This is a genomic window from Pseudomonas sp. MHK4 (assembly GCF_054600775.1).
This window is the reverse complement of record NZ_BAAIAK010000005.1, coordinates 226,468-284,138: the sequence shown is the minus strand read 5'-3', so window position 1 is coordinate 284,138 and position 57,671 is coordinate 226,468. Positions and strand designations below refer to the sequence as shown.

General features: G+C 59.7%; 46 protein-coding genes, 4 tRNA genes and 1 pseudogene (2 of these 51 only partly in view). 20 read left to right on the top strand and 31 right to left on the bottom strand.

Annotated elements, in window-relative coordinates:
- From ACYP2Q_RS15610 to ACYP2Q_RS15585, 6 genes are all read left to right on the top strand, one after another.
- Positions 1-881: the 3' portion of an ABC transporter substrate-binding protein gene (locus ACYP2Q_RS15610; RefSeq protein ID WP_459731261.1), read on the top strand. Its footprint begins 184 nt before the window's first position; only the last 881 of its 1,065 coding nucleotides appear in the window; the start codon falls outside the window, past its left edge; it ends in the stop codon at positions 879-881.
- 126 nt (positions 882-1,007) lie between these two features.
- The gene (locus ACYP2Q_RS15605; protein ID WP_459731259.1) at positions 1,008-1,814 is read left to right on the top strand and encodes an alkaline phosphatase family protein; all 807 of its coding nucleotides are present in this window, start codon (positions 1,008-1,010) and stop codon (positions 1,812-1,814) included.
- A 5-nt stretch (positions 1,815-1,819) separates the two neighbouring features.
- Positions 1,820-2,656 carry an ABC transporter permease gene (locus ACYP2Q_RS15600; protein ID WP_459731433.1) on the top strand — a complete coding sequence of 279 codons (837 nt, stop codon included), beginning with the start codon at positions 1,820-1,822 and terminating at the stop codon, positions 2,654-2,656.
- Positions 2,643-3,443 carry an ABC transporter permease gene (locus tag ACYP2Q_RS15595; RefSeq protein ID WP_459731258.1) on the top strand — a complete coding sequence of 267 codons (801 nt, stop codon included), beginning with the start codon at positions 2,643-2,645 and terminating at the stop codon, positions 3,441-3,443. The genes ACYP2Q_RS15600 and ACYP2Q_RS15595 overlap by 14 nt, the downstream gene beginning before the upstream one ends.
- Positions 3,440-4,429, top strand: a complete 990-nt coding sequence (locus ACYP2Q_RS15590; RefSeq protein ID WP_459731257.1) for an ABC transporter ATP-binding protein — start codon at positions 3,440-3,442, stop codon at positions 4,427-4,429. Before ACYP2Q_RS15595 ends, ACYP2Q_RS15590 begins: the two co-directional genes overlap by 4 nt.
- A 34-nt stretch (positions 4,430-4,463) precedes the next feature.
- Entirely contained in the window at positions 4,464-5,117 is a 654-nt protein-coding gene (locus tag ACYP2Q_RS15585; protein ID WP_459731256.1) for an HAD family hydrolase, read from the top strand.
- A 114-nt stretch (positions 5,118-5,231) separates the two neighbouring features.
- Here ACYP2Q_RS15585 and ACYP2Q_RS15580 read toward each other — a convergent pair whose 3' ends face one another.
- A complete protein-coding gene (locus ACYP2Q_RS15580) occupies positions 5,232-6,194 on the bottom strand; it encodes a zinc-binding dehydrogenase (protein WP_459731255.1) in 963 nt (320 codons plus the stop codon).
- A 138-nt stretch (positions 6,195-6,332) separates the two neighbouring features.
- On the opposite strand from ACYP2Q_RS15580, the gene ACYP2Q_RS15575 reads away from it, so the two are divergent.
- Together ACYP2Q_RS15575 and ACYP2Q_RS15570 are read left to right on the top strand one after the other, a co-directional pair.
- A complete protein-coding gene (locus ACYP2Q_RS15575; RefSeq protein ID WP_459731254.1) occupies positions 6,333-8,414 on the top strand; it encodes a carboxy terminal-processing peptidase in 2,082 nt (693 codons plus the stop codon).
- A 133-nt stretch (positions 8,415-8,547) separates the two neighbouring features.
- Positions 8,548-10,341, top strand: a complete 1,794-nt coding sequence (locus ACYP2Q_RS15570; protein ID WP_459731253.1) for a bifunctional diguanylate cyclase/phosphodiesterase — start codon at positions 8,548-8,550, stop codon at positions 10,339-10,341.
- A gap of 303 nt (positions 10,342-10,644) precedes the next feature.
- Here ACYP2Q_RS15570 and ACYP2Q_RS15565 read toward each other — a convergent pair whose 3' ends face one another.
- The 8 genes from ACYP2Q_RS15565 to ACYP2Q_RS15530 all read right to left on the bottom strand — a co-directional run bounded on the left by ACYP2Q_RS15565 (position 10,645) and on the right by ACYP2Q_RS15530 (position 15,589).
- Complete coding sequence (locus ACYP2Q_RS15565; RefSeq protein WP_459731252.1) at positions 10,645-10,860, bottom strand: hypothetical protein; 216 nt, start codon at positions 10,858-10,860, stop codon at positions 10,645-10,647.
- 29 nt (positions 10,861-10,889) lie between these two features.
- Complete coding sequence (locus ACYP2Q_RS15560) at positions 10,890-11,681, bottom strand: PDZ domain-containing protein (RefSeq protein WP_459731251.1); 792 nt, start codon at positions 11,679-11,681, stop codon at positions 10,890-10,892.
- 481 nt (positions 11,682-12,162) lie between these two features.
- Positions 12,163-12,489 carry a hypothetical protein gene (locus tag ACYP2Q_RS15555; protein ID WP_459731250.1) on the bottom strand — a complete coding sequence of 109 codons (327 nt, stop codon included), beginning with the start codon at positions 12,487-12,489 and terminating at the stop codon, positions 12,163-12,165.
- A gap of 405 nt (positions 12,490-12,894) precedes the next feature.
- Positions 12,895-13,302 (bottom strand): SEL1-like repeat protein, encoded by a 408-nt coding sequence (locus ACYP2Q_RS15550; protein ID WP_168758776.1) that lies wholly within the window; start codon positions 13,300-13,302, stop codon positions 12,895-12,897.
- Positions 13,303-13,674 carry a hypothetical protein gene (locus ACYP2Q_RS15545; protein ID WP_007945207.1) on the bottom strand — a complete coding sequence of 124 codons (372 nt, stop codon included), beginning with the start codon at positions 13,672-13,674 and terminating at the stop codon, positions 13,303-13,305.
- Positions 13,671-14,012: a helix-turn-helix domain-containing protein gene (locus tag ACYP2Q_RS15540; RefSeq protein WP_323607015.1), complete on the bottom strand. Its 342-nt coding sequence runs from the start codon at positions 14,010-14,012 to the stop codon at positions 13,671-13,673. The genes ACYP2Q_RS15545 and ACYP2Q_RS15540 overlap by 4 nt, the downstream gene beginning before the upstream one ends.
- 114 nt (positions 14,013-14,126) lie before the next feature.
- Entirely contained in the window at positions 14,127-14,582 is a 456-nt protein-coding gene (locus ACYP2Q_RS15535; RefSeq protein ID WP_459731249.1) for a YkvA family protein, read from the bottom strand.
- A gap of 293 nt (positions 14,583-14,875) precedes the next feature.
- Positions 14,876-15,589, bottom strand: a complete 714-nt coding sequence (locus tag ACYP2Q_RS15530) for an FKBP-type peptidyl-prolyl cis-trans isomerase (RefSeq protein WP_459731248.1) — start codon at positions 15,587-15,589, stop codon at positions 14,876-14,878.
- Positions 15,590-15,844: 255 nt separating this feature from the next.
- Between ACYP2Q_RS15530 and ACYP2Q_RS15525 the strand changes: the two genes are divergently transcribed.
- Together ACYP2Q_RS15525 and ACYP2Q_RS15520 are read left to right on the top strand one after the other, a co-directional pair.
- Positions 15,845-17,653, top strand: a complete 1,809-nt coding sequence (locus tag ACYP2Q_RS15525; protein WP_459731247.1) for a di-heme-cytochrome C peroxidase — start codon at positions 15,845-15,847, stop codon at positions 17,651-17,653.
- A complete protein-coding gene (locus ACYP2Q_RS15520; protein WP_459731246.1) occupies positions 17,650-18,783 on the top strand; it encodes a catalase family protein in 1,134 nt (377 codons plus the stop codon). The genes ACYP2Q_RS15525 and ACYP2Q_RS15520 overlap by 4 nt, the downstream gene beginning before the upstream one ends.
- Here the strand turns inward: ACYP2Q_RS15520 and ACYP2Q_RS15515 are convergent.
- From ACYP2Q_RS15515 to ACYP2Q_RS15495, 5 genes and pseudogenes are all read right to left on the bottom strand, one after another.
- Positions 18,779-18,856, bottom strand: a pseudogene (locus tag ACYP2Q_RS15515) (outer membrane lipoprotein carrier protein LolA); the annotation flags it as partial. The gene ACYP2Q_RS15520 and the pseudogene ACYP2Q_RS15515 sit on opposite strands and share 5 nt — an antisense overlap.
- 116 nt (positions 18,857-18,972) lie before the next feature.
- Positions 18,973-19,049 (bottom strand) — tRNA-Asp (locus ACYP2Q_RS15510).
- A 19-nt stretch (positions 19,050-19,068) separates the two neighbouring features.
- A tRNA-Val gene (locus tag ACYP2Q_RS15505) sits at positions 19,069-19,144 on the bottom strand.
- Between the two features lie 199 nt (positions 19,145-19,343).
- A tRNA-Asp gene (locus ACYP2Q_RS15500) sits at positions 19,344-19,420 on the bottom strand.
- Positions 19,421-19,439: 19 nt separating this feature from the next.
- A tRNA-Val gene (locus ACYP2Q_RS15495) sits at positions 19,440-19,515 on the bottom strand.
- Between the two features lie 159 nt (positions 19,516-19,674).
- Between ACYP2Q_RS15495 and rdgC the strand changes: the two genes are divergently transcribed.
- From rdgC to sugE, 3 genes are all read left to right on the top strand, one after another.
- On the top strand, positions 19,675-20,595 hold the full coding sequence (gene rdgC / locus ACYP2Q_RS15490) for a recombination-associated protein RdgC (protein WP_459731245.1): 921 nt from the start codon (positions 19,675-19,677) through the stop codon (positions 20,593-20,595).
- A 137-nt stretch (positions 20,596-20,732) separates the two neighbouring features.
- Positions 20,733-21,698 (top strand): bile acid:sodium symporter family protein, encoded by a 966-nt coding sequence (locus ACYP2Q_RS15485; protein ID WP_459731244.1) that lies wholly within the window; start codon positions 20,733-20,735, stop codon positions 21,696-21,698.
- Positions 21,699-21,820: 122 nt separating this feature from the next.
- The gene (gene sugE / locus ACYP2Q_RS15480; protein ID WP_128608063.1) at positions 21,821-22,135 is read left to right on the top strand and encodes a quaternary ammonium compound efflux SMR transporter SugE; all 315 of its coding nucleotides are present in this window, start codon (positions 21,821-21,823) and stop codon (positions 22,133-22,135) included.
- Positions 22,136-22,208: 73 nt separating this feature from the next.
- Here sugE and ACYP2Q_RS15475 read toward each other — a convergent pair whose 3' ends face one another.
- From ACYP2Q_RS15475 to ACYP2Q_RS15445, 7 genes are all read right to left on the bottom strand, one after another.
- Positions 22,209-23,003, bottom strand: a complete 795-nt coding sequence (locus tag ACYP2Q_RS15475; protein ID WP_459731243.1) for a TenA family transcriptional regulator — start codon at positions 23,001-23,003, stop codon at positions 22,209-22,211.
- Positions 23,004-23,048: 45 nt separating this feature from the next.
- Positions 23,049-25,508: an EAL domain-containing protein gene (locus ACYP2Q_RS15470; protein ID WP_459731242.1), complete on the bottom strand. Its 2,460-nt coding sequence runs from the start codon at positions 25,506-25,508 to the stop codon at positions 23,049-23,051.
- 136 nt (positions 25,509-25,644) lie between these two features.
- Positions 25,645-27,462, bottom strand: coding sequence for an ABC transporter ATP-binding protein (locus ACYP2Q_RS15465; RefSeq protein WP_459731241.1), 1,818 nt, complete (start codon positions 27,460-27,462; stop codon positions 25,645-25,647).
- A complete protein-coding gene (locus ACYP2Q_RS15460; protein WP_459731240.1) occupies positions 27,455-28,090 on the bottom strand; it encodes a DsbA family protein in 636 nt (211 codons plus the stop codon). Before ACYP2Q_RS15460 ends, ACYP2Q_RS15465 begins: the two co-directional genes overlap by 8 nt.
- 3 nt (positions 28,091-28,093) lie before the next feature.
- Complete coding sequence (gene trhO, locus ACYP2Q_RS15455; protein WP_459731239.1) at positions 28,094-29,035, bottom strand: oxygen-dependent tRNA uridine(34) hydroxylase TrhO; 942 nt, start codon at positions 29,033-29,035, stop codon at positions 28,094-28,096.
- Positions 29,036-29,246: 211 nt separating this feature from the next.
- Complete coding sequence (locus tag ACYP2Q_RS15450) at positions 29,247-29,546, bottom strand: BolA family protein (RefSeq protein ID WP_459731238.1); 300 nt, start codon at positions 29,544-29,546, stop codon at positions 29,247-29,249.
- Between the two features lie 12 nt (positions 29,547-29,558).
- Positions 29,559-30,083: a DUF2059 domain-containing protein gene (locus tag ACYP2Q_RS15445; RefSeq protein ID WP_274073013.1), complete on the bottom strand. Its 525-nt coding sequence runs from the start codon at positions 30,081-30,083 to the stop codon at positions 29,559-29,561.
- 192 nt (positions 30,084-30,275) lie between these two features.
- Between ACYP2Q_RS15445 and ACYP2Q_RS15440 the strand changes: the two genes are divergently transcribed.
- Positions 30,276-31,670, top strand: coding sequence for a class II fumarate hydratase (locus ACYP2Q_RS15440; RefSeq protein ID WP_459731237.1), 1,395 nt, complete (start codon positions 30,276-30,278; stop codon positions 31,668-31,670).
- A gap of 130 nt (positions 31,671-31,800) precedes the next feature.
- On the opposite strand, the gene ACYP2Q_RS15435 is transcribed toward ACYP2Q_RS15440, so the two are convergent.
- From ACYP2Q_RS15435 to pap, 3 genes are all read right to left on the bottom strand, one after another.
- A complete protein-coding gene (locus tag ACYP2Q_RS15435; protein ID WP_459731236.1) occupies positions 31,801-32,760 on the bottom strand; it encodes a DMT family transporter in 960 nt (319 codons plus the stop codon).
- Positions 32,761-32,996: 236 nt separating this feature from the next.
- Positions 32,997-34,181, bottom strand: coding sequence for a thiolase family protein (locus ACYP2Q_RS15430; RefSeq protein WP_459731235.1), 1,185 nt, complete (start codon positions 34,179-34,181; stop codon positions 32,997-32,999).
- A 105-nt stretch (positions 34,182-34,286) separates the two neighbouring features.
- The gene (gene pap / locus ACYP2Q_RS15425) at positions 34,287-35,792 is read right to left on the bottom strand and encodes a polyphosphate:AMP phosphotransferase (RefSeq protein ID WP_459731233.1); all 1,506 of its coding nucleotides are present in this window, start codon (positions 35,790-35,792) and stop codon (positions 34,287-34,289) included.
- A 160-nt stretch (positions 35,793-35,952) separates the two neighbouring features.
- Here pap and mnmC point away from each other — a divergent pair, with 160 nt between their 5' ends.
- Entirely contained in the window at positions 35,953-37,935 is a 1,983-nt protein-coding gene (gene mnmC / locus ACYP2Q_RS15420) for a bifunctional tRNA (5-methylaminomethyl-2-thiouridine)(34)-methyltransferase MnmD/FAD-dependent 5-carboxymethylaminomethyl-2-thiouridine(34) oxidoreductase MnmC (protein ID WP_459731231.1), read from the top strand.
- Positions 37,936-37,940: 5 nt separating this feature from the next.
- Here the strand turns inward: mnmC and ACYP2Q_RS15415 are convergent, their stop codons facing one another.
- Complete coding sequence (locus tag ACYP2Q_RS15415; RefSeq protein WP_459731432.1) at positions 37,941-42,611, bottom strand: NEL-type E3 ubiquitin ligase domain-containing protein; 4,671 nt, start codon at positions 42,609-42,611, stop codon at positions 37,941-37,943.
- A 447-nt stretch (positions 42,612-43,058) separates the two neighbouring features.
- On the opposite strand from ACYP2Q_RS15415, the gene ACYP2Q_RS15410 reads away from it, so the two are divergent.
- The 4 genes from ACYP2Q_RS15410 to ACYP2Q_RS15395 all read left to right on the top strand — a co-directional run bounded on the left by ACYP2Q_RS15410 (position 43,059) and on the right by ACYP2Q_RS15395 (position 48,330).
- Positions 43,059-44,831 carry an N-acetylglutaminylglutamine amidotransferase gene (locus ACYP2Q_RS15410; RefSeq protein WP_459731229.1) on the top strand — a complete coding sequence of 591 codons (1,773 nt, stop codon included), beginning with the start codon at positions 43,059-43,061 and terminating at the stop codon, positions 44,829-44,831.
- Between the two features lie 3 nt (positions 44,832-44,834).
- Entirely contained in the window at positions 44,835-46,583 is a 1,749-nt protein-coding gene (gene ngg, locus ACYP2Q_RS15405) for an N-acetylglutaminylglutamine synthetase (protein ID WP_459731228.1), read from the top strand.
- A gap of 155 nt (positions 46,584-46,738) precedes the next feature.
- Entirely contained in the window at positions 46,739-47,929 is a 1,191-nt protein-coding gene (locus ACYP2Q_RS15400; protein ID WP_459731226.1) for an osmoprotectant NAGGN system M42 family peptidase, read from the top strand.
- Positions 47,930-48,102: 173 nt separating this feature from the next.
- Entirely contained in the window at positions 48,103-48,330 is a 228-nt protein-coding gene (locus tag ACYP2Q_RS15395; RefSeq protein WP_008060849.1) for a YheU family protein, read from the top strand.
- On the opposite strand, the gene csrA is transcribed toward ACYP2Q_RS15395, so the two are convergent.
- From csrA to ACYP2Q_RS15380, 3 genes are all read right to left on the bottom strand, one after another.
- A complete protein-coding gene (gene csrA, locus ACYP2Q_RS15390) occupies positions 48,319-48,510 on the bottom strand; it encodes a carbon storage regulator CsrA (protein WP_459731224.1) in 192 nt (63 codons plus the stop codon). The genes ACYP2Q_RS15395 and csrA overlap by 12 nt on opposite strands.
- A gap of 156 nt (positions 48,511-48,666) precedes the next feature.
- Entirely contained in the window at positions 48,667-48,999 is a 333-nt protein-coding gene (locus ACYP2Q_RS15385; protein ID WP_459731222.1) for a YnfA family protein, read from the bottom strand.
- Positions 49,000-49,063: 64 nt separating this feature from the next.
- Positions 49,064-49,879, bottom strand: coding sequence for an SDR family oxidoreductase (locus ACYP2Q_RS15380; RefSeq protein WP_459731220.1), 816 nt, complete (start codon positions 49,877-49,879; stop codon positions 49,064-49,066).
- 286 nt (positions 49,880-50,165) lie between these two features.
- On the opposite strand from ACYP2Q_RS15380, the gene ACYP2Q_RS15375 reads away from it, so the two are divergent.
- The gene (locus tag ACYP2Q_RS15375; RefSeq protein WP_008060837.1) at positions 50,166-50,318 is read left to right on the top strand and encodes a DUF3309 family protein; all 153 of its coding nucleotides are present in this window, start codon (positions 50,166-50,168) and stop codon (positions 50,316-50,318) included.
- Positions 50,319-50,401: 83 nt separating this feature from the next.
- On the opposite strand, the gene ACYP2Q_RS15370 is transcribed toward ACYP2Q_RS15375, so the two are convergent.
- The 3 genes from ACYP2Q_RS15370 to ACYP2Q_RS15360 all read right to left on the bottom strand — a co-directional run.
- Positions 50,402-51,766, bottom strand: coding sequence for a DUF1552 domain-containing protein (locus ACYP2Q_RS15370; RefSeq protein ID WP_459731218.1), 1,365 nt, complete (start codon positions 51,764-51,766; stop codon positions 50,402-50,404).
- 2 nt (positions 51,767-51,768) lie between these two features.
- Complete coding sequence (locus ACYP2Q_RS15365) at positions 51,769-55,890, bottom strand: DUF1592 domain-containing protein (protein ID WP_459731216.1); 4,122 nt, start codon at positions 55,888-55,890, stop codon at positions 51,769-51,771.
- A 451-nt stretch (positions 55,891-56,341) separates the two neighbouring features.
- On the bottom strand, positions 56,342-57,671 hold the 3' portion of the coding sequence (locus ACYP2Q_RS15360; protein ID WP_459731214.1) for an LTA synthase family protein. The gene runs 770 nt beyond the window's last position; 1,330 of the gene's 2,100 nt are visible here — the last part of the coding sequence; the start codon falls outside the window, past its right edge; the stop codon is at positions 56,342-56,344.

Here is a 57,671-nt window from a genome sequence, read left to right as displayed (position 1 = left end):
ACGGCCTGAAACACATCGACACCGACATGAGCTCCGCCCAGGAAATCGCCAAGTTCGCTGCGGAAAAAGACAACGCCAGCGCCGATATCGGCGACGTCGGTGCCGCCTTCGGCCCGATCGCGGTCAAGCAAGGCGTGGTGCAGCCCTACAAGCCAACGACGTGGGACCAGATCCCGGACTGGGCGAAAGACAAGGACGGCAACTGGGCACTGGCCTACACCGGCACCATCGCTTTCATCGTCAACAAAAAGCTGCTGCACGGTTCCGACGTGCCGACCAAGTGGGCTGACCTCAAGACCGGCAAGTACAAGGTTTCCATCGGTGACGTAAGCACCGCGGCCCAGGCGGCCAACGGCGTTCTGGCCGCCGCACTGGCCAACGGCGGCGACGAGAAAAACCTTGAGCCGGCGCTGTTGCTGTTCGCCGACATCGCCAAGCAGGGTCGCCTGTCGATGTCCAATCCGGTGATTGGCGCCATGGAAAAAGGCGAGATCGAAGTCGGCGTGGTCTGGGACTTCAACGGCCTGAGCTACAAGGCCAAGATGGCCAACCCGGATGACTACGTGGTGCTGATCCCGTCCGATGGCTCGGTGATTTCCGGCTACACCACCATCATCAACAAGTACGCGAAGAACCCCAACGCCGCCAAGCTGACCCGCGAGTACATCTTCAGCGACGCCGGCCAGATCAATCTGGCCAAGGGCAATGCGCGGCCGATCCGCGCCGAACACATCACGCTGCCGGATGACGTGAAAGCCAAGCTGCTGCCGAACGAGCAGTACAAGAAGGTCACGCCGATCAAGGACGCGGATGCCTGGGAAAAAACCTCCAAGGCCCTGCCGCAGAAGTGGAACGAAGAAGTCATCGTAGAAATGAAGTAATGCTTCATCTGTAGGAGCCAGCTTGCTGGCGAATGGATCACCTCGGTGCTTAGAGAGACCGGGGTGCCTGGATCGCCAGCAAGCCGGCTCGTACAGGTTTGCCAGAACCCACGGAGTTGCGCCCCCATGAAACACAACGTCATCCTGGTCGTGCTCGACGGCCTCAATTACGAAGTCGCGCGCCACGCCATGGGGCACCTTCAGGCTTACGTCGGCGCAGGACGCGCAGCGCTCTACAAACTGGAGTGCGAGTTGCCGGCCCTGTCCCGACCGCTTTACGAATGCATCCTGACCGGCGTCAAGCCGATCGACAGCGGCATCGTGCACAACAACGTCTCGCGCCTGTCCAACCAGCGCAGCATCTATCACTACGCCACCGACGCCGGGCTGAAAACCGCGGCGGCGGCTTATCACTGGGTCAGTGAGCTGTACAACTGTTCGCCGTTCGTGGCGTCCCGGGATCGTCACACCGACAACCCCAACCTGCCGATCCAGCACGGGCATTTCTACTGGAGCGATCACTACCCCGACTCGCACCTGTTCGCCGACGCCGAAAACCTGCGCCTGCGCCATGCGCCGAATTTCCTGCTGATCCACCCGATGAACATCGACGACGCCGGTCACAAGCACGGCCTCGACACCCCGCAGTACCGCAATAGCGCGCGCTTTGCCGACATCTACCTCGCCGACTACCTGCAAGGCTGGCTCGACGCCGGTTACCAGGTGTTGGTGACCGCCGACCACGGCATGAACAACGACCGCTCCCACAACGGCCTGCTGCCCGAGGAACGCGAAGTGCCGCTGTTCGTGCTTGGCGATGCCTTCAGCTTCAATACCGATGCGGCGCCGAAACAGACCGACCTCTGCGGTACCGTCTGCGAACTGCTGGGCGTACCCCACGACAAACCCGTGTGCCGGGAGCTGCTCAAGTGACCGCCATGACTCGCGGCAAATGGCTGGCAGCCCTGTGCCTGGTGCCCTTCGCCCTGTTCTTTATCGTGTTCGAAATCGCCCCGCTGACGTGGGTAATCATCAATAGCCTGGAATCGGAAGAGTTCGGTTGGGGCATTGCCAACTTCACCAGGATCTTCAGCTCGAAGTTCTACCTGCAGGCGATCCAGTACAGCCTCGAGATCAGTTTCTGGTCCAGCGTGTTCGGCATCATCATCGCCGTGCTCGGCGCCTACTCCCTGCGCCGGGTCGACTCCAGACTGCGCAACTTCGTCAACGCCTTCGCCAACATGACCAGCAACTTCTCCGGCGTGCCCTTGGCCTTTGCCTTCATCATTTTGCTGGGCTTCAACGGCAGCTTCACCATCATGCTCAAGCAGGCCGGGATCATCCAGGACTTCAACCTGTACTCGAAAACCGGGCTGATCATTCTCTACACCTACTTCCAGATTCCCCTGGGCGTGCTGCTGCTCTACCCGGCCTTCGACGCCCTGCGCGAAGACTGGCGCGAGTCCGCCGAGCTGCTCGGCGCCAACGGCTGGCAGTACTGGCGGCACATCGGCCTGCCGGTGCTGACCCCGGCGCTGCTCGGCACCTTCGTGATCCTGCTGGCCAATGCCCTGGGCGCCTACGCCACGGTGTATGCCCTGACCACGGGCAACTTCAACGTGCTGACGATCAGGATCGCCGCGATGGTCTCGGGCGATATTTCCCTCGACCCGAACCTGGCCAGTGCCCTGGCCGTGGTGCTGGTGGCGTTGATGACCCTGGTGACCATCGTCCATCAACTGCTGTTGAAGAGGAGCTACCATGTCTCGCGCTGAATCGGGGCCCGCCGGCGTCTATCATCGGGTGGTGGTCTATCTGCTGTTTGCCATCATGTTGCTGCCGCTGGTCGGCACCTTCATCTATTCGATTTCCAGCAGTTGGTCAGCCACCATCCTGCCCAGCGGTTTCAGTATCAAATGGTACGCGCAGCTATGGAGCGATCCGCGCTTCCTGAGCGCTTTCGGGCAATCGCTGCTGGTCTGCGTCGGTGCGCTGGTTCTGGCGGTGGTGCTGATCCTGCCGCTGCTGTTCGTGGTGCATTACCACTTCCCCAGACTCGATGCGCTGATGAATATCCTGATCCTGCTGCCCTTCGCCGTGCCGCCGGTGGTGTCGTCGGTGGGCCTGCTGCAGCTCTACGGTTCCGGGCCGTTTGCCATGGTCGGCACACCGTGGATCCTGATCGGTTGCTACTTCACCGTGGCGCTGCCGTTCATGTACCGCGCCATCACCAACAACCTCCAAGCGATCAACCTGCGCGATTTGATGGACGCCGCCCAACTGCTCGGTGCCAGCACCTTTCAAGCGGCGTTCCTGGTGGTGCTGCCGAACCTGCGCAAGGGCTTGATGGTGGCGTTGCTGCTGTCGTTCTCGTTCCTGTTCGGTGAGTTCGTGTTCGCCAACATCCTCGTCGGCACCCGCTACGAAACACTGCAGGTCTACCTCAACAACATGCGCAACAGCAGCGGTCACTTCACCAGTGCGCTGGTGATTTCCTACTTCCTCTTTGTGCTGGTCTTGACCTGGATCGCCAACATCTTGAACAGGGACAAAAGCGAATGAGCTATGTCAGCGTCCAACATCTGCAAAAGAACTACGCCGGCACCACGGTGTTCAGCGACATCAACTGCGAAATTCACAAAGGCGAATTCGTCACCCTGCTCGGCCCGTCCGGTTGCGGAAAATCCACCCTGCTGCGCTGCATCGCCGGGCTGACGCCGGTGGATGGCGGCAAGATCCTGCTCGACGGGGTCGATATTGTGCCGCTGAGCCCGCAAAAACGCGGGATCGGCATGGTGTTCCAGAGTTACGCGCTGTTTCCCAACATGACCGTGGAACAAAACGTCGCGTTCGGCCTGCGCATGCAGAAGGTCAACGCCGACGACAGCCACAAGCGTGTCGCCGAGGTGTTGCAGCTGGTGGAACTGAACGACTTTGCCAGCCGCTACCCGCACCAGCTGTCGGGCGGCCAGTGCCAACGCGTCGCCCTGGCTCGTTCACTGGTGACCCGACCGCGCCTGTTGTTGCTGGATGAACCGCTGTCGGCCCTTGATGCGCGGATTCGCAAGCACCTGCGCGAACAGATCCGTCAGATCCAGCGCGAGCTGGGCCTGACCACCATCTTCGTCACCCACGATCAGGAAGAAGCACTGACCATGTCCGATCGCATTTTCCTGATGAACCAGGGCAAGATCGTACAAAGCGGTGACGCTGAAACCCTGTACACGGCACCGGTGGACGTCTTCGCCGCCGGCTTCATCGGCAACTACAACCTGCTGGACGCCGACAGCGCGTCAAAGCTGTTGCAACGGCCGATCAACCACCGCATCGCCATTCGCCCGGAAGCCATCGAACTGAGCCTCGACGGCGATCTCGACGCCCAGGTGCGCAGCCACAGCCTGCTGGGCAACGTGATTCGCTACCGCATCGAAGCCCGCGGCGTGGAACTGGTGGTGGATGTGCTGAACCGTTCGGCGTCCGACCTGCATCCCGATGGTCAGCGCCTGGCACTTTCCATCGATCCGACAGCCCTGTGTGAGGTAGCCTGATGCCTTTGCTGACGTTGAAGAGAGAGTTGCACTGATGGCCCTGGCAATTTTTGATCTGGACGAAACCCTGATCCACGGCGACTGCGCCTCGTTGTGGAGTGAGCAAATGGTCCGCCTCGGCTGGGTCGACGGCGAATCCTTCCTGCGTCGCGACAAGGAATTGATGGACGCCTACGGCAGGGGCCACCTGGCCATGGAGGACTACATGGCCTTCAGCCTGGAACCCCTGATCGGCCGTACCCCCGAGGAAGTCGAGCACCTGGTCGGCCCGTGGGTGGAAGATTTCATCGAACCGATCATCTTCAGCGACGCCACCAGAACCATCGCCGCCCACCGCAAGGCCGGCGACCGGATCCTGGTGATCTCCGCCTCGGGCACACACCTGGTGAAGCCGATTGCCGAACGCCTGGGCATCGACGAGATACTCGGGATCGAGCTGGAAGTGGCGCATGGGGCCTATACCGGCAAGACCGTCGGTACCCTGACGTATCGCGAAGGCAAGATCACCCGGCTGATGGAGTGGCTGGATGCGGAGGAGGAGAACCTGGAAGGCGCGAGCTTCTATTCCGATTCACGCAATGATTTGCCGTTGTTGCTGAAAGTGGATTTCCCGCACGTGGTCAATCCGGACCCGGTATTGCTCGAGCAGGCGCAAAAGGCCGGCTGGCCGATCCATAACTGGAAATAACCAGGAACCCTGTAGGAGCGAGCTTGCTCGCGATGGACGTGAACGATAACGCGTGCTACCTGATAAATTGCGTCGCCTTCAAGTTCATCGCGAGCAAGCTCGCTCCTACAAAGGTCAGGTCAGGCTCTCGTCAATCACCAACACCAGCTTCCCCGCCACCGTGTTACTCGCCAACTCCGCAAACGCCGCTTCGGCATCCTTGATCGGGAAAGCCTTGGCCAGCTGCGGGCTCAGGCGTTTATCGGCAAACAACGGCCAGACATGCTGGCCCAGATCACTGAACAAATCCGCCTTGAACTGATCGCTACGACTGCGCAGGGTCGAGCCCAGCAACTGCACGCGCTTGGCCAACACCTGCGCCAGGTCCAGCTTCGCCTCGCGCCCACCCATCAGTCCGATCAGCACCCAACGGCCATCAGCCGCCATCAGTTTCAGGTTCAGCGCCGCATAGTTACCACCCACCGGGTCGAGGATGACGTCGAACGGCCCCAGGTCGCGCAGACTATCCAGATCGTCAGTGCGCACCACGCCGCCCTGGGCGCCAAGCGCTTCGCAGTAGGCCAGGCGCTCGGCGGAACCGACACTGACCCAGCACGGATTGCCGAACGCCTTGCAAAGCTGAATGGCAGCTGAACCGATTCCACTTGCTCCCGCGTGCAACAGCACTTTTTCACCCGGCTTGAGTGCTGCCAGTTGAAACAGATTCAGCCAGACGGTGGCGTAGACTTCCGGCAACGCAGCCGCTTCGGCCAGTGACATTTCGTCGGGAACCGGCAACACGTGCCGCCCGTCGACCACCACCTCCTCGGCCATCCCGCCCCCGGCCAGCAAGGCGCAAACCCGATCGCCCACCTGCCAGGACGAGCCCGGGCCAACTTCGCTGATCACCCCGGAACACTCGAGCCCAAGCACTTGGCTGGCCCCTGGCGGTGGTGGATAAAGCCCTGCCTTCTGCAACAAATCGGCGCGATTGAGACCCGCTGCCGCCACTCGAATCCGAACTTGCCCCGCATCACACTCAGGACTGGGCTCTTCATCCCACACCACTTGACCGTCAACGCCTTGCAATGCTTTCACAGTGCCTCCATAGTGAGTCTGGACTGAGCCCGAAGCTGAAGCGCCGGGCTTTTTGCATTATGCGACCGGCCCATGTGGAACCGGCGACTTCAAAGACGGCCTAATATGCGTTATCAATTGTCCCCGCGTCGAATCAACATGAAGCGTTTGTTCCCCAGCACTGCCCTCGCCCTTTTCATCGGTATCGGCCTGCTGCCGATGTCCGGCAATACGTTCGCAGCCAACAGCTGGGACAAGCTTCAACCTGATCGTGACGAAGTCATCGCCAGTCTGAATGTCGTGGAACTGCTCAAGCGCCACCACTACAGCAAGCCGCCGCTCGATGACGCGCGCTCGCAGATCATCTATGACAGCTACCTGAAGCTGCTCGACCCGTCGCGCAGCTACTTCATGGCCAGCGACATAGCCGAATTCGACAAGTGGAAGACCCAGTTCGACGACTTCCTCAAGAGCGGCGACCTCAACGCCGGGTTCACCATCTACAAGCGCTACCTGGACCGCGTCAAGGCGCGTCTGGACTTTGCCCTTGCCGAGCTGAACAAGGGCGTCGACAAGATCGACTTCACCACCAAGGAAACCTTGCTGATCGACCGCAAGGACGCCCCTTGGCTCAAGTCCACCGCGGAACTCGACGACCTGTGGCGCAAACGCGTCAAGGATGAAGTGCTGCGGCAGAAGATCGCCGGCAAGGACTCCAAACAGATCCAGGAAACCCTGACCAAGCGCTACAAGAACCAGCTGGCGCGCCTGGACCAGACTCGCGCGGAAGACATCTTCCAGGCGTACATCAACACCTTCGCCATGTCCTACGACCCGCATACCAACTACCTGTCGCCAGATAACGCGGAAAACTTCGACATCAACATGAGCCTGTCCCTCGAGGGCATCGGCGCCGTGCTGCAGAGCGATAACGACCAGGTGAAAATCGTTCGCCTGGTGCCGGCAGGCCCTGCCGACAAGACCAAGCAGGTCGCCCCGGCCGACAAGATCATCGGCGTAGCCCAGGGCAACAAGGAAATGGTCGACGTGGTCGGCTGGCGCCTGGACGAAGTGGTCAAGTTGATCCGCGGCCCGAAAGGCACCATCGTGCGCCTGGAAGTGATCCCGGCCAACAATGCACCAAACGACCAGACCAGCAAGATCGTACCGATCACCCGCGAAGCGGTGAAGCTTGAAGACCAGGCGGTGAAAAAGTCGGTCCTCAACCTCAAGCAGGACGGCAAGGACTACAAGCTCGGCGTCATCGAGATCCCGGCCTTCTACCTGGACTTCAAGGCCTTCCGTGCCGGTGATCCGGATTACAAGAGCACCACCCGCGACGTCAAGAAGCTGCTGACTGAACTGCAGAAAGACAAGGTCGACGGCGTGGTCATCGACCTGCGCAACAATGGCGGTGGCTCCTTGCAGGAAGCTACCGAGCTGACCAGCCTGTTCATCGACAAGGGCCCTACCGTGCTCGTGCGTAACGCCGACGGCCGGGTCGATGTGCTCGAAGACGAAAACCCTGGCGCCTTCTATAAAGGGCCGATGGCGTTGCTGGTCAACCGCCTGTCCGCCTCGGCCTCGGAAATTTTCGCCGGCGCCATGCAGGACTACCACCGCGCGCTGATCATCGGCGGCCAGACCTTCGGCAAAGGCACCGTGCAGACCATCCAGCCGCTGAACCATGGCGAGCTCAAGCTGACCCTGGCCAAGTTCTACCGGGTTTCCGGGCAGAGCACCCAGCATCAAGGCGTACTGCCGGACATCGATTACCCGTCGATCATCGACACCAAGGAAATCGGCGAAAGCGCCCTGCCCGAAGCCATGCCGTGGGACACCATCAAGGCGGCGATCAAGCCGGCGGTCGACCCGTTCAAACCGTACCTCACCCAGCTCAAGTCCGAGCATGACGTACGCACGGCCAAGGATGCGGAGTTCGTGTTCATCCGCGACAAACTGGCCCTCGCGCAGAAACTGATGACGGAAAAAACCGTCAGCCTCAATGAAGCCGAGCGTCGTGCCCAGCACTCCGATATTGAAGCCAAGCAGCTCGCCATGGAGAACATCCGTCGCAAGGCCAAGGGCGAAGAGCCGCTCAAGGAGCTGAAGAAAGAAGACGAAGACGCTATCGCGGCCGAGGACGACAAGACCAAGCCGGAAGACGATGCCTACCTGAGCGAAACCGGGCGCATCCTCCTGGATTACCTGAAACTCAATACGGCGGTAGCCAAGCACTAAGTTGATGGCAAATTAATGCTGACGCTCCCCGGAGCGTCATCAAGCAGTCATCATTCTGTCGTGAAATAACGGACCGGTAGCGCCTCTTTTATACGAGCGCGCTCCCGGTCCTTTTTTTTCGCCAGAGATCGCCATGACCACAACCGAACAGCTGAGTGCCTTGAGTTCAATTCTGGCTCAAAGCGGTTTGCACAGCCTGTTCCAGCCCATCATCAGCCTCTCTGAACGACGCATCCTCGGCTACGAAGCCCTCAGCCGCGGCCCCTCCAACAGCCCGCTGCACTCCCCGGTCGCCCTGTTCGCCGTCGCCCGCCAGACGGGGCGCCTGAACGAACTGGAAATCGCCTGCCGGCAAAGCGCCTGCCGACGTTTCAACGAACAGCAACTGCCCGGCAAACTGTTCCTCAACGTGTCCCCGGAATCCTTGCTCGAAGCGGCGCACCAGCCCGGTCGCACCTTGCAACTGCTGCAGGATTTCGGCATCGCACCGAACCAGGTGGTAATCGAACTCACCGAACAGACCCCGACCGACGACTTCCAGCTGCTGCACACCGCCTTGCATCACTATCGGGCCATGGGCTTTTCCATTGCGCTGGACGATCTGGGGGCGGGTTACTCGAGTTTGCGCCTGTGGTCCGAATTGCGTCCCGACTACGTGAAGATCGACCGCCACTTCATCGACGGCATCCACCAGGACGCCCTCAAGCGCGAATTCGTCGGCTCGATCCTGCAGATCGCCAAAGCCTCCCGGGCCCAGGTGATCGCCGAAGGCATCGAATTGCCGGAGGAGCTGGCGGTACTGACCGAAATGGGCATCGACCTGGTCCAGGGTTATCTGCTCTGCCGCCCCCAGGAGCATCCACCGCGCGATGCCCGCACCCTGATGCCCAGGCGCGACAGCAGCACCGTGGCCCTGGGCGACGATGGCAGCGACCTCAGTGCCCTGCTCAACGACCAGCCCGCCGTGCCCCGCGACACCCCGACCGCCACCGTACTCGAAGCCTTCCGCCGCCAGGCCAACCTCAACTCGCTTGCGGTACTGGACGAGCACGACCAGCCCTGCGGCATCGTCCATCGCCACTCGCTCTCGGACGCCTTGCTCAAGCCGTTCGCCACCGACCTGTTCGCCCGCAAACCGATCAGCCGCCTGATGAGCGACGACTTCCTGGCCGTCGAGATCAGCCAGTCGCTGCAACAGGTCAGCCGGCTGATCACCAGCCGCGCCCGGCAACGCATCGAAGAAGACTTCATCATCACCCTCAACGGCCATTACCTGGGCCTGGGCCGGGTGATCGACGTACTCAAGCTGATCACCGAACTGAAAATCCAGCAAGCCCGCTACGCCAACCCACTGACCCTGCTGCCGGGCAACGTACCGATCCAGCAATGCCTCACACGGCTGCTGCAACAGCAACGGGAATCGGTGATCTGCTACGTCGACATCGACAGCTTCAAACCCTTCAACGACATTTACGGCTACGGCCGTGGCGACGAAGTCCTGCTTTGCCTGGCCCAATGCCTGAACGACCGCATCGACCCCTCCCGCGACTTCGTCGGCCATATCGGCGGCGATGACTTCCTGTTGGTGCTGGGCCCGGACGACTGGCGCAAACGCTTGAACCAACTGCTCGACGACTTCCACAGCCAATGCCGACGCTTCTACCGCAGCGAACACCTGGAAGCCGGCTGCTTCACCGCCCCCAACCGCCAGGGCGTACGCCAGGAATTTCCCTTGTTGTCGCTGTCGATCGGGGTGGTGCATTTACATCCAGAGGCGTGTGGGCAACTCGATGCTAGTCAGTTGGCGGAGATGGCTTCGCAGGCGAAGCATCATGCGAAGAATGTGCAGGGGTGGAGCGTGCATGTGATTGATAGTTTGGTGGGGATGGCTGGCGACAGGCAGATATCGCCCTGGGGCCTTGTATGAGGGGTCCAGGTACGCGACGTAATGCGTCATAGTGACCGAATTCCTTGCCATAGAAACACGAAAGCTCGCAGAGATTTCTCTCAAGCGGGCATCGGAAGGTAGGCACGAGAGTCACCCCTCATGCGTTGAGATAATGATTATTGCGGAACAATAACCATGTCAATCAACATCGATGAATACCCGTGATATTCCGGGGCTTTACCTGACCCCGGATGAGGCGTAGAGCGCTATCCTGCAATGGCCGCCAAAGACTATCGATGTATCGAAAAAAGTGCCAAAAAAAGGCGAAAAAAGGGGACAGATTTATTTTTCCTTCTCTTTTTGGAAAATGAAAATAAATCCGTCCCCTTTTTTGCTGTCCCCTTTTTTGCTTTTTCCTCGCCCCTTTTTTGCCAAAATAAATCCGTCCCCTTTTTTCCCTTTTTTTCGCGTCCCCTTTTTTTCGCCTTTTTTTCCCTTCTTTTCGTCCCCTTTTTTTGCCTTTTTTGGAAACTGGAAAGTAAATCCGCCCCTTCCCACCTTTCAGTAACTCACCACGCGAAGCTCAACTACGGAATTGTTAGTTTCTTTATTACGGATGTGCCATTTCGTATAAGTATGACGTCGATCGTCTTTCCTTGGCGCGCGCGTACAAAATCGATAGCGTTTGGAATTTGATCAACGGAAAAATTATCAGCTTTTAGAATTGCATCTCCAGGAAGGAGATCCGCTTGATAGGCAGCAGAGCCGCGCACAATGGAGGTAATTACAGCTGCACGCTGTGTGCCAAGAGCTTGAGCTTCCGCAGTTGTAGGTGCGCGAAAATGCAACCCTAAGGGCTGATTGGTCCTGACGTAGTACGTGGCGATCTGAAGGTAGCTCTCCCTGCTAACTTGGATCGTAGTCCATTGTTGCCCGGAAACAGTTCCATACGAAGAGCCATATGCGGTGGCTGATCCGCCATAGTTGTTGTAAGCGGTCGCTTGCCCATAACTACTCACAGTTTGCTGAGTGGGAAGCGATATCGGTACAGCTTGGGTGTTGGTGTGCTGGTAAACGGGCTCGTAGTAGACGACCAGATCAGCGCCAACTGCCCGACCTTGCTCAATTGCCTTCTGCTGTGTCGATAACTCGTCGCTGAACATACTAAAGCCGAGTGCTTCATAGCTATTTTCATAGTACGTCTGAACGTCTTGGACCGGGTTTGTGCCAAACGCCAGGGTGGGTTCCGCAGGAGCGGGAGCTGTTCGATAGGCGGCGACATATTCCGGATCAGAAAGTGACTTGTAGTTTTTGGTGTAGGGGTTTGCGCAGCCAGCTAGAGCGAGGAGACCAACGATCATCAATACGTTCTTGATCACAACCATTTTCCCCATGAGCTTTTTGATAGATGCCGTATGTCCGCGTCGACCGAGCCTAGTGCGTCGTCTAGCTCGGTGGCAAGGAAATCCCCTCAGAAACCACAAGCCGTGAAGTTATGAGGCATTGTGGGTGAACGGCTACGGTAGTAGTTATAGACCGTGTACTCAAATATATACCGGAGCGGCTGCTTTTCGACGAATTCTGCCGTTCCTCACAGGCAGCTTTGGGTTGCTCTCTGCCGGTTACTGGTACGAAGCATACAGAGCAAAACAGGGGACAAAAAAGGACAAAAAAGGGGACAGATTTATTTTTCCTTCTCTTTATGGAAAATAAATCCGTCCCCTTTTTTTGTTGCAAATAGCTGGTCAAGTCGTGCAATCACCCAGTTAATAGGGCAGAGGTAATTGGGAAGGACTCCTTCGCGAGCAAGTCGGATCGTCGCCCGCGAAGAGGCCACATCACCCCCTACAAATCTCCGTGCTAATCCGCCGCAGACTGAGCCCGTAACCGCCGCCCAATCACATCCAGCACATCACAGCCATCGCGAAGCGGGATCGCGCAGAGCAAGGCAAAGTCGCTGAGGATGAAGGATTCACATTCAATTGAGCCGCGTATGGACAGATTCTCCAGCACTTGGGTGACAGCGCGAATTCGATAGCCGGCCGCGTCATGCAAAACATCCAGCGGCGCTTGGGTATCGACGAACAGGGTGGGTATGTCGGTGCAGTTGCTGGTGAGCGCCATGAAGCGGTTTTGGGGGTGGGGAATTGGTTTTTCGTAAGGCGGGTCGGGATGCAGTGATGTCATTTTGGAAACCCTAAAAGTCTGAGAGGAACTGCCATCCGCCTTCCTACAGGTTAGGGTGGCCGCTATGTGCGGGGTAGGAATATCGAGACTTTTAGGGCGAAAACTCGACCACGCCGGAGCGTGCCCACACATAGCCGCCGCAACGAATCTTACGGACGCAATTCAACGGCCGCAATCAAGTATCGACGCTATATCACCTTAAAAGTCTTGAAGGGTTCCTACACCCTGTCACTGAATATGCAGCGACCCTCAAAGCCTATCGATTGAACTCCCTGCGCACCAGTTCACCAAAACCGCCACAACTTGAAGGAAACGTCCTAGGACCATGCCCAGAAATTTCGCCCAATAAAAAAGCAACGCGGCACAAGATCTCACGGCACCTGTGCTTATCGAAAAATAAATGAATTACTGCGAAGAACCGCCAGCCGCCAACTCTTTGAGTTTGATCTCGGCCAATGGATGCCCAGCCTTGGCGGCCATGGCCCAAAACCGCGCCGCTTCTGCCGGATCCGGAGCCTTGCTGGGGCTCCCGGCCAGGCTGATCACACCCACCTGATACGCCGCCTTGCCATCACCAGCCAATGCCGCCAGGCGCAACAGGCGAATACCCTCTTCCCGCGCGCCCAGGCCAACGCCACGAAAGGTCAGGATGTGCCCATAGAAACTCTGCGCGCCGACATCGCCCAGGTTCGCCATGCGCGCGAATTGTCCCTCCATCCAGCTCCAGCCACGCGGCTGGCGCACGAACCATGGCCAGTGGAATAACCGGCGGGCCAGCCAGTAGCCGGCCCGTGCCTTGAGCTTCAGGAACACTCAGGCTTCCGCCGATTCGGGGTACTCGTATTCGAACACGCGAACCACTTCCGAGGCGTGCCAGGAGGCGGCGGCGACGCCGTCGGACGGGCCGGAGAAGCGCCCCAGGCGCTCGACGCATTCAAAGAAACCGGTGCGCGGCAAGCGGCTGGCGCCCTGGCTGATCACCAGCGAGCTGCGCAGTGGCTGTTCGGCCTTGGCGTCCAGTGCGGCCAGGTGTTCGAGTGCGGCGGTGAGGGTTTGCATGGCGGGCGTCGGCAGCTGCAAGCGCTCCAGCAGGGCCCGGTAGGTCAGGAGATGGCGCTGTCGGCGCGCCTGGTCCAGTTCGCCGAGCAATCCGTCCCAATGGTGACGACTGATGCGTACGCTCACGATTCATCCCTCCACCCTGGCACCGTCAGTTCCCAGGCCAGGCTGCGGCGAATCGCGGCATCGGGCAGACGCTCGCCGCTTTCGATCATGGCCAGGTATGACGGGCTGATGCCTACCGTGCGGGCCAGCGCCTCGATGGCGATGCCCTTCCCTTCGCGCAAACTGCGGAGTTGATCCAGACCTGGAAGAATGGGGTCTGGGGTGGTCGCGAGCGGCGCTGGGGCCGGACGCGACGGTGCTTCGTTGATGCCTGCTGCTTTGAGTAAAGCCTGATACTGAGCCCATGGCAGAACCGCATATTCGGGCTCGCCTTCGCGTGTAATTATCTGAATATCCATGACTACCCCGTAGGACAAAAACACTTAGCGAGTCGGCACTTTTCCCTAGAAGTGTAATCCTAACAGCGGCTAAGGTCGCGGGGGCTATCTATCTGCGGCGCAAACTGGACCCAATCAGGTCTTTTTCGGTCCTTGAAGCTTCAGTTTCTCAGGGGTATCGGGCAAGCGCTCGACCACGACGAGCTTCTCCGGCACTTGGCGTTTGCGCCAGGTGCGGAAGGCGTTGAGTTCATCGTCGAGGACTTTCATCAGCCAGGCCAGCACGGCGATGTCGTCGATCATGCCGAACACCGGCAGAAAATCCGGAATGGCATCGACCGGGCTGAGGAAGTACATCAGGCCGGCGACGACCGAGACCAGTGCCTTGGGGCTTATGGCACGATATTCACCCCGCCAATAAGCCAGGCACAGCGCCTGTAACAGGCGCAGATCATCCTTGAGCTTGCCCAGCCGGTTGCCCTGGCTGGCACTTTTACTGGCCACCGCGAACAGCAAGGTCGGCAAGCGCCCACGGGCGAGCAGGCGTCCGGCCAGGGGCAGGAAACGAGCAAAATTCCAGGGTGCTTTCATGACGCCTCCGGCAAGAATGTTATCCACACAAATTGTGGATAACCTTGTGAACAGAGCCACTTTTCATGGCTGAAAGGCCCACTGCATAAGGGCTGAACTCAGATCGGGCGTTTTTTGCCCATCTAAAAAATCCTAATATTTCATTGACTTGGAGGTCTGCCGAGGGTTAGGCACGGCCCCCACACTGTCTATGACTTCAGCGTACGGCAACTGTTCGCTTTGTTTACCATGTACCGCACCAGATGCAACAACGCCCCGCATGAGCGAGGCGTTGTTGTCAGAGCAGTCGCGAATTACTTGGCGACGTCTTCTTTTGCTGGATCTTTGATGGCCAGCAGTTCCAGGTCGAACACCAATACCGAGTTGGCCGGGATCGTCGGGCTTGGGCTTTGCGCGCCGTAAGCCAGATCAGCTGGGATGTACAGCTTGTACTTCTCGCCGACGTGCATCAGTTGCAGGCCTTCGACCCAACCCGGGATCACACCGCTAACTGGCAGATCAATCGGGCTGCCGCGCTCGACGGAGCTGTCGAAAACAGTGCCGTTGGTCAGCTTGCCGGTGTAGTGAACGGTCACTACGTCAGTCGGCTTTGGCTGTGGACCGTCGGCTTTCTTTTCCACTTCGTACTGCAGGCCGGAAGCGGTGGTTACGACACCCGCTTTCTTGCCATTTTCTTCGAGGAATTTCTTGCCGGCGGCTGCCGACTCTTCGCTCATCTTGGCCATGCGCTCTTCGGCACGCTTTTGCAGCGCGGCGAAGGCTTCGACCAATTCTTCATCCTTGAGCTTCTGCTCTTTCTTGCCTACCGCATCTTCGATGCCCTGGGCGACGGCTTTGGAGTCCAGATCGTCCATGCCTTCCTGAGCCAGGCTCTTGCCCATGTTCAGGCCAATTCCGTAGGAAGCTTTTTGCGCCGGGGTTTTCAGCTCTACGCTGGTTTGCGAGTCGCAACCCGCAAGTACCAGGCTAACCAGGGCCACCGCCGCCGCCAACCGATGCTGTTTCATGCTATTTCCTTGTTCATGCGCCTAAAGGGCAATCGAGTAAAGTCGCGAGCTTATCAGGCGGCCACGACCAATGGCTACCGGCATGAGAGCCGTATACCGGCGATAAGTTCAGGTGTTTAAACGCATTTCGCCATGTTGTCGATGAATCTTCTTTCATCTCGAGCTTAATCAGGCTGAACATCTGGCGTAATGGCCTCTTGCCGCATACCGGGGGCTGAGGCATAACGGAAGAAAAGATCGACAAGGATGGTCTACGTGCGACTCTTGTTTCGTTTGCTGGGTCTGGTTGTTGTCCTGGCGGCCCTCGCCCTGGCCGTGGTCATGTACTACATCGCCAACCCGAAACTGCCGCGCCACGCGGCCGCGCAACAAGTGCGCTACCTGGACCAATGGAGCGCCGAAGACCGCCAGCGTTACTATTTCACGCCCCAGGGCACTCAGGTCAAGGGCCTGCGCTACGACTGGTTCACCGCCCTGGAACTGCCCTTTTCGCAGCAACTATTCGCCGCTCCCGACTACCTCGCGCGTTTCGGTTTCCTGATCGAGCCCGGGCAGAAAGCCACAGCGGACAACCCCGGCAACCTGCCCGTGGGTTTTGCCCGGCATCAGAATCCGGGCAGTGCGGATACATTTCTGGATATTACCTGCGCCGCCTGCCACACCGGCGAGCTGCGCCTGAACGGACAAGCCGTGCGCATCGACGGCGGTTCCGCGCAGCATGTGTTGCCCTCCAGTGTGCCAACCCTGCAAGGAGGCAGTTTCGGACAGGCCCTGGTGGCGAGTCTGGCTTCCACCTACTACAACCCATGGAAGTTCGAACGTTTCGCCCGCAATGTCCTCGGACCTGACTACGAGACCGGCCAGCAAGCCCTGCGCGAGGCCTTCAAGGGCTCCCTCGATACCTTCCTCAAGGTGGCCTGGAACGACACCCATCGCGGGCTCTACCCGACCGAAGAAGGTCCCGGACGCACCGATGCGTTCGGGCGCATCGCCAACGCCAGCTTCGGCGATGCGATTTCCCCCGCCAACTACCGCGCGGCCGACGCCCCCGTCGACTACCCACAGTTGTGGGACATGTGGACGTTCGACTGGGTGCAGTGGAATGGCTCGGCGCAGCAGCCTATGGCGCGCAACATCGGTGAAGCCCTGGGCGTGGGCGCCACGCTGAATTTTTTCGATAGCAACGGCCAGCCACTCAAAGGCGACGATCGTTACCCCTCCAGCGTGCGGGTGCATGACCTGCACCTGATTGAAGAGACTCTGCAACGACTCAAGCCACCCGCCTGGCCGGAAGACCTGCTGGGGGCGGTCGACAAACCGCTGGCCGCCAAGGGTCGCGCACTGTTCACGCAGAGCTGCGCCGGCTGCCACGTTCCGCAGGTCGAACTCAGCGCAGGGCGCCCGGTGCAACAGCTGAAAATGCTGCCCGTGCAAGCGATCGGCACCGACCCGGGCGCAGCCAACAATATTGCCGATCATCGCTTCGACCTGACGGCCTTGCGGTGGGACCCGGCCGAGCTGGCGCGCCTGGACGTGCAACTGCATCCAACCCCCAGCGAACCCCTCGACCTGAGCCAGCTGTCGGTCGCCAAGGGGCTGGCCTACGTCACCGCTTTCGTCGGCAACCGCGCCTATCGCGAGGCCGCCGTCACGCCCGTCGAGCGCGCGGACATGGATGGTTTCGGCCTACCGATCGGCGTCCAGGAACTGCGTGCCTACAAGGCTCGGCCCCTGGCGGGCGTATGGGCGACACCGCCGTTCCTGCACAACGGTTCGGTGCCGAACCTTTATCAACTGCTTTCGCCCCAGGACGAACGCGCCACCACCTTTTACAAAGGCACCTTCGAGTACGACCCGAGGCACCTGGGCTATCGCACCGAAGCCTTCGACAATGGTTTTGTCTTCGACACCCGCATCACCGGCAATCACAACAGCGGCCACGAATTCCGCGCTGGCAAGCGTGGCAACGGCGTGATCGGCCGCTTGCTGCAACCCGAAGAGCGTTGGGCGTTGCTGGAGTATTTGAAAGTGATGGGCGGCCCCCTGGAGGCGCAATTGCCATGAAACGTCTGTGGATGCGCCTGGGCGCTTTTCTCGGCAAGACCCTGCTCTGGTTGCTGGGCCTGGGCTTGCTCGGCGGGGCAGTGGCCATGGCCTGGTTCGCCTGGCAACAGCGTGGACCGGTATCAACGCAGGAACTGATCCCCGCCGGCGAAGCCGCGATGACCCAGGCCATCATCCAGACGGCAGTGCGCATCGTCGACCAGCATCGCGAAAGCACCCGTTATCTACGTGACGCCCATGCCAAGGCACACGGCTGCGTGCAGGCCGAGGTGCAGGTGTTGCCGGAACTGGCGGGCGATCTGCGTCAGGGTGTGTTCAGCGAACCCGGCAAGACCTGGCAAGCGACGATGCGCCTGTCCAATGGCAACGCCTACCCGCAATTCGACAGCATCCGTGATGCCCGGGGCATGGCGATCAAGCTGCACGATGTGGTGGGCAAGCAGTTGCTCGGCGATCAAGCGGCTCGAGGCGAACAGGACTTCGTGATGTTCAGCCACCCGAACTTCTTTGTCAGCGATGTCGCCGAGTATCGTCAGAATGTGGCCGCCCAGGCGGACGGCAAAAAGGCCATGGCGTTTTTCCCGAGCCCGGACCCGCGCAGTTGGCAGCTGCGTCATCTGTTCATCGCCCTGGCGACGCTCTCCCCCGCCCCGGAAAGCCCGACGCGCACCACCTACTTTTCGGTTTCGCCCTACAAGTTCGGCGAGGCCAATGCCAAGTTTCGCGTGATGCCCGACCCTGGCAGCTGCCCGGTCTACACCCTGCCCGCGCAAAATCAGAAATTGCCGAATTTCCTGCGCAGCGCGCTGTACCAACAGCTATCGACCGATCGGATGCCCGCCTGCTTCGCCTTGCAGATCCAGCGCCAGGACGCGAGCAAGTACATGCCGATCGAAGACACCAGCATTGAGTGGCAAGAGAGTGATGCGCCGTTCCAGACGGTGGCGCGGGTCAAGATACCCGCCCAGGACTTCGATACCCCGGCGCAGAACCTGCGATGCGACAACCTGTCTTTCAACCCATGGTTCGGACTGGAAGCGCATCGCCCTATCGGCGGCATCAACCGCTTGCGCAAGGCCGTTTACGAAGCTGTCAGCGATTACCGACATGCCCGTAATCAAGATATGTAGGAGCGAGCTTGCTCGCGAAAAACTGGAGTGCGCCGCGGGGCGTCAGGCATCCAGCGTCATCGTTGACGACCATCGCGAGCAAGCTCGCTCCTGCAAAGGGAAGGAAAGCCAAACGCCAGACAGCAAAAAGCCCGCATTTAGCGGGCTTTCTGTGGTGACCTGGCGTTCAGTGTTCCAGGTTACCGAATATGGCGCAGCGGACGGGACTCGAACCCGCGACCCCCGGCGTGACAGGCCGGTATTCTAACCGACTGAACTACCGCTGCGCGAAACGCTTGAAACGAATGGTGGGTGATGACGGGATCGAACCGCCGACATTCTGCTTGTAAGGCAGACGCTCTCCCAGCTGAGCTAATCACCCTTCGCTTCGTTACGGGACGCATTATGCCACAAGTTTTCGTAATGTCTTGATTTATTTGAAGTTTTTTTCAAATAAATCCGAAAACCGGTGAAACGACACAACCCCGATGGAACAAGGTACAAACTTGAGGCAGAAAAAAACCCGCTTGAGCGGGTTTTTCCGTGGTGACCTGGCGTTCAGTGTTCCAGGTTACCGAATATGGCGCAGCGGACGGGACTCGAACCCGCGACCCCCGGCGTGACAGGCCGGTATTCTAACCGACTGAACTACCGCTGCGCTAAACACTTGAAACGAATGGTGGGTGATGACGGGATCGAACCGCCGACATTCTGCTTGTAAGGCAGACGCTCTCCCAGCTGAGCTAATCACCCTTCGCTTCGGTGTGGCGCGCATTCTACGGAGCAGCCCCACCTCTGGCAAGCACTTTTTTAATTAATTTTCTGATGCCTTCCAAAGGCTTAGAGAAGGGTTGGCCTATGACCCGGCGAAGACAATAATGCCCCCCTTTGTATAAAGGAGAGACTCACCCCATGTGGTTCAAAAACCTGCTTATCTATCGCCTGACCCAAGATCTGCCTGTTGATGCCGAGGCGTTGGAGACTGCACTGGCCACCAAGCTGGCGCGTCCATGTGCAAGCCAGGAGTTGACCACCTACGGTTTCGTCGCGCCGTTCGGCAAGGGCGAAGATGCCCCGCTGGTGCATGTCAGCGGTGATTTCCTGCTGATCAGCGCGCGTAAGGAAGAGCGCATTCTGCCGGGCAGCGTCGTGCGTGACGCGGTCAAGGAGAAGGTCGAAGAGATCGAAGCCGAGCAAATGCGCAAGGTCTATAAGAAGGAACGCGACCAGATCAAGGATGAAATCATCCAGGCCTTCCTGCCGCGCGCCTTTATCCGTCGCTCGTCGACCTTCGCCGCCATCGCGCCGAAACAAGGCCTGATCCTGGTGAACTCGGCCAGCCCGAAACGCGCCGAAGACCTGCTGTCCACCCTGCGCGAAGTGATCGGCACCCTGCCGGTGCGCCCGCTGACCGTGAAAATGTCGCCGACCGCGACCATGACCGATTGGGTCACCACCCAGAAAGCCGCGGACGACTTCTTTGTGCTGGACGAGTGCGAACTGCGCGACACCCACGAAGACGGCGGCATCGTGCGTTGCAAGCGCCAGGACCTGACCAGCGAAGAAATCCAGCTGCACTTGAGCACCGGCAAAGTGGTCACCCAGCTGTCGCTGGCCTGGCAGGACAAACTGTCTTTCGTCCTCGACGACAAGATGGTGGTCAAGCGCCTGAAGTTCGAAGACCTGCTGCAAGACCAGGCGGAACAGGACGGTGGCGATGAAGCGCTGGGCCAACTGGATGCCAGCTTCACCCTGATGATGCTGACCTTCGGTGACTTCCTGCCGGCGCTGGTCGAGGCGTTGGGTGGGGAAGAGACTCCGCAGGGGATCTAAACCCTGGTGATCTCTAATGTAGGAGCGAGCTTGCTCGCGATGGAGTGTCAGTCGCCCCGTTTTGTCTGACACTCCATCGCGAGCAAGCTCGCTCCTACAGGGGTTTTGTGGTGTTACTTATTAATAAGGATCAGGCCATGCGCACACTGGCTGCATTAAGTCGTTTTGTCGGTAATACCTTCGCCTACTGGGTACTGATTTTCGCCGTCGTGGCGTTCCTGCAACCGGCATGGTTCATCGGCCTCAAGGGCGCCATCGTGCCATTGCTGGGGCTGGTGATGTTCGGCATGGGCCTGACCCTCAAGCTCGAAGACTTCGCCGAGGTCGCCCGCCATCCGTGGCGCGTGGCCTTGGGCGTGGTGGCACATTTCGTGATCATGCCCGGCGTGGCGTGGTTGCTCTGCCAGGCGTTCCATTTGCCGCCGGAAATTGCCGTCGGGGTGATCCTGGTCGGCTGCTGCCCAAGCGGCACCTCGTCGAACGTGATGACCTGGCTGGCACGCGGGGACCTGGCGTTGTCGGTGGCCATTGCCGCCGTCACCACCCTGCTCGCTCCGCTGCTGACGCCGGCCTTGATCTGGCTGCTGGCTTCGGCCTGGCTGCCGGTGTCGTTCATGGAGCTGTTCTGGTCGATCCTGCAAGTGGTGCTGCTGCCGATCGTGCTGGGTGTGGTTGCCCAGCGTGTGCTCGGCGACAAGGTGCGTCACGCAGTGGACGTGTTGCCTCTGGTTTCGGTGGTGAGCATCGTGATCATCGTCACGGCGGTGGTCGCCGCCAGCCAGGCGAAAATTGCCGAGTCGGGCCTGTTGATCATGGCCGTGGTCATGCTGCACAACAGCTTCGGTTACCTGCTGGGTTACTTCACCGGGCGCCTGTTCAAGTTGCCATTGGCCCAGCGCAAATCCCTGGCGCTGGAAGTCGGCATGCAGAACTCCGGACTGGGCGCCGCCCTGGCCAGCGCGCACTTCTCGCCGCTGGCGGCGGTGCCGAGCGCGCTGTTCAGTGTCTGGCACAACATTTCCGGGGCGCTGCTCTCAACCTATTTCCGCCGCATGAGCGAGAAAGAAGATCGACGCATCGCGGTTGGACAAGCGACTGACTGATACGTGAAAACTTGATCCCCGGGTTAATGCTGGGCACTATATTGCGCAAACGCGAGGACGACCTCGCGGCTCAATCGAGTCATTAACCTGGGGACGACCCCGTCAATCGATGGAGGTCTCCCTTGTCCTGGATCATTCTGTTTTTCGCCGGCCTGTTCGAAGTGGGCTGGGCCGTCGGCCTGAAATACACCGACGGTTTCAGCCGCCCTCTCCCTACAGCACTGACCGTTGCCGCCATGGCTGTCAGCCTCGGCTTGCTTGGCCTTGCGATGAAGGAATTGCCGCTGGGCACCGCTTACGCGATCTGGACCGGTGTCGGTGCCGTCGGCACGGTGATCGCCGGGATCATTCTGTTTGGTGAATCCATGGCGTTGATCCGGCTGGCCAGTGTGGCGTTAATCATTGCCGGGCTGGTGGGGCTGAAAGTCAGCGCCTGACCTTTTGCTGCCCTTACGAAAAAGCCCGCCCCCTGTCGCCAGGGGGCGGGCTTTTTTCATGGGCGTCTACCGATCAGGTTTCGGCCAGCGCCATGCGCTCACGCGCCACCGGGGCCCTTTCCGAATGCTCCAGCTGCATGCAACGTTCCAGGAACAGGAACATGTAGTCGTAGCTTTTGCACACGGCCTGGCGCAATTGCCCCTGCAATGCATTGCTCGGGTTCATGCCGGCCAGGGTGCAGATGATTTCCAGCGCTTCCCACGGATGGGCATCGTCATACTGGGCATGCATCTTCAGCCACTTCATGGCCCGTTTGCGATCCTCCTCAGGGAACGCCGCCGCGTAGAGTCCATTGGAACAGACCAGCGCCGACCACTCCCCGGTCGCGCCTTCAATGGCATAGTTGGTGGCGGCAATGGCAACGATCAGCGAGTCGGCTGAACTTGTATGCCAGCACCAATGACTCAATGCGTGAAGCTCAGGGGCCACCTGTTGCGCTTGCAGATCTTCCAGGGTGACGCCGTGGGCACGGCTCCAGTTCACCCAGTAGTCGGCATGGTTCAATTCGACACGAATGTTGCGCATCAACCAGCGACGCGCCATGTCCTCGCCGGGGTGGCGGGCAAAACGGGTCTTGGTCAGGTTCTGTGCCATGTACAACGCGAACTGTTCTACCACCGGCCAGCCACCGATCAGGTACTGGCGCATGGTCCTGGCGCTGAGTTTGTTATCTCGCATGCGCTGGTACAGTTCGTGTTCGACAACCCGGCGCTTACTCGCGCTGCAATCCTGAATCAGGCGTTGGGCCCAGGCGGGATAACTTGCAGCTTCCATGAGTGGTCCGGTGCGGTTGAATGTCTCGATCACTGTCGGGCTCCTTTTGATTGTGATTGTTCTGATCGACGAGAGACTTCAACGGAACGTGCCGGGCGCCTTGAACAACAGGGGCCGCGGCCTGGCTGGACGACTTTGCAAACTTTCGCAGGTAAACAGATGCGGGCGTTCAATGACATACCCTTGAGCGTAATCAACCCCGATTTCCAGCAATGCCTGCTCGATCTGGGGTGTTTCAACAAACTCGGCAATCGTGCGCTTACCCATGACATGACCGATGTGGTTGATCACTTCGACCATGGCGCGGTTAATCGGGTCGTCCAGCATATCCTTTACGAAACTTCCGTCGATCTTCAGGAAGTCTACAGGCAAATGTTTCAAGTAGGCGAATGAGGACATACCGGCGCAAAAGTCATCCAGAGAAAACAGGCAACCTAAACCTTTGAGTTCATTAATAAATTTAATTGCACTTCCAAGATTTGAAATGGCGCTGGTTTCAGTAATTTCAAAACAAATTATTTCAGGAGGTATTTGGTAAGTAATGAACTGTTGACGAAGGAAGTCCAGGAATGCGTCATCTCCTATAGTTGTGCCTGACAGATTAATCGCACACATCGCTAAAGGCCCTTTGTGCTCTTCGGCAATACATTGGGCAATGATCTTGAATACATTCTGTACAACCCAACGATCCAGCGAAGTCATCAGTCCATAACGTTCGGCTGCCGGAATAAAACTGTCGGGCAATATCATGCGCCCGGCTTCGTCATGCAGGCGCAGCAGAATCTCGATATGCCCGCCACCCTGCTCGACATGACCAAGCGGGGCAATTTCCTGGGCGTACAGACAGAAGCGGTCTTCTTCCAGGGCCATGTGCAGGCGCTGCACCCACGCCATTTCGCCAAAGCGCAGGGACAGTTCCGAGTCGTCCGGGTGATACACCTGAACCCGGTTGCGGCCCTTTTCCTTGGCCATGTAGCAGGCCATGTCGGCAGCGCGCAGCGAGACTTCGAGGGTGGTCGGATTTTGCGCGATATGCACCAGCCCGATACTCACGGTGGTCACGAACGGCCGCCCCTTCCAGACGAAGTGAAGGTTTTGCACGGTCTGGCGCAATCCCTCGGCAATTTTCTCGGCCGCCTCCGGCCCACAGTTCTCCAGCAGAATGCCGAACTCGTCACCGCCCAGCCGGGCCAGGGTGTCGCCCTCGCGCAACCCCGATTGCAGCAGCGCGCAAATATGCCGCAGCAACTCGTCACCCGCCGCGTGACCGCAGGTATCGTTGACCAACTTGAACTGATCCAGGTCGAGGAACATCAAGGCATGGCGCCCCGATTGTCGCGTCAGGGCCTGCAGTGCCTGTTCCAGGCGAAATTCGAACTCACGGCGGTTGGCGAGCCCGGTCAGCGCATCATGGGTTGCCTGCCAGGACAGATTGGCAATGTATTGCCGCTCCTGGGTCATGTCATGCAGCACCAGCACGGTGCCGCTGACCTTGCCGGCATTGTGGATCGGCGCCCCGACCAGGGTGACCGACACCGTGCTGCCATCGAGGCGCTGGATGAGCTTGGAGTGTTCGCTGCCACCCCTGAGCTGACCGCTCAGGATGTGCTCGATCAAGGTAAAGCCATCAGCCTGGGCGTTGTCGTCCAGCAGATTGAACAGCGCCGCCAGCGGCAAGCCGGTCGCCTGTTCGGCTTTCCAGTGGGTCAAGGCTTCGGCGGCCGGATTCATATAGGCGATCGCGCCCTCGACATTGGTGGTGATCACCGCATCGCCGATCGATTGCAGGGTGATTTGCGCCCGCTCTTTCTCCAGTTGCAGGGCGTCGGCGAACGCATGCCGCTGCTTGAGCAATTTATGCGTGCGCAGCAGCGCCAGGGCGATCAGGCCTAGGGCAGTGGCCAGGTTCGTCGCCAGCAGCAGTCGCAGGATCATCCGCGAGCCCTCGCCCAGCGCATCGCTGAAAGCCTTGGCCGCCGGTGTCACCTCGTCGTTGATGGCGAATATCTGTTCCTTCCAGCGCTGGATGTCGGCCGGGGTGGTCTGCCTGACGCTGATGTGCTGATGCATGTCCCTGGCGACGTCATCGAGTTGAACCAGGTAGGCGTCACCCACGGTCCACAGTTGGATGGCTTTTTCGAGGAAGCTGAAATGGCGGAAATTGAGGTACAGCCAGATCAGGCTGGGAACGTCATCGGGATGATTGCCCCCCTTGAGAATCGCCAGCCTGGCCGCCTCGAGATCGGGTGGCTGCTGATCCAGCGCCACTCGCAACTCGTGACCTCCCTGAGGGACGGCAATGGCGTCCTGGTACTTGAGGAATTTGCGCTCGTCGCGGCCGTCGGCATACAGGTTGAGGTAATAGATGGCGTCCTTCTGGCCCTTGGACCAAAGGCTCTCACCGGCAACATAGCCGCGGACTGCCGACAACACATAAAGGCTGACGCCCCCCAACAGGGCCTGAAATAACACAACGGCGATAAATGGCCAGACGATGCCCAATAGCCGCGGCGTTCCGAGAGTCCGGGTTTGATTCATGGGGTCCCTTGTTTTAGCACTGCCAGATCATCATCCACGTGATCGCTACAGCTAGACTAGGGGGCCTTCCGCATCCCGGCAAGCGAGAGCCCGCCCCCATTGCAGGAAAGTCCAGGTAACGTACCTCAGCCTTGCCTCAGTGCTGCTGCAAATGCCCATAAAGCTTGGCATACAGACCACCCTCGGCGATCAACTGCTGGTGGTCGCCATCTTCGGCGATCTGCCCGCCGTCAAACACCAGGACCCGGTCGGCCTGCTTCACGGCCGACAGGCGGTGGGCGATGATCAACGTGGTGCGGTGGCTGAGGAATCGCGCCAACGCCTGGTGCAGGTTATATTCGGTGGCGGCGTCCAGCGCCGAGGTGGCCTCGTCGAGAATCACCACCTTGGGATCGGCCAGCACCATTCGCGCGATGGCCAGGCGTTGGCGCTGGCCGCCGGACAGGCGAACGCCGGAACGCCCGACAATGCTGTCCAGGCCATTGGGCAGCTCGCGCACCGTGTTGTGCAATTGCGCGATTTCCAGGGCGTTCCAGCAAGCCTCGTCGCTGCGTTCACGGCCCATGGTCAGGTTGGCCCGCACCGTGTCATTGAACAGCGCCGGGTGTTGCAGGACTACCGCGACATTTTCCCGCACGGTCTCCAGGCCGATCTCCTGCTGGGTCGAGCCACCGAAGCGAATGGTCCCGGCCAGCGGCGTGTACAAGCCCAGCAGCAATTGCACCAGGGTGCTCTTGCCGCCCCCGCTGGCGCCGACGATCGCGACCTTTTCACCGGGAGCGATCGACAGGTTCATCTGGTTCAACACCAACTCGTCACCGTAGCCGAAACTCAGCCCCTGAACTTCGATGCCCACGGTCTGGCGACCAATGAACGGGTCGACGCCGTTCGGGTACTGCGGCTCATCGGCGCGCGACAGCAGTTCATTGATTCGCGACAGCGCGCCGCCGGCGGCGTAGTAGGCGTATTGCAGGTTGAGCAGTTGCTCGACCGGACCGATCATGAACCACAGGTAGCTGAATACCGCGAGCATCTGGCCGATGGACAGGTCGGAAAACAGCACGGTCAGCATGGCCGCCGCACGAAAAATATCGATGCCGAACTGGAACAGCAAACCGCTGGCCCGGTTCGAGGCATCGGTTTTCCATTGCGAGTTCACCGCGTAATCCCGTACGTCCCGGGCGCGTTGCCCCAGACGACCGAGGAAAAAACCCTGGCGGTTACCGGCACGCACTTCCTGGATCGCATCCAGGGTTTCGGTCAATGCCTGGGTGAAGCGCGAGGTGCTGTCGTTCTCGAGTTTCTTCAGGTGCTTGACCCGCTTGCCCAGCTGCACCGTGGCGTAGATCACCAGCGGATTGAACAACAGGATCAGCAGCGCCAGTTGCCAGTGCATCCACACCAGGATTGCCGCGGTGCCGACCAGCGTCAACATGGCCACCAGGAAGCGGCTGAGGGTTTCGCCGACGAATTTGTCCAGGGTGTCGAGATCGGTCACCAGGTGCGTGGTCACCGTGCCGCTGCCCAGGCTTTCGTATTCCCCCAGCGAGATGCGCTTGAGGCGCTCGATCAGGCGGATGCGAATGCGGTAGACGATGTCCTTGGCCAAGGCGGCGAACAGGCGCGCCTGCACCACGTTGAACAGCAAGGCCGCGCACCGCAGGGCCAGGGTCACCACCAGCATCAGGCCGATGTAGCCCGCGGCTTTCTGCCAGACCTGCGGCAGCGCAAGGTTCATGATTTTCAGCGCGGCGTCACCGTGCCCCAGCAACACTTCGTCCACCAGCAATGGCAGGAGCAAGGGAATCGGCACGCTGCACAGGGTCGCCAGCACGGCCACGCCGTTGGCGATCCACAGGGATTTCTTGTGATGCAGGGCCAGGCGACGGATTTCTGCCCAGCTCAGCCGGTCGACACGCTTTACGGCTGGAGTGTCGTCGGGCTGGTCATGCACAGGCGGCGCGCTCCAGCCAGCGGCCTAGCAAGGGAGACAGGACACTGAGGGGCTGATAGCCATTGGTCAGCAACGCCAATTGACCATTGCGCTGAGCCAACAACGTCGGGAAACCGGCAATGCCCAGGTCCTGGACCCAGGTGAAATCGGCAGCCGTCGCGGCGTGCGTATCGGCACGGTCGAAAGCGGCGGCGAACTCGATGCGCGGCACCCCGGCCTGTTCCGCCAACTCGACCAGAACGCTGGCGTGGGTGACATCGCGACCTTCGGCGTAAAACGCACGCTGGATCAACCCGAGCAGCTTCCACGCGCAGTCCGGTGCCAGGCCGCGTGCCGTCACCAGCGCCCGACAGGCGGGTTCGGTGTCATAGACAAAACCGTCGGGCAAGGCACCTTCAAGCTTGAAGGGCTGGCCAGTGGCCTCGGTGACGGCCTGCCAGTGCTCGAGAATGTAGCGGCGGGTGGTCGGCTCCAGCGCCGAGCCACTGCCGGTGCGCAAACCACCCACCACCAGGTGTACATCCACGCCGGCGGCTTGCGCCTGCTCGACCAATGCGTTGGCAACCGGCGCGAAGCCCCAGCACCAGGAACACATCGGGTCCATCACATAGAGCAGGCGCGCAGACATGGTTCAGGCCTCGGTGGATGTTTGCTTGTAGTTGTAGCCGATCGGGTGCGGCATGTTGCGAGCCTTGGCCAGTTCGATCTGCTTTTGCCGGTCGATGGCGCTGCGACGGGTTTTCTCGCTCAGCGTATTCCAGCAATGCGGGCAACTGATCCCGGCGACATAATGCTCGGACACGCGGTCTTCAATGCTGACCGGTGTGCGGCAGGCATGACATTGATCGTAGTCGCCTTCGCTCAGGTCGTGGCGAACCGTCACGCGGTTGTCGAACACGAAGCAGTCGCCCTGCCATTTGGTTTCTTCCTGAGGCACCTCCTCGAGGTATTTCAGGATGCCACCCTTGAGGTGATAAACCTCGTCGAAGCCCTCGCTGAGCATGTAGCTCGAGGCTTTTTCACAGCGAATGCCGCCGGTGCAGAACATCGCCACCTTCTTGTGCACGGCAGGGTCGAAGTTGGCTTTGATGTAGTCGGGAAATTCGCGAAAACTGGTGGTTTTCGGGTCGATGGCGCCTTCAAAGGTGCCGATCGAGACTTCGTAGTCGTTGCGGGTATCGATCAACAGCACTTCTGGATCGTTGATCAGCGCGTTCCAGTCCTGTGGCTCGACGTAGGTGCCGACCTTTTTGTTCGGGTCCACGCCCTCGACGCCCAGGGTCACGATCTCTTTCTTGAGCTTGACCTTGGTGCGGTAGAACGGCTGTTCGTCGCAGTACGACTCTTTGTGGTCGATGTCGTCCATGCGCGGGTCGTTCTTGAGCCAGGCCATCAGCCCGTCGATGCCTTCGCGGCTGCCGGACACGGTGCCGTTGATGCCTTCTTCGGCGATCAGCAGCGTGCCTTTGATGCCGTTGTCGACCATGGCCTTGAGCAGGGGCTCGCGCAGGGCGACGTAATCTTGCAGGGTGACGAACTTATACAGTGCCGCCACGACAATCTGTTGTGTCATGGGTAAATCTCCAGGTGGCTACCCTCGTAAGGGGTGAACCGGATGCGAAAAAAAACGCGCCGCAGGAGCGGCGCGTTGGACATTCTAACAAAAATTACGCGATCCCTGTAGGAGCTGGCTTGTGTAGGAGCTGGCTTGCCAGCGAAAGCGATCTTAAGGACGCCTTCGCTGGCAAGCCAGCTCCTACAACAAGCCAGCGCCACAAGGCGTGTCAGGTTTTGCTGCCACCGGCACAGGTCGGCGAGGCCGGAGCCGCGTCGATCTGCGCCCATTCCTCAGGCGTGTAGGTGTGCAACGCCAACGCATGGAATTCGCCCATCAGCTCGCCAAGCGTGCCGTAGACCTTCTGGTGGCGCTTGACCCGGTTCAAGCCCTCGAACTGCGCACTGACCACCACAGCCTTGAAATGGGTTTGCAACCCACGACTGTGCATGTGGCTTTCGTCCAGCACCTGCAAATGCTCAGGCTGTAACAGGCCCAGCGTCGATTCGATACGTTGTTGCATGGTCATGCCGAACTCCGCTTAAGGCTTTTTCTTGGCTGGAGCGGCGGCGCCTTTCGGATCCAGCTCGGCCGTCATGTCAGCCAGCAGTTTGTTGACCACAGGCACCGCGCTTTCCAGCTTGGCCTGGGTCATCTGGGCCGATTGCTGGGTCAGCTGCGGCATTTTCTCCAGGACTTTCTTGCCCAGTGGCGACTGGTAGAACGCGACCAGGTCCTTGAGCTCCGATTCGGTGAAGTTGGTGGTGTACAGCTTGACCATGTCCGGTTTCAGCTTGTTCCAGCCAATGGCCTGGTCCAGAGCGGCGTTGGCCTTGGCCTGGTAGGTTTCCAATACGGCTTTTTTCGACTCGGGGGCTTTGGTTTGCTGGAAGCGCTGGGCGAACATCTGCTGTACTTGCATGTACACCGGAGTGCCCAGTTTGTCGGCATGCGCCAGGGTCAGGAAAGCCTCGGCACTGGCGTTGTGGCTGGCGGTATCGGCAAAAACAGGGCCGCTGGCGCAGACCAGTGCAACCGCGGTACAGATGGCACGAAGACGAGTCATCGAGTTTCCTTTTCTAGCAGGCGAGGTAAAACCCCAAGGACGTCCATTCTGCGCCTAAAAAAGTGTGTCACTCAACCCCAAGCCTTGTCGCGCCTGATTTAGAGGGGTTGAATGGGCAGAATCAAGACTGATGGAACCACGGCCGTCGATCACGGCCTAAACTGCGCAATCAGACCTACAGGAGTGTGCATGATGAGCCGAATCGAAACCGACAGCCTGGGCCAGGTGGAAGTCCCTGATGAGGCCTACTGGGGTGCTCAGACGCAACGCTCGCTGGTCAACTTCGCCATCGGCGACGAACGCATGCCGCTGGCGGTACTGCACGGCCTGGCGCTGATCAAGAAAGCGGCGGCACGGGTCAACGACCGCAACGGCGATCTGCCCGCCGACATCGCCCGGCTGATCGAGCAGGCGGCCGACGAAGTGCTCGACGGCGAGCATGACGACCAATTCCCGCTGGTGGTCTGGCAGACCGGCAGCGGCACCCAGAGCAACATGAACGTCAACGAAGTGATCGCCGGACGCGCCAACGAACTGGCCGGCAACCCCCGTGGCGGCAAGTCGCCGGTGCACCCCAACGATCACGTGAACCGCTCCCAGAGTTCCAACGACTGCTTTCCCACGGCCATGCACATCGCCGCCGCCCAAGCGGTGCAACAGCGCTTGCTGCCGGCGATCAGCGAACTGTCCGGTGGCCTGGCCGAGCTATCGGCTCGCCACATGAAACTGGTCAAGACCGGCCGCACCCACATGATGGATGCCACGCCGATCACCTTTGGCCAGGAAGTCTCGGCGTTCATCGCCCAGCTCGATTACGCCGAACGGGCGATCCGCAGCTCGCTGCCGGCAGTCTGTGAACTGGCCCAGGGCGGCACCGCGGTCGGCACCGGGCTGAACTCGCCCCATGGCTTCGGTGAGGCCATTGCCGCGGAACTGGCTGCCCTTTCCGGCTTGCCGTTCATCACCGCGCCGAACAAGTTCGCCGCCCTGGCTGGCCACGAGCCACTGACTACCTTGTCCGGCGCGCTGAAAACCCTCGCCGTGACCCTGATGAAAATCGCCAATGACTTGCGCCTGCTCGGCTCCGGCCCGCGCGCCGGCTTTGCCGAAGTGAAACTGCCAGCCAATGAACCGGGTAGCTCGATCATGCCGGGCAAGGTCAACCCGACCCAGTGCGAAGCGCTGTCGATGCTGGCCTGCCAGGTCCTGGGCAACGACGTGACCATCGGCTTCGCGGCGAGCCAGGGCCACCTGCAGCTGAACGTGTTCAAGCCGGTGATCATCCACAACCTGCTGCAATCGATCCGCCTGCTGGCCGACGGCTGCAGCAACTTCCAGCAGCATTGCATCGCGGGCCTAGAACCGGACGCCGGGAAAATGGCTGAGCATCTGGAACAAGGGTTGATGCTGGTGACCGCGCTGAACCCGCACATTGGTTATGACAAATCGGCGGAGATCGCCAAGAAGGCCTATGCCGAGGGGCTGACCTTGCGTGCGGCGGCGTTGCAACTGGGGTATCTGACGGATGAAGAATTTGATGCCTGGGTCAGGCCTGAGAATATGCTGGAGGCTGGGGCCAAGGGCTGAGCTTTTTAGCGCCTGATAGTCCGTCATCGCGGGCAAGCCCGCTCCCTCAGGTTTTGTGTCGATTGCAAAATTTGTGACCGACTCCGGTCCCTGTGGGAGCGAGCTTGCCCGCGAAGAACGATAACGCGGTCTAACTGACCGCCATTCGGGCTTTTCGCGCCTTCAACCCGGCAATCAACGACGGCCCCAATGCCACCAGCGCCGAGCCCAACACCACCAACACCGCCCCGCCATAACCCAGGCCGTTGATGGTCTCGGCGTGTACATACTCCGGCCACCACCAGGCGGCCACGGCCACGGCGGCAAGGGTCACCAGCGGCGTGATCGCCAGGGTCGCACTAACCCGCGACGCCTCCCAATGCGCCAGCGCCTCGGCAAATGCGCCATAGGCAACCAGGGTGTTCATGCAGCACGCCAGCAGCAGCCAGCCTTGCACGGGAGTCAATTGCAGCGCCTCCAGCGGATGCACCCACGGCGTCAGCAACAGCCCGCAGAACAGGTAGATCACCATCATCACCTGCAGCGAATTCCACACGGTCAGCAACTGCTTCTGGCCCAGCGCATAAAACGTCCAGACCGTGGAAGCCAGCAACACCAGCAGCACACCGGCGGTGTAGTCGCTCAACGAGGTCAGCAGTTCGCTCAGGCGTTGGTTGAAAAACAGCACAAAGCCGACCAGCAACACCAACAAGCCGACCCCCTGCCCCAGGCTGAAGCGCTCCTTGAACACGAACACACTGGCGATCAGCAACATGATCGGGCCCATCTGCACCACCAGTTGCGCGGTACCGGGGCTTAGCAGATTCAAGCCCATCAGATACAGCACGTAGTTACCCACCAGCCCGAGCACCGCCATCAGCACCAGCCAGCCCCCGCGCGGGCCGAGCACCTTGCGGCTCGGCAAACGCCGGGTCGCGGCCAGGTAGATGAACAGGCAGCCACCGGACACCATCAGGCGAAACCAGGTCACGGTGACCGGGTCCATCACCAGCAGCACCTGCTTGAGCTTGATCGGCAGGATTCCCCACAACAGCGCGGTCAGCAAGGCCAGGAACAGCCCATAAACCCAGCGACCCGATGAAATGTGCATGCGAACCCCAATCCGGAAAACAAGTAGCGCCATTCTAGGCGCTGACTCGCTTCGGACACAGGGACAGTTGAGGACTGGCCGCGAATGAAACTGTGCAGGTCGCAGTAGTTATCTAGTGATCCAGCGGCCCCATCGCGGGCAGGCTCGCTCCCACAGGGATCTATGTGACGCTGATCCAGTGTGGGAGCGAGCCTGCTCGCGAAAGCTATCTGACAATCAATACAAATCCTGAAGACCTACCGTACCGCCTCGAACAACCCGGTCGCCCCCATCCCACCACCCACGCACATGGTAACGATGCCGTAGCGCAGGTTGCGCCGCTGCAGCTCGCGAACGATATGCCCGACCTGGCGCGAACCGGTCATGCCGAACGGGTGGCCGATGGCGATCGAGCCGCCATTGACGTTGTACCGGTCGTTGTCGATCTCCAGCCGGTTACGCGCGCACAGGCACTGCGAAGCGAAGGCTTCGTTGAGTTCCCACAAATCGATATCGCCGATGTGCAGGCCCTTGGCCTTGAGCAATTTCGGCACCGAGAACACCGGGCCGATGCCCATCTCGTCCGGTTCGCAGCCCGCCACGGTGAATCCGCGGAAGAACGCCTTGGGCTTCAAGCCCAGCGCCAGGGCTTTTTCCAGGCTCATCACCAGGGTCATGGAGGCGCCGTCGGACAGCTGCGACGAGTTACCGGCGGTAACCGAGCCACCCTCGGCAAACACTGGCTTCAGTCCGGCCAGGCTTTGCAGGGTGGTCTCTGGACGGTTGCAGTCATCGTGATCGACGACGCCTTCGAGAACCTGGACCTGGCCGGTGGCCTTGTCTTCAACCCGGTACTTCACCGCCATCGGCACGATTTCATCGTCGAACAACCCGGCGGCCTGCGCCTGGGCGGTGCGCTGCTGGCTTTGCAGGGCATACAGGTCCTGTTCTTCACGGCTGACGTCGTATCGACGCGCGACGATTTCGGCGGTCTGGCCCATCGGGAAGTAGATCCCGGGCACCTGCTCCTTGAGCAGCGGATTGATCAGGTGATCGGTGTTGATGCTTTTCATCGTCAGGCTGATGGACTCGACGCCACCGGCGACGATGATGTCGCTGCAACCGGAAGCGATCTGGTTGGCGGCAATGGCGATCGCCTGCAGGCCCGAGGAGCAGAAACGGTTGAGGGTCATGCCGGCGACGCCGATGCCCAGGCGCGACAATACCGCGACGTTGCGCCCGATGTTATAGCCCTGGGAGCCTTCGTTGGAGCCGGCACCGACGATGCAGTCCTCGACGCTGGCCGGATCGATGCCGGTGCGCGCCAGCAAGGCGTCGACACAATGCGCCGCCATGTCGTCGGGACGGGTCATGTTGAACTTGCCGCGAAAGGATTTGGCCAGGCCGGTCCGCACGCTGTCGACGATCACCACTTCACGCATGGCATACCTCATTGTTGTTGTCGGTTGAGAGTGGCTCGAGCATAAGCCCACTCAATTACCGACCGCGACAATCATTCATCCCGTGTATGCGTAACCATCGCCCGGTTACTTGCCCTTGTGCTTGTCCGTCTTTTCGAACGCCTCCTCCAGTGCGCGGTTGATGGTGCGCAACACCTTGACCCGCGCCCAGCGCTTATCGTTGGCCTCCACCAGGGTCCAGGGTGAGATCTCCGTGCTGGTGCGGTCAACCATGTCGCCGACGGCGGCGCGATAGTCGTCCCACTTGTCGCGGTTGCGCCAGTCGTCCTCGGTGATCTTGAAGCGCTTGAACGGGATGTTTTCGCGCTCCTGGAAGCGTTCCAGTTGCGTCTGCTTGTCGATGGACAGCCAGAACTTGACCACGATCACCCTGGCGTCGCTCAGCTGTTCCTCAAAGTCGTTGATTTCACTGTAGGCGCGCAGCCAGTCCGCCGGGGTGCAGAATCCCTCGACACGCTCAACCAGCACCCGGCCATACCAGGAGCGATCGAACACGGTGAATTTGCCTCGTGCCGGAACATGCCGCCAAAAACGCCAGAGATACGGCTGCGCCCGCTCCTCCTCGGTGGGCGCGGCAATCGGCACGATGCTGTACTGACGCGGGTCCAACGCGGCGGCAACCCGGCGAATCGCCCCACCCTTGCCCGCCGCGTCATTGCCTTCGAACACCGCGACCAGTGCATGACGGCGCATGCGCTTGTCGCGCATCAACCCGGAAAACCTCGCCTGCTCCGTGATCAGCTGCTCTTCATAATCGTCCTTGGACAGACTCAAGGTGAGGTCGAGGCTGTCCAGCAGGTTCAATTGATCGACACTGGGGAACACGGGGGCGGCGTTGACTTTTTCCGGGCGGATTTTCGGCCTTTTCAGGGCGATCTGCAGGCCTTCGAGCAGAATCTTCCCCACCACCAGGCTGCGATAATGCGCATCCATGCCGGCGATAACATGCCACGGCGCATAGTCGCGGCTGGTGCGACGCAAAACCCGCTCACCGTATTTCACAAAGCGGTCGTAGGTTTCGGACTGTTGCCAGTCCAGCGGGCTGATGCGCCAGCTGTGCAACGGGTCGTCGGCCAAGGCCTTGAGACGTGCCTTCATTTGTTTCTTGGACAAGTGGAACCAGAACTTGAAGATCAGCGCGCCTTCGTCACACAGCATTTTTTCCAGGCGTTCGGCGGCGTTGATACTTTGATCGAGCCTTGGGTCCTTGATCACGCCGTGGACCCGTGACTGCAGCATCTGGCTGTACCAGTTGCCGAAGAAGACGCCCATGCGGCCCTGGGCCGGGAGCATCCGCCAATAGCGCCAGGCCGGGGGCCGCGCCAGCTCTTCATCGGTTTGCTGATCAAAGGTGCGGACCTCGATCAGGCGCGGGTCCATCCATTCGTTGAGCAACTTGACCGTCTCGCCCTTGCCGGCGCCTTCGATGCCGTTGATCAGGATGATCACCGGAAAGCGGCTCTGCTGGCGCAGTTCGAATTGCGCGTCGAGCAAGGCTTCACGCAGGGCCGGCACTTCGGCTTCATAGGTTTCTTTGTCGATGGCGTGGTCGATTTCAGCGGATTCGAACATGGGCGGCTCCCTGGCAGATGTGAGCAAGACTAGTGGATTGACCTCTCCTGCGGGGGAGAAATCCCATTTTCATCGCTGGGGCCGTTGCAGGCCTTGCCATGGATCAAGCACCCCACCCGCGATCGGATAGAATGAGCGCCTTGCCGTTACCGAGCCTGCCATGAAACCTGTAATACCCCATGCCCAGATCGACTGGGACGACCAAGGTCTCCCGCGCTCGCGGGTGTTCGACGATGTGTATTTTTCCGACCTGTCGGGGCTGGACGAAACCCGCTACGTGTTCCTTGAACAGAACGCTTTGCGTGAACGCTTTGCCGCATTGCCGGCGGGTGGTCGACTGGTGATTGGCGAGACCGGCTTCGGCACCGGATTGAATTTCCTCTGCGCCTGGCAGTTGTTCGAGCAGCAGGCGCAGGCCGGTGCTCGACTGCATTTTGTCAGTGTCGAGAAATACCCTCTGAGTCTGCCCGACTTGCACCGAGCGCTGGGGTTGTGGCCGGAACTCAAGCCATTCGCCGATCAACTGCTGGCGCAATACCGGGCGATCCACCAGGGTTTCCAGCGCCTGGTCCTGGATAACGGCCGCGTCACGCTCACCTTGCTGATTGGCGATGCCCTGGAGCAATTACCGCAACTGGACGCGCAGATTGACGCCTGGTTTCTCGACGGTTTCGCCCCGGCGAAAAACCCCGACATGTGGACCGCCGAACTGTTTGCCGAACTGGCCCGTCTGGCGGCACCCGGTTCGACCATCAGCACCTTCACCAGTACCGGTTGGGTGCGCCGGCTGCTCAATGCAGCGGGCTTCAAGATGAAACGTACACCGGGCATCGGCCACAAATGGGAAATCCTGCGCGGCACGTTCCTCGGCTGGCCTGCAGAAGTCCCGATGCCCGCTGTAACCAAACCCTGGTTTGCGCGCCCGACACCGGCAAGCGGCGAACGTCGCGCCCTGGTGATCGGCGCCGGGCTGGCCGGTTGTGCAACGGCTGCCAGCCTGGCCGCTCGCGGTTGGCGAGTGAGTCTGCTGGAACGTCACGCTGCGCTGGCGCAGGAAGCCTCGGGCAATCCCCAGGGCGTGCTGTACCTCAAGCTTTCCGCCCATGGCACAGCGTTATCGCAATTGATCGTCAGTGGATTCGGTTACACCCGGCGCTTGCTCGAGCATTTGCACCGGGGCGTCGACTGGGACGATTGCGGGGTCCTGCAACTGGCCTTCAATGCCAAGGAAGCCGAGCGTCAGGGGCAACTGGCCATGGCGTTTCCCGAAGGCTTGCTGCATGTACTCGATCAAGCGCACGCCGAGGCTCGCGCCGGTATCGCGCTGCCCTCGGGGGGCCTGTTTTACCCGGAAGCCGGCTGGGTGCACCCACCCGCTTTGTGCCAATGGCAAGCCGGGCAATCGAACATCGAGCTGCTGACCCACCACGATGTGCTGGAACTGCGCCGAGTGGACGGAAATTGGCAAGCCTGGGATGGCGACAGGCCGCTGGCCGATGCCCCCACCGTGGTACTGGCAGGCGCCGCTGAGATCAAGCGATTCACCTACAGCAGCGAGTTGCCGCTCAAGCGCATTCGCGGGCAGATCACCCGCCTGTCCCAAACCCCTGCAAGCCAGTCGCTGAGTACCGTGGTGTGCGCCGAAGGCTATGTCGCGCCGGCACGCCTGGGCGAACATACCCTGGGGGCGAGTTTCGATTTCAACAGCGACGACCTGACCCCGACCACTGCCGAACATCTTGGCAACTTGCAGATGCTCGAAGAAATCTCGCTGGATCTGGTCGCCCGGCTCGGCGCGGACGTCCTGCAGGCCGACGAACTTGAAGGTCGCGCGGCGTTTCGCTGTACCAGCCCGGATTACCTGCCGATTGTCGGCCCATTGGCCAACAGCCAGGCGTTCGCCGACGCCTACAGCGCATTGAGCAAGGATGCCCGGCAAACCCCGGACATCCCCTGCCCCTGGCTGGAGGGCTTGTACGTCAACAGCGGCCACGGTTCCCGAGGACTGATCACAGCGCCTTTGTCAGGCGAATTGATTGCCGCGTGGCTGGATGACGAACCGCTGCCGCTGCCCAGGGCGGTGGCGCAGGCCTGTCATCCTAATCGTTTCGCTTTGCGGCGCTTGATACGCGGCAAGGCTTGAGGCGTTCAATCCAGGGCAAAGCAAGTCTTTGACTCGTCGGCCTTCATGGCTGCCTCGGTCAGGCGTGTGAACAAATCGCTCTCAGCGGTTTTCAATTCATCGGCGATGCCGTCGACCGTGGTGCGATAATCCGCACCCAGCGTCGCTTCTTCTTCAAACGCCGTCTGCATGCGGACGTGAAAAGGCGCGGCCAGGTCGGTGAACTGCTGACCATGATGCTGTCGCAAAAAGTCACTCCAAAATGTACGGCCGCTCAGGTAAGTCGATAATTCGGTGGACAATTCGGCGGTGAGGACCTTGCTGTAGGCCTCATCCAGGTTCTTGGTCGTTACGCCGCTGATCGATGCATAGCGCATATGCCGGGGTTGACCGACCAGTTCGAGCTTGTCGGCCAGGCCGGTGCGATAGGCCAACTCCACTTCCACCGGATCGAGGCTGAGATCGGCCTGGGCATGTTCCCGGGCTAGCTTGGCCAGGTAATCCAGGCGGAACAAGCGTCGCCCTAGACTCAATAGTCGAGCGGCCTGATCATGGGCATTGACGGACAGTCGAACCACCGAGTCGATATCCACGGCCACCTCAAGGTTACTGAAGATAGTGGCCGCAGAATCAGCGCAATGGGCTTTCACCGCCATCGCCAGCAATTGATCGCACAACGCCGAATCCGTCTGAGTCGCCTCAATGACATTCCACACCCGCCGGGTCATGTCTTCGTGGACAAAGCGGCTATCTCCCGTACTGCCAACTTCGGCCAGCAGTTCAAGGAATCCCTTCGAACCGGGTTCGTTTTTCAGCGCCAGCCATTCACGATTACGACTGGCATAGGTCTGTTCAACGGTTTTTGGCATCCACAGGTCCCGAGCTCTTTGCTCACTGACCACCTCGGGTTTATCGTCCAGCAGCCCCATCCCGATGCCAGTGTTGTCGCGATAGGTTTCCAGCAGCGTACGGCTTGCTACGGATATCGGGTTATTGCGCAGACTGATCGTTTCGGCCAATCGCCGAGGGACCTGAAACAGCCAGGCTGGCAATTCACTGATCTGGTTACCACGCAGGTCCACGAAGTCCAGATACGGCAAGCGGGAAAGCCCGACGGGCAGTTCCGTGGCATGGGTATCGCCCAGGAACAGGGCATGCAGATCCAGCATTTTGCTGACATCGATCGTGGCACCCAATCGGTTGCCGGTGAGCCCCAACGTGCGCAACTTGCGCATCTCGGCCAGTTTGCGCAACGTGTGTTCGGTCAGTGCTATCCGATTAGCGTCCAGCCTCAAGTGCTGAAGGTCGGGCATATGCGACAGCACTTCAGGCAATCGCGTGAGTTGATTGCGGTTCAATTCCAGACTGACCAGGCCTTTGAACGGCTTGAGGAAATACGCCAGTTCATCGCCGGCCTGCATGTCCATGATTGTGAGGCTGCGCACATGGGCGACATCTTCCTCGGTCAGGGTCGGTAATGGGCCCACCGGGTTGCGCGTCAGCGTGAGCGAGGTGAAGGACTGATGTTGCGGCCAACGCATAGGCGCTATCCGGCGCCAGCAGTTTTCGATGGCCACGGCCACCTGACGACGGCTGAACCGGATATCGTTGAGTTGCCCCGGCAGTGTCTTCATTTGCACTTCATCGTCACGCCAGTTGTGCAGCACCTGGCGCAGTTTCTTCAGTTGCTGCTCCAGTTCCTTGATTCGATTCGCCCGCTGCGTCTGGGTACTGCCGGCTTTGTCGAGGAACGCCGATACCTGGGCATCGGTGGACAGTGGGTAGAGTTTTTTTACTTTACGAATCATGCCCTTTGCATAAGTACCGGCAGCGGGTGGATCGGCCTGGACACAGGCAGAAAGGTGTTTCGGCGTTTCACTGCGTTCACCCCGAACCAGCCGCCCGGTGCGCGCCGGGTCACCCGTGGCGGCCCTTGTCAGGCGTGATCGTAGCGTCGGGACATCCAGCGTATCGGTGCCGGTGAAACCCATGCGCAGACGTTGGGAGGCAGGCAATGCATCCAGTATCGACTCCAGCAGCGTTTCGCTCTCCAGAGTGGAAGACACATTGCCATCGCTGTGGGTGACCTGATAGCGGGTGGACGTCTTGACGATCACTGCGCGCGATTGCGCATTAGCGTCGCCCACGCTATCGAGCAAGGTGCCGGTCACTGATCCCTGTCGTACTTCAATCCGTACGCCGTCATTCCAGCCTTGCACTCGACTCATCAGCCCGAGCGCCAGTTTGTCGGTATCGGCATTGGCCAGGCGCGGCAGATGCAGCCCCGTGAGCGCACGATCTTGCCTCAATGCGGCCCGCGCCTCACGGACCTGCCGGGCGAGATCCATTCCAGGGATCCTGCGATCGCGAAGAAAGCTTCGATCCCTGGCAGAGGCGTTTTCCAGCAACTCCTGGCACACGCGCACAGGAAGATCAGGGGCGTGTTCGCGCAGTGTCGCGACATCGCCAGTGGCGGTGCCGTCCCAGGTTTTATAGAGCCACTCGAACAGCGGTTGGCGATTGCCCTTGAGGCTTGTCGCAATTTTATTTGCCAACAGCTGCGATTTCGATTCAGTCGTCGTTTTACCGATGATGCCCTCGATTTCTTTCGGGTAGAGGCCATTGATCGCGGTATCGAGCAGTTGTCCGCCATCCAGTTGCCTCTGACTGACGTGCACGCTGTTGACGTCATCATTGTGTGGGGCTGTCTCGGGGAAGCGGGACACGACCAGGCCTTGCTCGTCGCGCACTTCGATGAAGCGCTCCTGCGGCCAGCCGGGCAGCCTCGGCAACGTGTGCAGTTGTTCCTGGAGGAAATCCGTATTCGCGGTCTCCCCCTGCTCCATCGCTGCGACCAGCGAGGTGATGCGCCGCTCGATCCTGAAACGCTCGACACAGTCGTTCAGCCGCTGCGGTAGCTTGAGGTTGCTTTCATGTAGACGGTGCAATTCTTCAGGCGTCATTTCGGTGATTTCGGCAATCTTTTCCAGCTCACTGCCAAGATCGCCGAGGCGCGGATCGGTGCGCTCCAATGCGTAACCACCGTCGTGCCACTCGTGCGCGTGCTCATAGACATGCCGCCAGCCACCTTGCGCGTTGCGCTCGACGGCAGGCTGGAATGCGTCAGATCGCACAGGATGATTGATGATCCATGCCGACCCCGCAGTATTGCGGGTCACTCTATAGGGCGCTCCATCCATGACGATCGACGTCTGTCCGGCATGCCGGTAGAGGCCTTGCGAATCAGGTTGCGCATCGGCTGCCCGTGTCGTGGTCTGCTTATAAGGTTCGAGGTCAGGTTTCCATAACCTTGCCTTGCCATCCGTGCGGGTGACGGCCTCGAAACCGTCGAAGAATGCAGCCTGCTCTTTCACGCTCTTGCTCACGGCTGTCGCGATTATTTTGCTGCCTGCCGCAAATGCCGCCATTTGCGCCAGGTTTTCCACGACGTTCAGCAAATGGGACAACGCCTGCGTTCGCTCACCGTGTGTCCAATCCAGCACACCTTCGTACACTTCGCTGACGATATCGACTGCAGCCACCGCCAGCATCAGCTGGCCAATCACCGGGACGAAAAAAGAGGCTGCGTTCAATAGCACAAGACCTGCATCGCGCAATACCTGAAGGGTTTTTTTCCGTTGTTGCGCATCGACGTCTTCGGTCGGGACAGCCAGGATTCGTGCGTCTTCTTGAATCTTGCTGACAAAGGAGCTGAAGAAAAAATCGGCGAGACAGGTATCGGCGGGAGTGGCCGTCAGCGTTCCCAAGTCCCTGCCCCTGTCAAACCCGGTAAAAAACCCGGTCTTGTCATGGCCATGCAGGTACTGCCCAACGAAAAACTTCCTGTAGCTTGTGCTTTGCAGCTTGAGGGTGAGGTAGGTCTTGAAGTCATCCAGCGACGCGTATTCGTACAGCGGTCGACGAGGTTCGTTCGGCATGTAAACCACGCACCCGGCCGTCGCGTCGGTATCGATGGAGACGTTGCTGAACACCAGGACCCCACAAATGCAGGCGTCATGAATCGTCAGGCCTTGCCAAAGCACCGGTGCGCCATCAAACAGGGCGCCCCTGGTTTGAGTCGCCGGCACATCCTGTTCGAGCACACTCAGCAGCATCGTATAAACGGCGTGGGTGATGTCCTTTTTCAGGTAGGCCACGTGCAGTGCGACCTGCATGTCCAGCACCTTGAGCCGCCGGATGTCCGCGGTGCCAGCCCGATCGTCGACAGGCGCACCCTCTGCAGGCTTGGTCGGTAATGCCAGGGTTTCAGTGATGTGGCGTTGATAGCGGGTACCGAGGTCGAGCTCACGACAGAGCGTTGCGAATTTTTCAGCGGTGACTTCATTAGCCGTTTGAGCCTTTTTATTGATTCGTATCACTGCGCCCGCCAGACCGCCGCCGGTCCTCCCTTCCTCAGCAGAGAAGTTTTCCATGGCCGCCTGGAGCAGGCTGCGTGAGACGGTGTTTTCATTAATCAGGTAGCCGACCGGGAACAGTCCCGTTGAGGCGAAGGTTTGTTTTGTGATTTCCAGGGTGTCGCGTTCGACGTCGACATCGATCTTCCATTTCGCCTTGAGGCCGCTGGTCAGTTGTTCTTTACAGAACTCGTCCAACGGCTTGAGCTGTTCAAGCGCGGTCGAGACCTTGCCATGAGTCCGAAACGACTGCTCGAACGCAGCGCTTAACGGCTGCACCACATTCAAGTCCGCATTGACCAACCATGACGGAATGGACGCTTGCAGGACTTCAGCCTTGTCCAGATCGCCGGCATGTTCCAGTAAAACCTCCAGACGTTGTGCGGGGGTCAAGGGTACTGCCGCGGAGGCGTCCCTGGGTGTTGTAGCTAGCATGAGCAATATCCTTATTGCATGGGGAGACGCTCAGTTTATGAAGCATGTCGGGCAATTGATAACGCGAAAAGCGGAACGAATCGGGAGGAGTCCAAACAGCTTCTCCTATGCATCCCAGCATTAATTACCACCTCGGCAATGCACACGTGTGCACCCCTGCCATTCGCCGCAAACGTCAGCTTATAACCCATCGTTCTAAAACTCCCACTACCGAGGCGGGTCAGTTTCTGAGTACCCGCCGTTTTGGCGGCGTATCGATAGCCCCTCCCCAACGGAAAAACCGGTAAGGAACTTATGTGCGGATTAGCTGGCGAGTTACGTTTTGACCATCAACCTGCAGACCTTGCAGCCATTGAGCGAATCACCCATCACCTGGCACCTCGAGGCCCCGACGCCTGGGGTTTTCACAGCCAGGGGCCGATTGCCCTGGGCCATCGCCGCCTGAAAATCATGGACCTGTCGGACGGTTCGGCGCAGCCGATGATCGACCAACAACTGGGACTGTCCCTGGCCTTCAACGGCGCGATCTACAACTTCCCGGAGCTGCGCAGCGAACTTGAAAGCCTGGGTTATGCCTTCTATTCCGGTGGCGACACCGAAGTGCTGCTCAAGGGCTTTCACGCCTGGGGTGAAGCGCTGCTGCCGAAACTCAACGGCATGTTTGCCTTCGCCATTTGGGAGCGCGACAGCCAACGCCTGTTCATCGCCCGCGACCGCCTCGGCGTCAAGCCGTTGTACCTGTCGCGCACCGGCCAGCGCCTGCGTTTTGCCTCGGCGTTGCCAGCGTTGCTCAAGGGCGGCGACATCAACCCGATTCTCGATCCAGTGGCGCTCAATCATTATCTGAATTTCCACGCCGTGGTTCCGGCGCCGCGCACCTTGCTGGCTGGCATCGAAAAACTGCCACCGGCGACCTGGATGCGCATTGAAGCGGATGGCCGTACCGAGCAGAAAACCTGGTGGACCCTGCCCTACGGCCCACACGACGATGAGAAACATCTGACCCTCGAGGACTGGCGTGACCGCGTGCTCGACAGTACGCGTGACGCAGTAGCCATACGCCAACGTGCCGCGGTCGATGTCGGTGTGCTGCTGTCCGGCGGTGTCGATTCGAGCATGCTGGTCGGGCTGTTGCGGGAAGTTGGCGTGGAAAACCTGTCCACTTTCTCCATCGGTTTCCAGGATGCCGGCGGCGAGCGCGGCGACGAGTTCCAGTACTCGGACCTGATCGCCAAACACTACGGCACCCAGCACCACCAGCTGCGCATTGACGAAAGCGAGATCATCGAACAACTGCCGGCCGCGTTCCGCGCCATGAGCGAGCCGATGGTCAGCCACGACTGCATCGCCTTTTACCTGCTGTCCAGGGAAGTGGCCAAGCATTGCAAGGTGGTCCAGAGCGGCCAGGGTGCCGATGAACTGTTTGCCGGTTACCACTGGTATCCGCAGGTCGACGGCGCCAGCGATCCGTACGCGGCGTATCGCGAAGCCTTTTTCGACCGCAGCTACGACGACTATGCCGCCACCGTGCAGCCGAAATGGTTGACGGCCAATGACGCTGCTGGCGACTTCGTGAAGGAACATTTCGCACAGCCCGGTGCCGACGCCGCGGTAGACAAAGCCCTGCGCCTGGACAGCACGGTGATGCTGGTGGACGACCCGGTCAAGCGCGTCGACAACATGACCATGGCCTGGGGCCTGGAAGCGCGCACGCCGTTTCTCGACTATCGCCTGGTGGAATTGTCGGCGCGGGTGCCGGGCAAATTCAAACTGCCCGACGGTGGCAAGCAAGTCTTGAAGGAAGCGGCGCGCCTGGTGATTCCAAGCGAGGTGATCGACCGCAAGAAGGGTTACTTTCCGGTCCCCGGTCTCAAGCACTTGCAGGGCGACACGCTGAACTGGGTGCGCGAACTGCTGCTCGATCCGAGCCAGGATCGTGGTCTGTTCAACCCCGCCATGCTCGACCGACTGCTGACGGACCCACAAGGTCAATTGACCCCATTGCGCGGCTCCAAGCTGTGGCAACTGGCGGCCCTGAACCTGTGGCTAAGCGAACAAGGAATCTGACCGATGAAACCTCACGCCACGGCTATCAGTCAGCGCTTGTTGCGCGGTCAGGCGCCCTCCTACGAACGCTTGCAGGCGCGCCTGGCCGAAGACGGCAGCGCCCTGGGCGCCGAGCCAATTGCCGTGCATTGCGGCTGGGGCCGCTTGCTGATCGGCCATACCTTCGCCGATGCCGCTAGCCTGGCCCGGGAGTTGCTCAACGAGCAGCCGGGTGAGCGCGATATCGCCCTCTACGTCGCCGCGCCCCAGCAAGTGCTGGGGCTGGAACCGACCCAACTATTCCTCGATCCGTCCGACACCTTGCGCCTGTGGTTCAGCGATTACCGCCAGGCCACCCGGGTGTTTCGCGGGTTTCGCATTCGTCGCGCCCAGAGCGACGCCGACTGGAACGCCATCAACCAGCTTTACCACGCACGAGGCATGCTGCCGATCGACCCCTGCCTGCTGACCCCCAGGCACCTGGGCGGCCCGGTGTACTGGCTGGCGGAAGACGAAGACAGCGGCGCGGTCATCGGCAGCGTCATGGGCCTCAATCATCACAAGGCCTTCAACGATCCGGAAAACGGCAGCAGCCTGTGGTGCCTTGCGGTCGATCCGCGCTGTTCGCGGCCCGGCGTCGGCGAGGTGCTGGTGCGGCACTTGATTGAACACTTCATGAGTCGCGGGCTGAGCTACCTCGATCTGTCCGTACTGCACGACAATCGCCAGGCGAAAAGCCTTTACGCCAAGCTCGGTTTTCGCAACCTCTCGACCTTCGCCATCAAGCGCAAGAACGGCATCAACCAGTCGCTGTTTCTCGGCCCGGGTCCTGAAGCAAATTTCAATCCGTACGCGCGGATCATCGTCGAAGAAGCGCACCGTCGCGGCATCGATGTCCAGGTCGATGATGCCGAAGCCGGCCTGTTCACCCTCAGCCATGGTGGCCGCCGGGTCCGCTGTCGCGAGTCTCTCAGCGACCTGACCAGCGCCATCAGCATGAGCCTGTGCCAGGACAAGAGCCTGACCCATAAAGTGCTCACGGCCGCCGGCCTGAACTTGCCAGCGCAGCAACTGGCGGGTAACGCCGATGACAACCTGGCGTTTCTCGACGAACACCATCGGGTGGTGGTCAAACCGCTGGACGGTGAACAGGGACAAGGGGTGGCGGTGGATCTGCGGGCCATTGAAGAAGTCCAGCAAGCCATCGAGGCGGCCCGCCAATTCGACAGCCGAGTGCTGCTGGAAAGTTTCCATGAAGGCCTCGACCTGCGGATTCTGGTGATCGGCTTTGAAGTGGTGGCCGCGGCGATTCGTCGGCCAGCCGAGGTGGTGGGCGATGGCCAGCATTCCATCGGCGCGTTGATCGAAGCCCAGAGTCGGCGGCGGCAGGCGGCCACGAGCGGCGAAAGCAGGATCCCGCTGGATCATGAGACCGAACGCACCGTGCAGGCAGCGGGTTACGACTACACCAGCATCCTGCCGGCAGGGGAGCATCTGTTCGTACGGCGTACGGCGAATCTTCATACCGGCGGGATTCTCGAAGATGTCACCACGATCCTGCATCCCACGCTGGTGGATGCCGCGGTACGCGCGGCGCGGGCGCTGGACATTCCCATGGTCGGACTCGACCTGATGGTATCTGCCGCCGATCAACCGCAGTACGTATTCATCGAAGCCAACGAGCGCGCCGGGCTGGCCAATCATGAACCGCAGCCGACGGCCGAGCGGTTTGTGGATCTGTTGTTTCCGCACAGTCAGCCGGCTGTTTCTTAATTGTGGTGGCTGAACGGCCGCCTTCGCAGGCAAGCCAGCTCCCACAAGGTTTTGTGTTTGACCTGTAGGAGCTGGCTTGCCAGCGAAGACGGCCTGACAGGCCACAAAAAACCATCATCGAAACCATCGGTGGCCTCAACTCATCAGGAGTTTCCATGACCCATCAATACCCGGAACCAGACCTGACATACCTGCAAAAAGTCCTGCTGGAAATGCTCGCCATCCCCAGCCCCACCGGCTTCACCGACACCATCGTGCGCTATGTCGCCGAACGCCTTGAAGAGCTTGGCATTCCTTTCGAGATGACCCGCCGCGGCACCATCCGCGCCACCCTTAAGGGCAAGAAAAACAGCCCGGACCGCGCCGTTTCCGCCCACCTGGACACCATTGGCGCCGCCGTGCGCGCCATCAAGGACAACGGTCGCCTGACGCTGGCCCCCGTGGGCTGCTGGTCCAGTCGCTTTGCCGAGGGCAGCCGGGTGAGCCTGTTTACCGACAATGGCGTAATCCGCGGCAGTGTGCTGCCCTTGATGGCCTCCGGTCACGCGTTCAACACCGCCGTGGATGAAATGCCGATCAGCTGGGATCACATCGAATTGCGCCTGGATGCCTACTGCGCGACCCGCGCCGATTGCGACTCGCTGGGCATCAGCGTCGGCGATTTCGTCGCCTTCGACCCGCTGCCGGAGTTCACCGAAAGCGGCCACATCAGCGCCCGTCACCTGGACGACAAGGCCGGCGTCGCGGCATTGCTGGCAGCGTTGAAAGCGATCATCGACAGCGGCGAAGAGCTGGCGATCGATTGTCATCCGCTGTTCACCATCACCGAGGAAACCGGCAGTGGCGCTGCGGCGGCATTGCCCTGGGACGTCAGTGAATTTGTCGGCATCGACATCGCGCCCGTCGCGCCCGGCCAGCACTCCAGTGAACACGCGGTAAGCATTGCGATGCAGGATTCCGGCGGGCCTTACGACTATCACTTGTCGCGGCACTTGCTGCGCCTGGCCAGTGACAACGAGCTACCGGTACGCCGTGACCTGTTCCGCTACTACTTCAGCGACGCTCACTCGGCGGTCACCGCCGGCCATGACATCCGCACCGCCCTGCTCGCCTTCGGCTGCGACGCCACCCACGGTTACGAGCGCACCCACATCGATAGTCTCGCCGCCCTCAGTCGCCTGCTCGGCGCCTATATCCTCAGCCCGCCGGTGTTCGCCAGCGACGCACAGCCGGCCCAGGGTTCGCTGGACCGGTTCAGTCACCAGATCGAACACGAAACGCAGATGGAAAGCGATACGCGGGTGCCGTCGGTGGATAGCCTGGTGGGGCAGCGGTCGGACAGCTGAGCCAGACATTGTCATTACCCGATCGATCGCCATAGCCAGCAGGCTGGCTCCCACATTGGTTTTGTGGGAGCCAGCCTGCTGGCGATGGCGTCAAACCCGGCAACGCAGGAACCAGGCTAGCCCCGCCCCGTGATTCACCGTAGCATCGCGCCATTGATTTGACCGAGGTGCCTATGCTGATTCCCCACGACCAACTTGAAGTCGATACCCTGACTCGCCTGATCGAAGATTTCGTGACTCGCGACGGTACCGACAATGGCGACGACACGCCGCTGGAAACCCGTGTATTGCGGGTTCGCCAGGCATTGATCAAGGGCCAGGCCCTGATTGTCTTCGATCCGGAAAGCGAGCAATGCCAGTTGATGCTCAAGCATGACGTGCCCAAGCATCTATTCGACTGATTTCCTGGTTCGAGCCAGCTTGCGCTGGATTCGCTCGTAGATCTCGGAACGGTGCACGTTGACATCCTGCGGGGCTTCGATGCCGAAGCGCACATTGCCGCCATTGACGGCAATGATGCGCACCGAAATGGTGTCGCCGATGGAAATCAATTCGCCGACTGCGCGACTCAGTACAAGCATGGCTGTGGTCCTTCAGGGTTATCGGACCTTGAAGATGCCCGGCGCATCGTGGGCCTACAAGACATCCGCGGTAATCCAGACCAAACCTACAAGCACAGACCTACCTTGCCGAAGGAAATGTCTGACACACCGCTTCAATCAAGCAAGGCCGATTCGTCAGGAGGCCGAGAAGCGCGGGCCGAACAGGATGATGCTTGCCCCGATGACACACAGCGCCACGCCGAGCCAGTCAGAGCCCAGTGGTCGAATCCGCTCGACCACCGCCAGCCAGCCAATCGAAGCAATGATGTAGATACCGCCGTAAGCGGCATAGGCACGGCCTGCATAAGTCGCTTCTATTCGCGTCAGCAACAACGCGAACAACGTCAGGCTTAGCAGCGCCGGCACCACCCACCAGGCAGTTTTACCCTGGCGCAGCCACATCCAGAAGGCGAAGCAGCCAGCAATTTCAAACAGCGCGGCGAGGAAAAACCACAGGTAATTGAGCATGGGAAGGTCTCGCGAGGATGGCCGTTGGCGGCCACCCTAACGAGGCTGTTGCAGGCGGGCAAGTTCAGCTTGCGGATTGTTTGGCCTTGGCGCGCATCTTGTCGGCCATCTGGGTCATTTCGTTGTAGAGCAGCTGCGGGTTCTTCTGCTTCAGCGCCCAGGCCTGGCGGCCCTGTTCGTGGGGCAGGATCATGAACTCGCCAGCGGCGACCTGCTGGTAGATATAGTCGGCAATGTCGGCGGCACTGATGGGCGAGCTTTCCAGCAACTTGCCGACCTGCGCTTTCATGGCCGGCGTCGGGCCGCGGAAGGAGTCCAGCAGATTGGTCTGGAAAAACGATGGGCACACCACGTGCACGCCAACTTCCTGATGCGCGAGTTCGATCAGCAGGCTTTCGGACAACGCCACCACGCCGGCCTTGGCCACGTTATAGTTGCTCATGGCGGGGCCTTGCATCAACGCTGCCATCGACGCGATGTTGATGATCTTGCCCTTGCTCTTCTCCAGCAATGGCAGGAAGGCCTTGCAACCCTTGACCACACCCATGAGATTGATTGCGATCTGCCAGTCCCAGTCCTCCAGGGACAGCTCGCTGAAGAACCCGCCCGAAGCCACGCCCGCGTTGTTGACGATGACGTCAATGCCGCCCAGCTTGACTTCGCAAGCCTGGGCAAAGGCAGTCAGCTGACTGTAGTCACGCACGTCACAGCGCTGGGTGAAACCGTCGCCACCGGCCTCGCGCACCATTTTCAAGGTTTCCTGCAATCCCGCTTCGCTGACATCCGACAAGGCCAGCTGCCAGCCTTCGCGCGCCCAGCGCAGCGCGATTTCGCGACCCAGGCCGGAGCCCGCGCCAGTGATCATCATGCGATTTTGCATAGCAAACAGCCTTGTTGTTCCGGGGAAGATGCGTCGAGTGTAGCGAAGGACATCGGCCGCCCCACGCTCTATCAGATTGCTGAATGCCCCGGGCAAACCGCAGACGCGGCTCAACCAACTAACTCGACAACAGACTCACGGCTGCAAGGTTGTAAAAACAGCAAAAAAACTTGGAATTTTCTGCCCTGCGTCGCGGTCGGATTTTTTAAGCAGCTCGAATAAATGACATTCCCGCTGACTGTTAGCAGCTAGGTCATTCCTGAATACTTACAGCAAGGAAACAGACATGGGCACAATTCTTCTGATCATACTGATCCTGTTACTGATCGGTGGTCTACCGGTCTTCCCACACTCCAGAAGTTGGGGTTATGGTCCGTCCGGAATCATCGGCGTAGTGTTGGTGGTGATACTGATCCTGTTGTTGCTCGGCAAGATATGACGTTCTGAGAGGCAAACAAACGCCGCAGAAATTTAATGCCAGTCAGATAAACCTGACTGGCATTGTTTTTTCCAGAGTTTGATTCACACGTTAGTGAAAATCCCGCTGACCGGATCGATATTGCCTGCATAAGGCACGCTGGTTCCGGCGGCCTTGGCAATGGTTGCCCATATTCGCTGCATATCAACGAAGTGCTCGCCGATTACCGGATTACCCGTGTGATGTTTACGATCGGCTTGCGACGTGATATTCAAATACCGCCCTGCGCCGTCTCCGCTTTTGAGCAGTCCGCTCGCGCCGCCCATCAACACCATCGGCATGTCGATCATGTGCTCAGGGGCTCCATCGGCCATTTCGCTGGTGAGTACGACAAGCGTGTGTTGCAACAGGTTGTCGCTGGGCACGTGGGGGTCCTGATACCTGGCCAGCTCATCCATGAACAGTTTGACCTGCTTGACGTACCATTTGCGGGTTCCTCTCCAGGGCTCCTCCCCGGCGTAGCGATGTGCACAATCATGGGGATTACTGGTGGAACTGACATCAACGATATTCAGCGACTCTGCCGAGCGCCCAATCTGTATCGTGGCGACGCGGGTAATCCCGCAACTCAAGGCCGTAGCCACCACTTCATGATGGTTGGCCTGTATACGGGTTCGGTGCAATGCCGACTGATAATCCAGCGGTTCGAGCGTTACAGGCTTGCACTCACCCACCGGCGGCCGGGTATCTTCGAGATCCTTGATAACCTGCTCCACCGAGTCCAGATGGGTATCAAGCTTTTGTCGCTCTGCGGCAGAAAGCTTGCTTCTGAGCTCCTGGATATCCACCAGGGATGCCTCCAGCAGGGTACCGGCCCCAGGCTGTAGCGCGCCCCGAGTCTGAGCGGGCGACTTGAACAACGATTCCGCCATCAGCCTTGGGTCACGGTAGGGGGTACGAATCGAACGTTCCTGAAAGGACACAAACCAGGGCGTGCCATCGATGCCGGCGTGTGGACCGGCAAACAGACTTCGATGCGATGGCTCAGTGCCCGGTAACGCTTGCCCCAGCAATACGTCAATGGACGATTGGCTCTGTGCACTATCACGCAATACCCAGTTCCAGCCACTATGACCCACGTTCCCCGGCCCCAGCATCATCCCGCGCAGATACAACGACTGGTTGCGATAGGCCGCCAGCTCGGAACTGACTTCATTAAGCGTGAAGGCCGTGGTATCCGTCCCCTGTGCAGTGGGATGCCACAATCCGCGCCCGTCACCGAAACCACCGCCATTGAAGGAGTCCACCGCCAGCCCATCGGGGACCACCACAAACACGACCTTCAACCTGGCTTGCTGGGATTGCCCCGCCAATGCCATCCGCGCCAATCCGAATTGGGTCAACGGACCAAAGACACTCGCCGCAGCCAGACCCGCAAGAAAGCGTCGACGACTTTTCAGAATGCCCATGATCAGTTCCTCTCGGTCTTGTAGGTGAACGCCTTGGAGGTACCCAGGGTTCGCAACATTTCTGCCAGTGACCCTGAAGTTTTCAATCCATCGGCAAGCGCTTTCACAGTCCCCGAGGTCGAGGCATCGGATTTGGTGCCGAATACAAACCGGAAGTAACTGTCGGCCATGCAGAACTGGGATGCCGGATGGCGTGGAATGATTCGGGCAATATCCCGAACATCGTTGATCGGCTCCGTTCCGGTCGAAGTGATAAACGGACCGGAGGCGTCGATCGGCATGGTTTGTGGGTACTGGTTGTAGTTGTAGGCGTTTTCCATCGTGCGATAGCGGCCCGCCGCATCGTAGTTTTGCAATGCCGCCCCGGTGTCATTCATGAATTGATGGCATTGCCAGCAACGCCCACCTGATGCCTGTTCGCCGTTTACCAGATCCCAGTATTCACGGGTAGTAATTGCCCGGGTTGGAAGCGTAGGGCCGTCAGGCTGGGCTTCCACCGGAGCGCCGAACTCACGGCAGAACATCTGCTCACGAACCATGATCCCACGCTTGACCAATGAGGTGCTCACCAGGTCTGACGTGGCAGTCTGAGTCAGCCCCAGATGCAACAACCCTCCGCGTTTTTCGTCCACCGCGACCTTTTGCATCGTGCTGCCCGTGACGCCGCTGATTCCATAATGCGCAGCCAGCTCCTGATTCAAATAGGTGTAACCCGGGTTGAACAACTCACTCAGGGTTCCCGAACCCAGTAACATGTTTTTGCTCAGCAAATACTGCTCCTGGGTCATGAGTTCGATCATGTGTTTGCTCAGTCCCGGTTTTTCCTGCACGCCCCTAGCGGTCTTGACGTAGTAGCTGACGAATCGGTTGAACTGCTCGATACCGCGATCCGTTTGCATCATTCGCTCAATCTCTGCAGAGATCTGTTGTGAGGTCCGCAGTTCGTTACGCTGCGCCTTGGCCAGCAGCTCGACATCCGGCGTCGTGCCCTCGAACGCGTAAGAAAGCGCAGTCGCCACCTCGAACGGCGTTAACTCGTACACATTGTTTGCCAATGCTGTCGCCGTCCCCAGCTCGGAGCGATAGAGAAAGTTCGGCGACATCATCAGAGCAGTGATCAATGCCGGCGACCCTTGCTCGTCGAGGACTTTCTGGTAACGCAACCGCTCGGCGTCAGTCACGGGCCGTCGGAACAATTGATAACCCAGAGAGGTGACCAGGTCGCTGCCTGTCCGGGAGGTGGCCAGCGCTCTTAACCGCGATGGCGACACCTCCTTTGCCACCGACAATGCCATGTCATAAAACTTTTTGACGTCCTCTGCCTGCAGGACACCCTTGTTCGCCTCCCCTGGGTACTTGAAGTCTCTTTCCGACTTGTCCGCCGGCAACTTCTCGGGATTGATTTCGACGCCCAGAATGTCCCGGACGCTGGCGGCGTACTCACTCGGCGTCAACAATCGCAACTGCCGCGCGCCATAGGACTCGGTCGAATCCAGATAGGGTTTCCAGACGACGTTGAACAAGTGCTCGCTGATTTCAGTTGCACAGGTAGTGTCGCAATGCCCTGATACCGGCATGGTCTTGATTGTTTTGACCAGCGCTTCCTTACCCGCCACGCTCCATCTCAAGGCCCTTTCCAAATTGTTGAAATATTCCACCGCATGGCATTTGGTGCAGGTTTGAGCCAGGACCGTTTCACCCAGGTTTTCGACATGTTGATACGCTGTGACTGGAAGCTGATGGTCCTCGCTGGACTCATCGATCACTACCGCTTCCAGTTCCGGGCCGGGTTTTTCCTTGGAGTAGAACGGATAGATGACCTTGTACGTGCCATAGTCGAGTATCAGCGTCGTCGTGCCTCCCCACGGAATGTCGATGCGCCGGGGTTCGGTATTGCCCGGGCCGTCGCTGGCCAGATTAACGTGCCATTGAACATCGCTGACCGATGCAGGCTTGGCCGGTGCCTGGATCGTCACCTTGACCTCGAGTTTGATCGGACGCTGGCGGTAGCTCAGGAGAATGCTCTGATTCCTGTTGGTTTCAGACAAGACAAAAGAGCGGTTGCGTTCCTGAGGTATCCAGTCTTTTACATCGTTGAGCCGTAACTGATACTGACCAAAAGGCAGTCCGTCGAGCACCAGGGCGGATTCACTGTCGGCCGGGTTCCAGGAGAGTTGCACCAGCCGGCTATTACCATCGGGACCTGTCAAATAACCACTGATCATCTCGTTTTCCGCACCGGGCGGTGCCAGCATCGGGCGTAACGACAATTGAGTGGGCGGCAACCCGGTGCCGTCATAACGCACGCGGTAAATGACCCCGGCGACGTCGTCGCTGATCAGAAGACTGTGGTCGGGCAATTCCAGAAATTCGACGGGACGACCTATACACGAGGCGTCCAGGCAATAGACATCAAACTGCTCGGGATTCTGTACGAAACCATTGATCAACGGGATCTGGTTGACCACTCGCGTACCGCCCTGAACAGTCAGCATTTGGACGTCCATGCCGGGGCGAGCGGTGGAGCCCGCGCCATGCATCGCGACCAGCAACCGCTGAGTCCCTGCGGCGGCCGGGTAACCTGACCAGAACTTGACCCCAAGCGGTGCCGTATTAGTCCCCGACGCAAAAGCGGCCGGCACATAATCAGCCGGGTTGATCTGTTCGAGCGGCTTGTCGGAAACAATGGCTCCAGGCACCAGCGGTGGCTGGATCACGCCAGGGTTCTGGTACTCCTCCTGGGTAAATCCGGGGGTGTCTTTGCCAAACCGGTAAGGCACGCCAAAGTGCAAACCGGGACCACTGATCCAGTTGACCTCGTCAGGGTTGGGGAAGCCTTGGCGATTATTGTCGCTGAACCATATCTTGCCGTCCTTGGGATTCCAGTCGAAGCCGACGGAATTACGGACGCCCAGGGCCAGCGTTTCCGACTGGCCGGTTTCCAGGGAATAACGCAGGATCGTCCCATAACGCTTGTCGGCGGGGATCATGCACAGATTGCAGGGGATACCGACCGCCGTATAAAGCCACTTGTCCGACGGATCGATCGGGTTGAAACGCAAAGGGTGCTTCATGTGCCAGATGCGTGTGCTCGACCCCGACGATGGAGGGGGCAAGGGAAAAAGCTTGTCGTCGGCAGGAAAGTTGAAAACCCGCTCGGGTTTCGGATCCTTGAAATTTTCGTCCGCGTTACTCAGGCGATACAGGCCACCCGTAGTCGAGTAGTACAGATCGCCATCGCGATAGGCAACGCCATGGGGCTCTTCCAGTCCGCTGGCGATGACATGGACGCCTGTGGGTTTACCGGCCCCATCCAGCGGTAACGCGTAGATCATGTCACCTATTTTTCCGTCATAGACGTACGAAGGAATAGCGCTGGAACCGACATACAATACGTTCTTGCCCATAGCCATCTGCCTGGGCTGAATCAGCCCCTGGGCAAACACCTCGATTTTTATCCCCGGCAAACCACTGAGTTTGCCTACCTCAACGGGTGGGCGGTACTTCACTGTCACCGTCTGCTCATCCCCCTGCGTCTCCTTGAACGAAACAATGCGCGGGGTGTTCAGCGGCAGGTAGCCATCAGCGCCATTCATCACCAACTGATAGTCGCAAGCTTTCAGATTATCGAGGTGGGTCGTTTCGTTGGCCTTTGCACTGATTGCAATCTCTTCGGCCTTGCAACGCAAAGTCCCGGTGACCACCTGATCCGCGCGCGCGACACCAGGTACCGCCGGTTTCAGGGGCGCTTTGCCGCTGAGGGTAGAAAAGTTCAACGTCAGTCGATTGCCCTCGAAGCCACCGCACTCCCCGAGGTCCTTCCATGCATCCTTCCATGGCCCGTTTACAAGGAATGGCTCGTAGACCGGCAGTTGGCACCACTGCCAACTGCCGACACCCAGCGGTGCCTCGGCGTCTTTCCAGCATTCAAGTTGCCGCCCGGTATGCTGAATCTGTTCCCCTTGTTGATAAACCTTGTGCTTTTCATAGGCGGGTGCGGTGCAGGCCCGGGGTGAGGGAGGTGCCTGCGATGTACTGGAGAACACCTGGAAAGTGATGGCAGTGCCGAGCACCACCAGACACGCGAGCAACAGCAAACGAAACACGCCAGCAGACTTATTCATGAAGCAAGCCTCACTCGTCAACCAGGTGTTTCAGCCGAAGAAATCTGCAGACTCAGTGTCCCGCGGCAAATCACCTGAATCGAAGTGGCAGGCCGAAAATAGCTGCCGCCAACCCCGACGTTTCTATTGGAATGTCTTCCAATGCGGTTCCACTGCGTGACGAAGACATGGCTTCTAAGCCATAGATACAGGAACAAATAGACATTCATCCTTGCACAACTTCCCCACCCTCAACGTCGCTGTCAGAAACGTTGGAGCACCTGTATAAAACCCCTCGAACACCGAGGCTGTCTACTGTCAGAGTTGACAGGTGCAAGCCCGCGACGCGGCACACCGCCTTCTCGTCGGGCATAAAAAAATCCGATGCCAGTACAGGCATCGGATTTTGATTACCGGCTCGACACTCGGTTGGCCTTGGCTCAACCGAACCTCGTCGTCATGGACTGGCGATTCAGTCCGGCTTGCCGTCAACCACACCGGCGGTGTTATCAATCAGGCTCTTGGTTGCCGTTTGCAGGAAGGCTTCGAGCTTGGTTTTAAGCTCAGCGGTACGCGGTGCATTCGCAACCACCACGGCACGAGGTGTAGCCCCCAGTTCGTACTGGTACATCTTCGGCTCCATGTCCTTGTCCTTCGGCAACACCAGGATCTGGTCCGCGGTGATGATCGCGGTGGTCTGCTCGCTGCCCGATGGCTTGATCACGCCAAAACCTGTATCGCCCTCAGGCAGGTTGAGCAAGTCGCGGCCCCAGCACTGATGACGCACTTCGCCACCGATTCGGCCCATGATGGTCGGCACGATGTCGACCTGAGTGCCAACGGTGTGGTCGAGCGTGCCGAATTTCTCCTGGATGCCCGGCGCGATCATCAGCATCGGCACGTTGAAACGGCCCAGGTCCATTTCGGTGATCTGGCGCTCGTTGCCGAAACCGTGGTCGCCGACGATGACAAACAGGGTTTCCTTGAAGTACGGCTCCTTGCGGGCCTTTTCGAAGAACTGTCCCAGTGCCCAGTCCGAGTAACGCATGGCCGTCAAATGTTCGTTCAGGCTGCCGCGATCGGTCACACGCTCAACCGGCAAAGGGCTCGGCAAGGCGTATGGCGTGTGGTTGGACAGGGTTTGCAGCAAGGCATAGAACGGTTTCTTGTCCTTGCCATCGCGGGCCTTGAGCTCAACCAGGCCACGGTCGAACATGTCCTGGTCGGACACACCCCAGGTCGGATCGGAGAACACCGGGTTAACGAAGTCGTTACGCCCGATGAAGTTGGTCATGCCCTGGTTGCTGAAGAAACCCGACTGGTTGTCCCAGGCGAAATCGCCGTTGTAGACATACACGTCGTCATAGTCGCGAGCGCTGAGCAGCTGCGGCAAGCCGGACAGTTTGTGGCTGCCCTCCGGGGTCTGCATCAGGTATTCGAAACCCGGCAGGTTCGGGAAGCAGGCCATGGTGGCGAACATGCCTTGGTGGGTGTGTGTACCGTTGGAGAAGAAGCGGTCGAACAGCAGCCCTTCCTTCGACAGTTTGTCGAGGTACGGCGTGATGTTGCCCGGCCCACCCAATGCACCCACCGAGTGGCCGGCCATGCTTTCCATCAGGATCACGACGACGTTCTTGATCGGCAGGGTCTTGTCCGACGGCGGTGTGTAGTCGCGACGCACGGCGGCGGTCTCGCTATCCACCAGTTTGTCGTCCTTCATCACCAGCAGGTCGCGCACGGTCTGCTGCGCCATAGGTTGCGGCAATGTGGCTTTCCAGATGTTGTCGCGATCTTCGGACATC

Excerpts from the sequence above, each read along its gene's own strand:
- ACYP2Q_RS15605 (WP_459731259.1), top strand. The coding sequence starts at position 1,008 with ATGAAACACAACGTCATCCTGGTCGTGCTCGACGGCCTCAATTACGAA.
- ACYP2Q_RS15440 (WP_459731237.1), top strand. The coding sequence starts at position 30,276 with ATGAGCCGAATCGAAACCGACAGCCTGGGCCAGGTGGAAGTCCCTGAT.
- ACYP2Q_RS15460 (WP_459731240.1), bottom strand. The coding sequence starts at position 28,090 with ATGTCTGCGCGCCTGCTCTATGTGATGGACCCGATGTGTTCCTGGTGC.
- ACYP2Q_RS15450 (WP_459731238.1), bottom strand. The coding sequence starts at position 29,546 with ATGACCATGCAACAACGTATCGAATCGACGCTGGGCCTGTTACAGCCT.
- ACYP2Q_RS15385 (WP_459731222.1), bottom strand. The coding sequence starts at position 48,999 with ATGCTCAATTACCTGTGGTTTTTCCTCGCCGCGCTGTTTGAAATTGCT.
- ACYP2Q_RS15555 (WP_459731250.1), bottom strand. The coding sequence starts at position 12,489 with ATGACATCACTGCATCCCGACCCGCCTTACGAAAAACCAATTCCCCAC.
- rdgC (WP_459731245.1), top strand. The coding sequence starts at position 19,675 with ATGTGGTTCAAAAACCTGCTTATCTATCGCCTGACCCAAGATCTGCCT.
- ACYP2Q_RS15445 (WP_274073013.1), bottom strand. The coding sequence starts at position 30,083 with ATGACTCGTCTTCGTGCCATCTGTACCGCGGTTGCACTGGTCTGCGCC.
- ACYP2Q_RS15530 (WP_459731248.1), bottom strand. The coding sequence starts at position 15,589 with ATGAAACAGCATCGGTTGGCGGCGGCGGTGGCCCTGGTTAGCCTGGTA.
- ACYP2Q_RS15575 (WP_459731254.1), top strand. The coding sequence starts at position 6,333 with ATGAAGCGTTTGTTCCCCAGCACTGCCCTCGCCCTTTTCATCGGTATC.
- ACYP2Q_RS15365 (WP_459731216.1), bottom strand. The coding sequence starts at position 55,890 with ATGAATAAGTCTGCTGGCGTGTTTCGTTTGCTGTTGCTCGCGTGTCTG.
- pap (WP_459731233.1), bottom strand. The coding sequence starts at position 35,792 with ATGTTCGAATCCGCTGAAATCGACCACGCCATCGACAAAGAAACCTAT.
- ACYP2Q_RS15375 (WP_008060837.1), top strand. The coding sequence starts at position 50,166 with ATGGGCACAATTCTTCTGATCATACTGATCCTGTTACTGATCGGTGGT.
- ACYP2Q_RS15395 (WP_008060849.1), top strand. The coding sequence starts at position 48,103 with ATGCTGATTCCCCACGACCAACTTGAAGTCGATACCCTGACTCGCCTG.
- mnmC (WP_459731231.1), top strand. The coding sequence starts at position 35,953 with ATGAAACCTGTAATACCCCATGCCCAGATCGACTGGGACGACCAAGGT.
- ACYP2Q_RS15535 (WP_459731249.1), bottom strand. The coding sequence starts at position 14,582 with ATGAAAGCACCCTGGAATTTTGCTCGTTTCCTGCCCCTGGCCGGACGC.
- ACYP2Q_RS15410 (WP_459731229.1), top strand. The coding sequence starts at position 43,059 with ATGTGCGGATTAGCTGGCGAGTTACGTTTTGACCATCAACCTGCAGAC.
- ACYP2Q_RS15380 (WP_459731220.1), bottom strand. The coding sequence starts at position 49,879 with ATGCAAAATCGCATGATGATCACTGGCGCGGGCTCCGGCCTGGGTCGC.
- ACYP2Q_RS15485 (WP_459731244.1), top strand. The coding sequence starts at position 20,733 with ATGCGCACACTGGCTGCATTAAGTCGTTTTGTCGGTAATACCTTCGCC.
- ACYP2Q_RS15470 (WP_459731242.1), bottom strand. The coding sequence starts at position 25,508 with ATGAATCAAACCCGGACTCTCGGAACGCCGCGGCTATTGGGCATCGTC.
- ACYP2Q_RS15430 (WP_459731235.1), bottom strand. The coding sequence starts at position 34,181 with ATGCGTGAAGTGGTGATCGTCGACAGCGTGCGGACCGGCCTGGCCAAA.
- trhO (WP_459731239.1), bottom strand. The coding sequence starts at position 29,035 with ATGACACAACAGATTGTCGTGGCGGCACTGTATAAGTTCGTCACCCTG.
- csrA (WP_459731224.1), bottom strand. The coding sequence starts at position 48,510 with ATGCTTGTACTGAGTCGCGCAGTCGGCGAATTGATTTCCATCGGCGAC.
- ACYP2Q_RS15435 (WP_459731236.1), bottom strand. The coding sequence starts at position 32,760 with ATGCACATTTCATCGGGTCGCTGGGTTTATGGGCTGTTCCTGGCCTTG.
- ACYP2Q_RS15370 (WP_459731218.1), bottom strand. The coding sequence starts at position 51,766 with ATGGGCATTCTGAAAAGTCGTCGACGCTTTCTTGCGGGTCTGGCTGCG.
- ngg (WP_459731228.1), top strand. The coding sequence starts at position 44,835 with ATGAAACCTCACGCCACGGCTATCAGTCAGCGCTTGTTGCGCGGTCAG.
- ACYP2Q_RS15595 (WP_459731258.1), top strand. The coding sequence starts at position 2,643 with ATGTCTCGCGCTGAATCGGGGCCCGCCGGCGTCTATCATCGGGTGGTG.
- ACYP2Q_RS15520 (WP_459731246.1), top strand. The coding sequence starts at position 17,650 with ATGAAACGTCTGTGGATGCGCCTGGGCGCTTTTCTCGGCAAGACCCTG.
- ACYP2Q_RS15590 (WP_459731257.1), top strand. The coding sequence starts at position 3,440 with ATGAGCTATGTCAGCGTCCAACATCTGCAAAAGAACTACGCCGGCACC.
- ACYP2Q_RS15600 (WP_459731433.1), top strand. The coding sequence starts at position 1,820 with ATGACTCGCGGCAAATGGCTGGCAGCCCTGTGCCTGGTGCCCTTCGCC.
- ACYP2Q_RS15570 (WP_459731253.1), top strand. The coding sequence starts at position 8,548 with ATGACCACAACCGAACAGCTGAGTGCCTTGAGTTCAATTCTGGCTCAA.
- ACYP2Q_RS15400 (WP_459731226.1), top strand. The coding sequence starts at position 46,739 with ATGACCCATCAATACCCGGAACCAGACCTGACATACCTGCAAAAAGTC.
- ACYP2Q_RS15540 (WP_323607015.1), bottom strand. The coding sequence starts at position 14,012 with ATGGATATTCAGATAATTACACGCGAAGGCGAGCCCGAATATGCGGTT.
- ACYP2Q_RS15585 (WP_459731256.1), top strand. The coding sequence starts at position 4,464 with ATGGCCCTGGCAATTTTTGATCTGGACGAAACCCTGATCCACGGCGAC.